This window comes from Herbiconiux sp. 11R-BC (genome assembly GCF_049472555.1).
Taxonomy (GTDB): domain Bacteria; phylum Actinomycetota; class Actinomycetes; order Actinomycetales; family Microbacteriaceae; genus Herbiconiux.
In genome coordinates this window covers 1086572-1143533 of record NZ_JBCEBO010000001.1, presented here as the reverse complement: position 1 = coordinate 1143533, position 56962 = coordinate 1086572, and the positions used below count along the sequence as shown (strand labels likewise).

The window sequence follows — 56962 nt, the reverse complement described above, 5'->3', positions numbered from 1 at the left end:
GGCAACAACGGCAACAACGGCAACAGCAGCACCGGCAGCAACAGCAGCAGCACCGGCAGCGACAGGAGCAGCGCAGCGGCTGCGGCACCAGCGGCGGCAGCGCAGCAGCACCGGCGGCGCCAGCGACAGCGGCCAGAATGGAACGGTGAACGCCCCTGCACCGACCTCGTCCGAACCACTCGCACCCACCGGCGACGCCGTGCTCGAACTGCGCGACGTGCGCTTCGTGCGCCACGGCCGGGTCATCCTCGACGACATCGGCTTCGCGGTGCGGCCCGGCGAGCACTGGGCGCTGATCGGGCCCAACGGAGCGGGCAAGAGCACGATCCTCGCGCTCTGCGGGGCGGTGCAGCATCCGAGCTCCGGCGAGGTCTTCGTGCTCGGGCAGCGCCTCGGCCGGGTGGAGCTGCGGGCACTGCGGCGCTCGATCGGGCACGTCAACCCGCGGCATCCGCTCGGCTCGGCGCTGAGCATCCGCGAGGTGGTGCTCACCGGTCTCACCGGTACGGTCGAGCTCATGCTGCGCTGGCAGCCGACGCCCGAGGAGCGGGAGCGGGCCGACTCGTTCATCGCCCTGCTCGGGCTCGACGGCAAGGCCGCTGAGCCGTGGACCACCCTCTCGCAGGGCGAGCGCGGCCGCACCCTGATCGCGCGCGCGCTGATGACCGACCCGAAGCTGCTGCTGCTCGACGAGCCCTCGACCGGACTCGACGTGGCGGCGCGCGAGCAGCTGCTCGAGACGCTCGACGTGGTGCGCACGGCGCATCCGGCGCTCGCCTCCGTGCTCGTGACGCACCACCTCGAGGAGCTGCCGAGCAGCACCACCCACGCGCTGCTGCTCGCCGAGGGGCGCATCACGGCCGTGGGTGCGGCCGCCGAGGTGCTGACCACGGCCAACGTCACCGCGGCCTTCGAGCATCCGATCGAGATCGAGCACCGCTTCGGCCGCTGGCACGCCCGCTCCCTGCCCCGGGGCCAGACCCCCGCCCTCTGAGCCGACGCCCGCCACACGTCGGCCGCCCGCCCGCCCCCACCCGAGCTCCCTCCCCCACGCCAAAAGCAAGGAGTACGCCGGCGACTCGCCGTGCCGCAAGGCTAGGGGGACGGCATGTCGCCGGCGTACTCCTTGCTTTTGGGAAGGGGAGCGGCGGGAGGTGGTGCGGAGGAGGAGAGGGCGGGGTGGACGACGTCCTACCCGTGGAGGGTGCGGATGCGCGCCAGGTAGTGCCGCTGCGGCCAGCGGCGGATGGCGCGCGGCAGCGCCCGGTACACCGGCACCCCCACGCGCACGAGCCGTTCGAAGCGGCGCTGCCGCTCCCCCGACCAGGCGAAGCGGAACTCGGCCCGCACAGGTTCCGGCAGCAGGGCCACCGTGACGAGCCGCGCCACAGGCATCACGGCCCGGATCGCCCACGGCGCCTTCTCGGCCCGCAGCAGAGCGTCGGCCACCCCTCGGACCGTGTCGTCGACGCGCAGGCGGGTGAGCTGGGCGTTCCAGTACTCCCGGAAGGCGGCCCGATCGGCCGGCCACAGGCCCTCGGGCATCTGCAGCGCCGTGCCGAGCCGCGCGTACTCGCGGTAGACGCGCTCCGCGGACTCCTCGACGAGCGGGCCGTACACCAGCTCGTAGACCGTGAGCGCGGTGTCGTAGAGGGTCGCGGCCACCCAGAGCTGCAGCTCGGGGTCGCGGGCGTCGTAGTGCGGGTCGTCGGGATGCGCGCCCGCTGCCGCACCGCCATCCGGAGCCGGCTCGAGCCCGTGCTCCCCCGGCGGGCGCGGCGGATTCCGCACCCCGGCATGCGCCCGGTTCACGGCCTTGCGCATGGCACGCACGTCGGCCTCGGTCCCGCCGGAGAGCGCGTAGATGTAGCTGAGGGTGGCGTTGAGGCGGTCCATCGGGCGGTTCGCGAAATCGCTGTGCCGGGCCACGCCGTAACCCACCGCCGGGTGCGCGATCTGCAGCAGGATGGCGCGTCCGGCCCCGGCGAGCAGGATGCTCTCGGGCGCGATGTCGGCCATCGTCGGGTTCGCGGGCGGCATGCGAGCGACGGTAGCACCCGCGCCTGAGCGAGCGAGTCCGGGCGGCGGCTGGGGTGCATCGGGTGCGTTGGTGGAATAGCGGAGGAGAATCGGCCCCTTCGAGGGCAATACGTCGACGTGACCCCCGATTCTCCTCCGTTATCCCCCGCGCGCACACGCCCGCACCCCCGCGCCCGCCCGCCCGCACCGCCGTGGGCGCCGCCCACGCCGTAGGCTCGACGCATGCCCCGCAGTACTCCCCCGGCCGAGCGCGCCGGACTCCCGTCACCCCCCGACGGGCGCGGGGAATGGGACGTCGTGGTGGTCGGCGCCGGGCCCGCCGGCACGAGCGCGGCCCGCGCCGCCGCCGCCCGCGGCGCCACCGTGCTGCTGCTCGACCGGGCGGCCTTCCCGCGCTACAAGACCTGCGGCGGCGGCCTGCTCGGCGAATCGCTCGAGCTCCTTCCCGAACGGGCGCGCGCTGCGATCGAGTCCGAGGTCGCCGAGTCCGTCTTCACCCACCGGTTCCGCCGCCCGTTCCGCCTCCGGCGTCCTGCCTCCTACCTCGCGATGGTGCGCCGGGCCGACTTCGATCAGGCGCTCGCCGACGCGGCTCAGGATGCCGGCGCCCGCTTCGCCGACGGCGTGGCAGTGCGCGAGGTGGCCGAGACCGACGACGGCACACTCGTGCAGCTACGCACGAGCGCCGGAACGCTGTCGGCGCACGTGGTGATCGGCGCCGACGGCACCGGCGGACGCGTCGGCCGCTACGTGGGCGTCACTCCGGGCGGCGTCGACCTCGGCCTCGAGGACGAGGTGGCGATGCCGGCCGACGCCACGCCCTGGCGCGACCGCGTGCTGCTCGACTGGGGCGGAGCATCCGGGAGCTACGCCTGGGTCTTCCCCAAGCGCGACTCGCTCACGGTGGGGGTGATCCAGCGGCGGGGCGCGCCCGACGAGACGCGCGCCTACCTGACGGCCTGGCGCGAGCATCTCGGGCTCGCGGGGCCGGACGCGGTCACCCTGCACTCCTCGGGCCACCTCACGCAGTGGCGCACGCCGTCGTCGCCGCTTCGCCGCGGGGGCGTCGTCGTGGCCGGCGACGCGGCCGGGCTCCTCGAGCCGTGGACGCGCGAAGGCATCTCCTTCGCCCTCCGCTCCGGCACCTGGGCCGGCGAGGCGGCGGCATCGGCCGCTGCCGCGCGCACCAGCTCGAGCACGAGCACGGGTGCGGATGCGCCCGCACCGGATGCCGCCCGCCGCGCCCGCGACACCGCCCTCGACGCGTACGAGGCTCGCGTGACCGCGGTGCTCGCGCCCGAACAGGCGGCGGGCGCGAGCATCCTGAAGGCCTTCGAACGCCACCCCGGCTTCATCCACGCCCTGTTGCGAACGCCGGCGGGAGCGCGCTACTTCGTTCGCTTCTGCCGCGGCGAGACCACGCTCGCCCGCATCGGCCGCCACCGCCTGGTGATGCGCTTCGTGCGCGCGCTCGCCTAGGGCGCGTCTGACGATTCGGCGGGCCCGCGAGGACGCGCCCGGGTGGTGCGATCGCAAGGCGGAAGAGCAGCCGACAGCAGCGCTATCGGCGACGATGACAACGCCGTGAGCGTGCAATCCGGGTGCGCCACAGCGCCCGCCGATTCGTCAGACCCGCCCGAGGTCGCCCGACCCGGCCGTCCCACCCGCCGGGGGCCGCGCCACCCCGCCCACCTGAAGCCGGGCCGACCTCGCCACCATGCCCAGCTGAAGCCAGGCCGACCGCGCCGAGCCACCGCCGTCACCGCGCCGAGACCGCCCGGCAGCCACCGAGAGCGGCGTCGCATCCCCCGCGCAGGCGCTGCGCCGCCCGCCCGCAGCTACCTGCTCGTGAGCGAGAACGCCGGAGCCTTCGGGGCCACGGGCGCCGACACCTGCACGCCCGCCGTCACCGACTGGCCCGGCGCCACGAACGTCGCCCACTGCGACCCCGTGCAGGTCACGGTCTTCGCCGCGACCGCGCAGTCCATGCCCCAGGAGTTCACCACGGCGGTGGCGTTCGGGTCGGGCCAGGAGATGGTCCATCCCGAGGTGCCGCCGCTGTTCTTCACCGTGACCTCGGCCACGTAGCCCGCGTTCCACTCGCTCTGCAGCGCCCAGCTGCCCGAGAGGTTCGCGACGGTGCCCGAGGTGCCGGGCGGCGTGGTCGGCGCCGTTCCCGGCGTGGCGCCCGGCGCCGTGGACCCGGGGAAGGGAGCCACTTTGGGCCCCGCGGTGCCCGGAATCGGCCATACCCGCGACCCGGGCGTGCCGCTCCCGGTCGGCCGCGGCGTCGCCGGAGGCGTGGCCGTCGCGGTGGGCGACGGCACGTGAACGGGCACGCTCGACCCCGTACCGATGATCGGGGCCAGCGCGGCCAGCTTCTCGGCCTGCGGCGTCACCCAGTCGTCCTTCACGATGCCGCCGGTGTCGCCGCTGTTGGGGTTGAACGACCAGTACGAGAAGCTCATTCCGTTGCTGCGCAGGTACTCCACGAGCGTGCCGAGCCAGGCCTTGTCGGAGTCGGTCTGCAGGGTGGTGCCGAACTCGCCGAGCAGCACCGGCGCGATGTCCTGCTTCACCAGGTAGCCCCAGTTGGCGTCCCACACGGCGGGCAGGTTCGCCGGGTAGTCGGATGCGCCGAACCACTTCTGCGCGAAGATCGACGCCGGATAGTCGTGCGGCGAGTACACCACGCGGTCGGGCACCGACAGCGAGACGAGCGCCGAGCCCGCATCCGCGAGCCCTCCTCCCCACCAGGTGTAGCTGTCGCCCGACTGCACCTCGACGCCTTCCACGACGATGAGCAGCTGCGGGTTCACGGCGAGCACGGCGTCGCCGGCCCGGGTGGCCGCGGCCTGCCAGTCGAGCGCCGGGTCGCCGCAGCCCCAGCACGCGCTGCCGTGCGGCTCGTTGTGCAGGTCGAAGCCTATCACCGAGGGCTCGTTCGCGTAGCGCTGGGCGAGCATCGTCCAGTCGGCGATCCAGGTGGCTTCGCTGTAGCGGTCGGTGTACCAGAGCGGCGACTGGGCGCCCGAGTCGGGCCGGTGCCGGTCGAGGATCACGTTCAACCCGTACGACTTCGCCGTCTGCACCACGGCATCCATGAGCTGCAAGGGGGTGTCGTTCACGAGCCCCGGGTTGGCGTTGGCGTTGATCGAGGTGGTGACCCCGCTCGCGAGGCACTCGTTCGAGTACGGCAGCCGGATGGTGTTGAACCCCATCGAGGCGATCTGGGCGAGCCCGGCGTCGAGGCTGATCGACCACAGGCCGTGCGGGGCGCAGTTGCCGGTCTCCATGCCGAACCAGGCGATGGCCTTGATCACGTAGGGGCTTCCGTCAGCGGTCACGATGGTGGCGCCGTCGGTGTGCAGCCAGCCCGGGAGCGGCGCGGCGGGAACGGATGCGGTGCCCGCATCGGGCGGAGCCGTCGCGGGGCTCGACCCCGCGGTCAGGGCTCCTGCGCCTGCGCTGGCGGCAGCGGGAACGGTCGGCGCGACGAGCGGGCCGGGCCCGGCCGTGCCGCTGTGCAACGGGCCGGAGAAGGTCGAGGTGACGACGCCGGGTGAGGCAGCCGGACTCGTCGAGGTCGAGGCCGAGGCCGAGGCCACGGATGCCGTGGCCACCACGCCGCCGAGCAGCACGAGAGCCGAGAGCGCAGCACCCCAGCCGCGCATCCGCTTCTTCCCAGACCGTTCCACGGCCGCCTCCCCCATGGAATCCCTAGCTCGCAGGCTACCAGGACCGCCCCGCCTCGCCGAGCCGTCACTTCGACGTCGAAACGGCGGCTCTTGGACGTCGAAGTGACGGCTCGGCGGGGTGGTGGGATGGCGCAGGGCTAGCGCGGGACGATGGCCAGCGGCATCCGGTGACGGCGGAGCGAGACGCGCACCCGCAGGCCCGCGCTGCGGGCGATCACGAGGCCGATCACCAGCGCCGCCACGAGCGGCACCGCGCCGGAGAGCACCATGCCCACGTGGGCGCCGAAGTGCTCGACGACCCAGCCCATCAGGGGTCCGCCCACCGACTGGCCGCCGAGCAGCACGAGCACGTAGAGCGCCATCACGCGTCCGCGCACGGCGGTGTTTGTCGACATCTGCACGAGCGAGTTCGCCGCGGTGATGAACAGCAGCCAGCCGAAGCCGGCGAGCACGAGCACCGCGCCGAAGAGCATCTCGGTGGGCATGAATCCGGCGGTCATCTGCAACGCGGTGTACACGATCGTCGCGAGCACCACCGTGCGCAGCCGCACCGAGCGACGCCGGGTCGAGAGCAGCGCGGCGGTCAGGGCGCCCACGGCCACGAGCGCGTTGAACAGCCCATAGCCGCCGGCGCCGACATCGAAGACGTCGTTCGCGAAGGCCGCGAGCAGCACCGGCAGATTCTGCGAGAACACGGCGAGGAAGGCGAGGAGCACGATCGTCCACAGGATGGCCGGCTTGCTCCGCGCATACCGCAGCCCTTCCGCGAGCTGCCCCTTGGCACGCGCGACGATCGGCGCCGGGTGGAGCTCGCTCACCCGCAGCCGCGAGAGCGCGAACACCACGAGCGCGCAGGCGATCGCGTTGATGCCGAACGACCAGCCGGCTCCCACCGCCACGAGCAGCGCGCCGCTGAGCGCCGGGCCGACGAGCCCGCCGAGCTGGAACAGCGAGGAGTTCAGGCTGATCGCGTTGCGCAGGTGGCGCGGACCCACGAGCTCGTTCGTGAACACCTGCCGGGCCGGGTTGTCGATCACCGTCACGAAGCCGAGCACCGTCGCGATCACGTAGATGTGCCAGACCTGCACCGTGCCGGTCAGCACGAGCACCGCGAGCACCGTGCTCGTGAGCACCGCCGCGGTCTGGGTGAGCATCAGCAGGATGCGCGTGGGATAGCGGTCGACGATCACGCCGCCCACGAGGCCGAACACGAGCATCGGAGCGAACTGCAGCGCCGAGGTGATCCCCACGGCGGTGACGCTGCCCGAGAGCTGCAGCACCAGCCAGTCCTGGGCGATGCGCTGCATCCAGAGTGCGGTCATGGCCACGAAGTTGGCCAGGGCGAAGATGCGGTAGTTGCGCACCGTGAGCGAGACGAGGGTGTGGCGCCACGGCGGCGGGGAGGAGAGGACGGTGATGGGTTCGGTGGCGGGGTGCTGCGAGAGTGCGGTGGTCACGAGTGGCTTGTACGTTCCTGATCGAGGTTCCTGTTGTACAACGCTAACTATCGGCGCCGCATTCCTATACTGAATCAGGGCTATAACTCGTATTGGTTTTTCGAATGACAGGATGCGCCATGTTCGACCCCGTCCTCCTCCGCACCTTCCTCGCCGTGGCCGAGACGCGCAGCTTCACGCGCGCGGCCGCCCAGCTCGGCCTGAGCCAGCCCACCGTCAGCCAGCAGGTGCGCAAACTCGAGAGCGCGGCCGGGCGCATCCTGATCGCCCGCGACACGCGCGTGGTGACCCTCACCGACAACGGGGATGCGATGACGGGCTTCGCGCGCACGATCCTGAGCGCGCACACGGCCGCCGAGAGCTACTTCTCGGGCTCGGCGATGAGCGGGCGCCTGCGATTCGGCGCCGCCGACGACCTCGCGGCCACGCAGCTGCCGCGCATCCTGCGCCATTTCCGCCAGCTCTACCCGCAGATCAACCTCGAGCTCACCGTGAACAACAGCGTTCCGCTCTACCGGCAGCTGAAGGCGGGGCGGCTCGACCTCATCTTCATCAAGCAGATCCCGGATGCGAACGACGGCGCCCTGCCCGAGCAGGGCCAGGTGGTACGGCGCGACCGGCTCGTCTGGGTGGCGGAGGAGAAGACGCTCATCGACCCCGAGGGGCCCGTGCCGCTCATCGTCTACCAGGCGCCGAGCATCAGCCGGCAGATGGCCATCGACGCCCTCGAGTCCGCCGGCCGCACCTGGCGCATCACCTGCAACACCCGCGAGGTGAACGGGATGCTCGCGGCCGTGCGCGCGGGCATCGGCGTCGCGCCCTACCCGCACACGCTCATCCCCGACGACCTCGTGCGGGTGAGCGACGCCGTCGGGCTACCGCCGATCGGCGACGTCGACTTCACCCTCCTGTCGAACCCCGCAGCGCCGGCCGAAGCCGTGCAGGCGCTCTCGGCCGCCATCCACGGCCGGGCGCTCGCCCGCACCAACGCCTGAGGCGGCCGGCGCGCGGCGCCCGGTGTGCCGGGTGCGTCGTGTGGCGGATGCGTCGTGTGCGGCACGGGGACTAGCCAGCGTCGGGTTCGTGGGCACATCGCAGAGGTGCCCACCGTCAAGCCGGCCGGCCGGGGTCAGGCGAGCGTGCGGAGGTGGGCGAGTTGCGCGAGGGCGGACTCGCGTGCGGCGGCGACGATCTCGTCGTCGGTGAGGGGGGTGCCGACGGCCGCGGCGACCGCCGCGTTGATCGAGAGGAACGCCATGTGGATGAGCAGCAGCCGTTCGTGGCTCGGACTCGGCCCGGCGACCCGCTCGACCACCGCCTGGAGCCCGTCGCGCACGCCGGCGGCCGCGTCGCCACCGAGGGTGCGCAACACGCCGGGGTTGGCGGTGATGAAGCGGATACCGCGCATCTTCTCGACGGAGTGCGCGTCGATCCAGCGCAGCACCGCGCGGTCGAGCAGATCGTCGCCGGGAGGCTGCTCGTCGAGCCACACCCGCAGCGCGCCGGCTTCGTGGCCGCGCTCGAGCATGACCGAGCGCACGATGTCCTCTTTGTTCTTGAAGTGGTAGTAGAGCGAGGCCTTCGTGATGCCGAGCTCTTCGGCGATCTCGCGGAGCGAGGTGGCGTCGTAGCCGCGCGTGCTGAACAGGCTGAGGGCCACCCGCTGGGCCTCGGCCTTCGTATCGCGGCCGTCGCGGCCGGTGAGGGGGTTACGTCGGCGGGCTTCCGTCATGACCCCAGCATAGTGGATTAACTTACCTGCCGACCGGTAGGCTAAGCGCATGACCCTCCTCTCGATCCTCGGCGCCGTCGGCGTCCTCCTGGCCGGCCTGCTCGCCGGCATCGAGTTCGTCGTGCGCTACGGCGTGCAGCCCTCGCTCACCGCCCTCGACGACCGCGCCCATCTCGCCGCTCGGCAGTCCCTCGTGCGGAGGCTGCGCATCCTGGTTCCGGCCGTGATGGTGCCGACCGTGCTCCTCGCGGTGGCGGTGCTCGTCGCGAGCGCGAGCGCAAGCGCAGGCGCCGGAACCCCCGGCGACGCAGCCGGCTCCCCCGCCCTCGCTTTCCGCATCGCGACCGTCGCGGCACTCGCCGCCTTCCTCGCCTTCGCGTTCCTCGGCACCGTGCCCATCAACATCCAGGTCGACTCCTGGAACCTCGACGCCCCGCCCGCCGACTGGAAAGCCGTCGTGCGCCGCTGGCAGCGCATCGACGTCTTCCGTTCCTCGGCCGCCCTCCTCGCCTTCGCGTTCGCCACCCTCGCCCTCGCTCTCCCCTGACCGCTCCGCCCCGCCGCACGCCACCGCACCCCTCGCCGAGAAGTCGCAAATGGCGCCCAACCTGGCGTCTTAGGGGCCATTTGCGACCGCTAGGCGGAGGCGGCAGCGCTAGCGGCGGGAGGAGCGGATGTCCGGGAGGAGCGCGCGCCAGGAGCGCCCGCGGAAGGCGCTCACCCACACGCCCGCGCCATAGGCGAGATCGTCGAGCCGGCGCAGCACCGCGAAGCGCACCGGATCGAGCCGCACCTTCGTGCGCCGGTGCTCGATCGCCACGTCGAGGAGATGCGCAACGAGAACCGCACGCCGCAGCCGCGCCGAGAACAGGCATCCGACGGCCACGGCCGGCCACAAGTGCCGCAGCAGCAGTGCCATCGCCTGCACGAGCGAGGCGACGAGCCCGTTCGCGGTGAGCCACGCGGCCAGGCGCACCGGATGCCCGCTCTTCGACAGCCGCCGCGACAGCCGCCACACCGTCACCGCCGAGATGCCGAGCGCCACCGGCACCGACCACCGCCGCTGCGCGAGCAGCGCTGCCACCACCCCCGCGCTCCACGGCGCCAGCACCGCCGGGGCGATGTCGTGCGGATGCCGCAGCGCGAGCGGATGCGCGCCCGTTCCGTAGAACGCCTTGCGCGCCAGCCACGACCCCAGCGCGTCGCGGTGCTCGTGCCACACGGTCGCGGCGGGCTCGTACCGCACGCGGAGGCCCTGGTCGGCGAGGGTCCAGACGAGGTCGACGTCCTCCCCCACCCGCATGCCCGCGGTGAAGCCCTCGCCGAGCAGCGCCACCCGCCCCACGAGGAAGGTGCTCGACACCCACGACACCGGTGCACGCTGGCGCACGATCGCCGGATCCTCACCCAGATCCAGCGAGGATCGCGCGTCTTCATAGCGACCGATGCCGTTGAGTCCGGTGGCATTGCGGCTGGTTCCGGTGCGGCCCCGACCGGGCTCGCGCGGCAGGCCGAGCACGCGAGGGGCGGCGAGCGCCACGGCGGGGTCGGCGAAGTGCCGGAGCAGGGTCGCGACGGCATCCGGATACGCCACCACGTCGGAATCCGCGAAGACCACGAACGGCGTGGTCACGAGCCGGAGCCCGACGTTGCGCGCCCCCGCCGGCCCCACGTTCTCCGGCAGCGCCACGAAGCGGGCGCCGTGCGCATCGGCGACCCGGCGCATCCCCTCGGCGTCGACGGAGGCGTCGTCGACCACGATCACGCGCACCCGCCCGGTGGCGCCACCGAGGCCCTCGAGCAGGCGCGCGAGCTGCTGCGGGCGGTCGCGCACCGGGATGACATAGGTCACCTCCGCGAGGTCGCCCTCGGGCAGCGACTGCACCACGGGGTCGGCGATGCCGGTCTCGAGCAGCCGGTCAGCGAGCACGGCGGTCGCCCGATCCCGGATGCGCAGGGCGCGCCCCTCGAACAACCCCACCGCCGCCTCGCTCAGGTGCATCACCCGGATCGGCGCCCCACCCACGAGCGTGCGCCCCCCGTCGCGCACCCGCACCCGCCGGTTCAGCCGCACCACCGAACCCGCCGGAAGCCCCCGCCCGCCACGCGCCGCGCCAGCGCTCGCCACCCCGCCGCCGCCCGCGCGGGTGCCGCGCCCGTCCGCGGCCCGCCCGCCGTCCGAGCCATGCCCGGCACCCGGCACCCCATCGCGGCCGCTCACACCGGCTCCCCCGCCGACGTCGGCTCCGGCGACACCGGCGGCCGGCCCGGCACCCGGAGCATCCCGCGCGCATCCGGCTCGCCCGCCACGACGAGCCGCACCGCCTCGTCGACCACGGCGGCGAGCAGGCGGCCGCCCTCGGCGGCGTTCGCGCCCGTCGGATCACCGAGGATCCCGCTCGGCGAGACCGCCGCCACCCCACCCGCGGTGAGCCGGGGCAGCAGCGACGAGAGGGGCGCGGTGGCTCCCGCGGGCGGCAGAGGCAGGCGCACAGTGCCGGGGGCGAGGTGCAGCATCAGCGAGGTCTCGGTTCGGCCGGCGTGCGCATCCGGTGCCGGGAGGCCTGCCGCGGCGAGCGCCTCCGCAGGCGCCGAGCACGGCAGCCACCCCACCCGATGCTGCTCGGCGACCAGCTGCGCCACCGCAGAACTCAGCGCCGCCACGTTGCCGCCGTGCCCGTTCACGAACACTACCCGCTCCGCCCAGGTCGACAGCGAGCGCACGAGCTCAATCAGCACGAAGCGCAGCGCCTCCTGCCCGATCGACACGGTCCCGGCGAACGACTGATGCTCCCCGCTCGCCCCGAACCCGAGAGCCGGCGCCACGACGACCGCGGGCTCCGCGCCCACCGCGGAAGTGCCCGGCGAGCCACGGGAACCCACCACGCCGGCGGCCGGTGGGGCGACACGACCCTCCGCGCCCGCCGCACCCGGCGCTTCCCGGCCCGCGGCGAACCGCGCGGCGACGCCGGCGGCCACCGCCGACGCGATCACGGTGTCGGTGGTGAACGGCAGGTGCGGCCCGTGCTGTTCCGTCGACCCCAACGGCACGAGTACGAGCGGGTGCAGGGGCACCGCCGGCCACGAATGCCGGCTCAGTTCAGTGGCCACCTTCACTCCTCACCCGCGCGGAGGTCGTCGTAGTCCGCCGCCCGACCACGCTACTGCGCATGACAGCGCCCCGGCCCCCGCCCGAACGACGGAGTTTCGGGCCAGAAGTCCGGAACGACGGACGCAGCCTCCGTCGTGCCGGCCTTCCTCCGTCGTTTCGGCGCAGCCCGGCGGGCGCCCCGCTAGTGCTACGCCTCCGCCTCCGCCTTCGCGAGCGGCTTCGCGGTGGCCGTGCGCCGCGCCGTCTTCGGCGCCGCCGAAGCGGGCGGCGCCGTCGGCGCCCCCGAGGCCGCCTCACCCGCCGCCAGCGCTCCCGCGCCGAGCGTGCGCTCGAACCCGGCCGGGATCACGAGGTCGTCGCGCCCCAGCTCGTGCACCGAGGCGTGACCGGTTCCGAGCACCGCCGAGTCGAGGCCGCCGCGCAGGATGTCGAGCACGTTCTCCACGCCCGCCTGCCCGTTCGCGGCGAGCCCCCAGAGGTACGCCCGCCCGATCATCACGGCCCGCGCCCCGAGCGCCACGGCCTTCGCCACGTCGCCGCCGCGCCGCACCCCGCCGTCCAGAACCACCTCGATCTGGTCGCCGACCGCCTCCACGACCGAGGGCAGCATCCGGATGGTCGCCGGCGTCGTGTCGAGGTTGTTGCCGCCGTGGTTCGACACCGAGATCGCGGTGACCCCCGCATCCACCGCCCGGCGCGCGTCGTCGACCCGGGTCACACCCTTCAGCATGAACGGCCCACCCCACTCGGAGCGCAGCCACGCCACGTCGTCCCAGGTGGGCGGTGGCGTCTGCATCCACTCGTAGTACGCCCCGAAGAACGTGGGCGCCTCGCCACCGGGCGGCTGCAGGTTGGGCGCCGTCAAGTCGGGCAACTGCCCGGTGCGGGCGAACTGCCAGAGCCACTTCGGATGCGGCAGTACGTTGGGCGCGAAGGTCACCATGGTCTTGAGGTCGAGCTTCTCGGGGATGGAGGGCGAACCCCAGTCGCGCCCGTTCGAGAACGACCAGTCGAGCGTGGCGATGAGCCCCTTGGCGCCGGCCTTGCGGGCGCGGTCCATGCGCTGCACCATCTGCTCGCGCGTGCCGGTCCAGTACATCTGGAAGAAGGTGTTGGGGTTCGCCTCCACCACGGCCTCGACGGGCTTCGAGGCGAACGACGACAGCCCCATCGTGATGCCGCGGGCCGCCGCCGCCCGGGCCACGGCCACCTCGCCGTCCGGATGCACAGCCTGCACGCCCGTGGGCGAGATCATCACCGGGAACGACAGCGGCAGCCCCATCACGGTGGTCGAGAGCTCGCGCGCGGGCTTGTGCCCGGCCACGTGCGGAGCGAAGCCGATCTCGCTGAACGCGCCGATGTTGTCCTCGATGGTGAGGCCGCGCTCGGAGCCGGCGACGAGCGCCCCGTAGACCGACGAGGGAAGCCGCTTCTTCGCACGGCGCTGGGCCTCTGCGACGGTCTCGAACCACGGGTTCATGTTCCACCAACTCCTTCGTCGTGGCGGGAGGCGACGGATGCGTCGCCCCACGTGCTCGGAATCCACAATATGACACCGGGTGCCGAAATAACAGTGCTCACGAGCGGAACAGCGCCCCGAGTGCCGGCGCGACGTCATGGAAAGTGCGGATGGCGCGGAAGCCGCCCCTCCCGAGGCGCGCGAGTTCGCGCCCCAGCTCGAGGTCCTTCTCGCCGCTCGTGTCGAGCAGCACGTCGACCCGCGGCAACCGCGCGGCGAAGGGCCGCGGGTCGGGGCCGGCGTTGTGCACGCAGTCGGAGAGCAGGATGACGCGCGCGTTGCGCTCCGGCACCCCCGCGAGCTGCGCGGCGGCGAGCTGCAGCGGGAAGGCCACGTTCGTCAGGCCCCGAGCCGGCAGGCGCAGCAGATCGTCGAGCAGTTCCATCGGCCGCACCGGGTCGCCGAGCTTCTGCAGCACCGCGGCATCCGACCAGAACGCGATCACCGCCAGGGCGTCCTGCGACAGCTCCGCGGCGAGCGCTCCCACCGTGGCGGCCGCGGTCCGCACCCGCTCCCCCTTCATCGAGCCCGACACGTCGACCGCGAGCACCACCGAGCGGCGGGCCCGCACGCGCTCGCGCACGATGATGTCCTCGTCGTCGGGCACCGGGCGCTCGGCGAGCATCTCGAGGGTCGGATCCAGGTCGATGTCGTCGCTGCCGCCCCGGTAGGGCACCGAGGCGAAGTGCCCGGCCCCGCGGTCGCGCGCGGTGTCGGCCTTGGGCTTGGGCACCGAGAGGCGCGCGGCGATCTGCGCCGCACGCGCCCGAACGGCCGGCTCGAGGGCGGCGGCGAGGTCGTCGTCGCTCAGGGTGACGAGTTCGGCCGGGTCGTCGGTGAAGCCCGCTCCCGAGCCGCTCGGCCGCTTCTGCGCCGCACCGTCGCGCCCGGGCCTGGCGCGCAGCACCATCCCGCTTCCGCCGCCCGCCACCTCGAACACCGTCGGGTCCTCCTCCAACTGCTTCGGCTTGCGCTTCAGCGGCCTCCCGCCGCGGGCGGGCTCATCCGTCCTGCGCGAGACCGGGGTGTCGGCCTCGACCGCTCTTCATCCCGGCTCGGCGCGAGCGGGCTCGAGGATGAAGTGGTCCTCCCAGATCTCGCGCAGCACCCGCTCGGGCGAGCTCTCGGCGGCCTCGTCGACGTGGATGCGCCCCGAGAGCGACACGAGCATCGCGTCGAAGAGGGTGTCGCGGTAGCGCTGCTCTGGCGAACCGGCCGCGAGGTCGCGCTCCGAGCCGGAGCCGAGCCCCTCCGCCGGCAACGACGCCGGGTCGAAGCCCCGCAGGGCGAACAGCTCGTGCGCCACCAGGGCGCAATCGATGGCGCCGCGCACGCTCGACCCCTGCCGCACATCCGGATGCCCGCGGGTGGCCCGCGTGACGGCCACGGAATCGGCGATGATCCGGTCGGCGAACTCCCCCTCGGCACCGGGGCCGATGAGCCCGGTGCGCAGTGCGACGATGCCGCGCTCCGCCTCGGCGTCCTGGTAGCCCACCACGATGCGGTTCAGCCGGTCGCTCACCGAGGTCGACAGCCGGGTCGTGCCGACGTTGTCGAAGGGGTTCATCGAGGCGATCACCCGGAAGGTGGGCTGCGCCTCGATGCGCCCGACCCGCGGCACCTCGACGGCCCGGTCGGCCATCGCGGTGAGCAGCGTGTTGAGCGTGTCCTCCGGCGCCCGGTTGAACTCCTCGATGTAGAGGAACCCGCCCTGCCGCATCGCCTCGACCAGCGGGCCGGCCACGAAGTTGTCGGCGCTGTAGTCCTCCCGCAGCACGCGAGCCGGATTGTGGTGCCCCACGAGCTTCGCCGGCGTGAGGTCGGCATTGCCCTCCACGAAGAGCAGCGGAATCCCCCACTCCTCGGTGATGGCCTTCAGCATCGTGGTCTTCGAGGTGCCCGGCGGCCCCTCGAGCACGAGGTCGCGCCCGGCCGCCACCGCGGCGAGCGCGAGCTCGAGTTCGCGCTCGCGGCCCACTAGGTGCGCCGCTATCCGCCGGCGGGTCTCCACGACATCCGTCTCGCCCATGCGTCTCCTCCCTCGGCTCCCGGGGTCGCCGGGACGCCGGTCACTTGATGGTGTAGCCGGCGTCGATCTTGAGCTCGGTGCCCGTGATGTAGCGCGCCTCGTCGCTGGCGAGGAACAGCACGGCGTTCGAGATGTCGACCGGCTCCACCCAGGGAACGGGCAGGGCGTTCGTCGACGCGAAGATCGGTGCCGCCTGCTCCTTCGTGGGGTGTTCGACGTCGGGCAGGAAGAGCTTGAAGGTGGCCTCGTTGAGGATCATGTCGGTTCCGACGCCCGTGGGGTGCACGGTGTTCACCCGGATGCTGTGCGGCGCGAGCTCGAGGGCGAGCGTTCGCATGATGCCCACCACCGCGTGCTTGGACGCGGTGTACGGCATCACGTTCGGCGTGCCCTTGAGCCCGGCCGTGGAGCTCGTGAGGATGATCGACCCGCCCGTGCCCTGCGCGATGAGGTGAGGGATGACGGCTTTCGCCGTGTGCCACACGCCTTTCGCGTTGATGTCGTTCACCATGTCCCACTCGGCGTCGGAGACGTCCTGCGACTGCTCGCCGAAGGCGAAGACCCCGGCGTTGGCCGACACGATGTCGACGTGCCCGAGCTCGGCCACGCCCTCGTCGAGCGCCGCCTTCAGCGCGCCGAAGTCGCGCACGTCGGCCTTCTTCGCCACGATGCGCCGGTCGAGCGCCTCGACCTGCCGCACGGTCTCCGCGAGGTCCTCGGCGGTGGCCCCGTGGTAGTACCTGTCCATGCCGGCCACCGGTTCGGCGATGTCGATCGCGATGATGTCGGCGCCCTCCTGGGCCAGCCGCAGAGCGTGCGAGCGGCCCTGACCGCGCGCGGCTCCGGTGATGAAGGCGACTTTCCCGTCGACTCGTCCCATCCCGCCCGCCTCACTTGATCGCCGCGCCGGCGTCGACCGGCAGCGTGACGCCGGTGACGTAGCGCGACTCGTCGGAGGCGAACCAGAGCACCGCGTTCGAGATGTCGACCGCTTCCACCCAGGGGATCGGCAGCGCGTTCATCGTCGTGGCGGCATCCGCGAAGTCCTGCTTCGTCGGGTTCTCGAGGTCGGGTCGGAACAGCCGGTAGATGGCGTCGTTCTGCACCATCGGGGTGTCGACCGTGGTGGGGTGGATGCTGTTCACCCGGATGAAGTCGGGCGCCAGCTCCAGCGCGAGGGTGCGCATGAGGCCCACCACGCCGTGCTTGGCCGAGACGTAGTGCGAGATGTTCTCGTAGGGGAACAGTCCGGCGTCGGAGCTGGTGAGGATGATCGAGCCTCCCCGGCCTCCCGCGCGGATGTGCGGGATCGCCGCTTTGGCGGTGCGCCACACACCCCCGAGGTTGATGTCGATCATGTTCCGCCACTCCGCATCCGGGATGTTCTCGGAGCGGTTGGGCGAACCCGAGATGCCGGCGTTCGCCGACACGATGTCGAGCCGGCCGAGCTGCGCCACGCCCTCGTCGAGCGCCGCCTTCAGCTGCTCGAAGTTGCGCACATCCGCCTTCGACGCGACGATGCGCCGGTCGAGCGCCTCGACCTGCCGCACGGTCTCGGCGAGGTCCTCCTCGGTGGCCGGGTCATAGGGGTTCTCGGGGATCGCCTCGCAGATGTCGATCGCGATGATGTCGGCACCCTCTTGGGCGAGGCGGATCGCGTGCGACCGCCCCTGTCCTCTGGCCGCGCCCGTGATGAACGCGACCTTTCCGTCTACACGCCCCATGGCGTGCTCCTTCCGTCGTGGGCCCGTCGGGCCCGGAACTACTTGATGAGCGAACCGGCGTCCACCGGCAGGGTGACGCCGGTGACGTAGCGCGACTCGTCGGAGGCGAACCACAGCACGGCGTTGGAGATGTCGACTGGCTCGACCCACTTGATCGGCAGCGCGTTCAGCGTCTGGAACCGCTCGCCCACGACGTCGCGCGTGCGCTCGGCGACCGGCAGGTCGCCGGCGAAGAGCGCGTAGGTGGCGTCGTTGTGGATCATGTCGGTGTCGACACTGGTGGGATGCACCGAGTTCACTCGGATGAAGTCGGGCGCGAGCTCGAGCGCCAGGGTGCGCATGAGGCCCACCACCCCGTGCTTCGCGGCGACGTAGTGGCCGATGTTCGGGATGGCCATCAGCCCGGCTGTCGAGGAGGTCAGGATGATCGACCCGCCGTTGCCTCCCGCCTTCAGGTGCGGGATGGCCGCCTTCACCGCGTGCCAGACTCCGGTGAGGTTCACGTCGAGCATGTCGCTCCACTGCTCCTCGGTGAGCTCCTCCATGCTGCCGAAGCTGAAGATGCCGGCGTTGGCGGCCACGATGTCGAGCCGCCCGAGCTGGGCGACCCCCTCGTCGAGCGCCGCCTTCACGGCCTCGTAGTCGCGCACATCCGCTCTCGTGGCGACGATCCGCCGGTCGAGCGCCTCGATCTGCCGGACGGTCTCCTCCATGTCGGCCGGGGTCGACATCGGATACGGCACCGAGCCGATCTGGTCTTCGATGTCGACCGCGATGATGTCGGCGCCCTCCTGCGCCAGGCGCAGGGCGTGCGAGCGCCCCTGCCCTCGTGCCGCGCCCGTGACGAACGCGACCTTTCCCTCTACACGCCCCATTGCGTGCTCCTTTCCTCGGTGCCGCCCATGGCGGCGTCGTGCGAGGCGCCCGGGCGGGCGTCAGGTGTTCAGAACTGGGTGTTGCCTGCGTCGACGGTGAGCTCGAGGCTCGTGACGTAGCGCGACTCGTCGGAGGCGAGGAACAGCACCGCGTTCGACTGGTCGACGGGCTCGGTGATCTCGATCGGGAGCAGGTTCGCGAGCATGCCGCCGAGCTTCGGATGCGCCTCCAGCAGCGGCCCGAAGGCCCCTCCGCCGAGCGTGCCCATCGGTGTGTTGACGCCGGTCGGATGGATGGTGTTCACGCGCACGTTGTACTCGGCGAGCTCGGTGGCGTAGGCGCGCATGAGGCCCACCACGCCGTGCTTCGCCGCCACGTAGGCCGAGAGGAACGGCAGGCCCTTGATACCCGCCGCCGAGCTCGTCATGATGATCGAGCCGCCGCCGTTGTCGATGAGGTGCTGGGCGGTGGTCTGCAGCGTGTTCCAGATTCCGGTGAGGTTGGTGCCGATGGTCTGGTTCCAGACGTCTTCGCTGGTTCCCTTCCAGTCGGCGATCACGCAGATGCCGGCGTTCGCCACCACGATGTCGAGCTTGCCGAGCTGGGCCACGCCGTCGTCGACCGCGGCCTTCAGCGCGGCCCGGTCGCGCACGTCCACCTTCGTGGCGATGATGCGCCGGTCGAGCGCCTCGACCTGCCGCACGGTCTCGGCCAGGTCCTCGGGCGTCGAGGAGGGGTAATCGATGTTCGGGATGTGGTCGGCCAGGTCGACCGCGATGATGTCGGCGCCTTCCTGGGCCAGCCGGAGCGCGTGGCTCCGCCCCTGCCCGCGGGCTGCCCCGGTGATGAACGCCACTTTTCCTTCCACACGGCCCATTGCCAGATGTCCTTTCGCTGTCTCTTCTTCGAAACGCGGGTCGGGGATACGGCCCGTGGCTGGGGGGTCCGGGGTCGCTACGAGAGGGACTCCGGGCTGAACCCGGCGAGCGGGTTCTCTTCGCAGGCGCTGACCGGCGGATGCGTCGGCCGGGTGAGCGAGAGGGTGATCGGGATGCCGCGACGCTTCGCTCCGGGCGTCTGGACGAGCCCCGTCGAGACCGGCTTCCCGTCGCGGCGCGGGCCGCGCTCGGTGCGGTGCGAGTGGTCGCCGTCGGGCTTCGGCAGCGAGTCGGCCTGCTTGCGCTTCTCGAGCGCCTGCTCGCCGAAGCCGCGCACGCACTCCGGGTCGGGGCCGTCCAGCGGCAGGCCGGTGAAGAACTTCGCGGCCATGCAGCCGCCCTTGCAGGAGTCGAAGAACGAGCACGAGGTGCACGCGCCGCCCGACTGGGGCGTGCGCAGCCGGGCGAACAGCTCCGAATGGCGCCACACCTCCTGGAATCCGCCCTCGGAACGCACGTTGCCGGCGAGGAACTCCTCGTGGATGGCGAACGGGCAGGCGTAGACGTCTCCGACGGGGTCGATCAGGCAGACTACCCGGCCGGCGCCGCAGAGGTTGAGCCCCGGCAGCGCCGAACCGTAGGCGGAGAGGTGGAAGAAGGAGTCGCCGGTGAGCACGTTCTCGCCGTTCGCGACGAGCCAGTCGTAGAGCTCGCGCTGCTGCTCGGGCAGCGGATGCAGCTCGTCCCAGACGTCCGCCCCGCGGCCGCTCGGGCGCAGCCGGGTCAAGCGCAGCTGCGCGCCGTACTCGTCGGCGATCGCCTTGAACTCGTCGAGCTGGCCGATGTTCTGCCGGGTGCAGACCACCGAGATCTTGAAGCCCGTGAAGCCAGCGTCCTTCATGTTCTGCATCGCCCGCATCGCGGTGTCGTAGGAGCCCGGGCCGCGCACGTAGTCGTTCACCTCGGCGGTCGCGCCGTCGAGCGAGATCTGCACGTCGACGTAGTCCGACGACGCGAGCTTCTGCGCGACCTCCGGGCTGATCTTCACGCCGTTGGTCGAGAACTTCACCCCCACCTTGTGGGCGGTGGCGTAGTCGACGAGCTCCCAGAAGTCGCTGCGCACGGTGGGCTCGCCGCCGCCGATGTTCACGTAGAACACCTGCATGCGCTCGAGCTCGTCGATCACCGCCTTGCACTCCTCGGTGCTGAGCTCCCGCGGGTCACGCCGGCCCGAGCTCGAGAGGCAGTGCACGCAACTGAGGTTGCAGGCGTAGGTGAGCTCCCAGGTGAGGCAGATCGGCGAGTCGAGGCCGTACTCGAACAGGTCGACCAGGCGGCCGGGCTGCGGCGGAGGAGCCGGTTTCGGGGACTCGGGGCGAGCATCCAGGAGTGTCATGAGGCCCTTTCGATGACCATCGACGAGTGCGCGAGCGTGCCGAGCGCCGCCTGATAGCGGGGCAGCTCTGCGACGCCGACACCGGCGGCGGCGCAGGCCTCACGAAGGGAGGGCGACACCGCCAGCGATTGGACCACCGCGAGCAGCATGCGGTCCTTCAGGAACGAGAGCTTGCGGGTGCCGAAGTGATAGAGCAGGGCACCGAACGGCTCAGGACGGATGGACACCTGGGGATGCACGTCCCACGCGGTGTCGAGATCGACCGGATTCATGTCGATGGCCTAGTAGACGCCGCACATCCCGTCGATCGACACTTCTTCTACCAGTGAGTCGCCCTCGATCAGCTCCTCGTCAGTGAGAGCCTGGGCGGATCCGGTGGTCTTGTCACTCATGGGATGCTCCTCATGTCGTCTTCGTCATCGAAACGCTGTGATGGGACGATACTAATGACACCGAGTGCCGAATGGAAGGGGGAAAAGATGGCCACCAGTGACGACCCGGCCGCGGCCGCCCCGCGCCTCGGCCGGCAGCCCTCCACGAGCCAGGCGGAGCTCAGCCACATCGCCCTCCAGCTGTTCATCGAGCACGGCTTCGACGCCACCACGATCGACGAGATCGCCGCACGGGCCGGCATCGGGCGGCGCACCTTCTTCCGCTACTTCCCCTCGAAGAACGACCTGCCCTGGGGCGACTTCGAGTCGCTGCTGGACCGGATGCGCGCCCACCTCGGCTCGCTGCCCGCCGAGCTGCCGCTCGTCGACGCCCTGCGCACGGCCGTGATCGAGTTCAACCGCTTCCCCGCCGCCGAGGTGCCCTACCACCGGCAGCGCATGGACCTGCTGCTGAATGTGCCCACCCTCGTGGCCCACTCCACCCTCCGCTACGCCTCCTGGCGCCAAGTGGTGGCGGAGTTCGCGGCCGAGCGGCTGGGTGTGCCCGCCGACTCGCTGCAGCCGCAGGCCATCGCCTGGACCTACCTCGCCGTCTCCCTCGCCGCCTACGAGCAGTGGCTGAAGCACGACGACGCCGAGCTCGGGGAGCTGCTTGACTCGGCCTTCCGGATGCTCGACAGCACCTTTGCCACGCCCGGCGCGTCGCACACGAGCGACCCGTCCGGCCCGCCGAGCACGCGGCCGGCGGGGCTGTGACGACCGGGCGATGACCGGCCAGGAGAGTTACGACGTCGTGGTCGTGGGCGGCGGCGGCTCGGGCGCCCCGCTCGCCGCACGGCTCTCCGAAGACGCCGGGCGCAGCGTGCTGCTGCTCGAGGCCGGGCCCGCGCCGACCTCGGCCACCGGGTTCCCGGCCGAGCTGCTGGCGGCGGGCACCATCCGGGGCGCTGACCCCGCGCATCCGCAGAACTGGGCCTTCGCTTCGCACCTCACGCCGACGCGGCCGTATTCGATCGCGCGCGGGCGCATCCTCGGCGGCTCGACCACGACCAACGGCGGCTACTTCGTGCGGGCCCGCCGGGCCGACCTCGACGACTGGGCGGCGTCGGGCAACGAGCAGTGGGGCTGGGCGGAGTGCCTGCCGTTCTGGCGCGCGCTCGAGAGCGACGAGCAGTTCGGCGCGGATGCGCTCCACGGCGACGCGGGGCCGATGCCGGTCACGCGGGTGCTGCCCGGGCATCCGGTCACCGCAGCCTTCTCGGCGGCCTCGGCGGAGGCCGGCTTCCGCGCGGAGCCCGACAAGAACGGCGACGAACCCGAGGGGCACGGGCCGCTGCCGATGAACGTGCGCGACGGCGTGCGCTGGAACACCGGGCTCGCCTACCTGCTGCCGGCGCTCGGCCGGCAGAACCTCGAGGTGCGGGGCGGAAGCACGGTGCGGCGGGTGCTGTTCTCGGGCACGCGCGCCGTGGGGGTGGAGTTCGCCGACCGGGCGGGTGCGGTGCACGCGGTGCGGGCCCGCGAGGTCGTGCTCGCGGCGGGGGCCGTGCTGTCGCCGCAGCTCCTGCTCGTGTCGGGCGTCGGGCCGCGCGCCGAGCTCGAGCGGCTCGGCATCGAGGTGGTGGCCGACTCCCCCGGCGTGGGCGCCGGGTTCAGCGACCACCCGCAGGTGCAGCTCGCCTGGCGGCCCCGGCCGGGAGCGCCGCTGGGCGCCGCCGAGGGCCGCGCGATGGAGAGCGCCCTGAACGCGACGGTCGCGCTCGACGGCCCGGGTGCGAGCGGCGGCGAGCGCCTCCCACCATCCGCCGACGGTCGCAGCGACGGGGCCGATCACGCGGGACGCCCCCACCCGCACGCGCTCGGGCGCGGCGGCGAGCTGCTCGCCGAGATCGAGGTGCTGCCGATGCTGAAGCCGATGGGCACGCTGCTCTCGGGGCGCGACGAGCCGGGAGCGCCGCTCGTGTTCCTCGTGGCGGTGCAGAACCCCGGGTCGCGGGGGCGCATCCGGCTCGCCTCGGCCGACCCGGCTGCGCGCCCGGTGATCGACTACGACTACCTCGCGTCTCCCGCCGACCGGGCCCGGATGCGCGCGGCCGTCCGCCTGGCCGCCCGCGTCGCCGAGGCGCCCGCGTTCGCGGAGGTCTCGGCGGGGCTCGAGCTCGACGCGGCCGTGCGGGCCGACGACGATGCGCTCGACGCCTGGGTGGCGGCGACGCTCGGCACGGCCCTGCACCTCAGCGGCAGCGCCCGGATGGGGCCTGACGACGACCCGGGCGCCGTGGTCGACCAGTGGGGGCGGGTGCGCGGTGTCTCCGGGCTCCGGGTGGCCGACACCTCCATCCTGCCCGCGGTCCCCCGTCGCGGCCCCGCCGCCACCGCGGTGCTCGTCGGCGAGCGCATCGCCGCCTTCCTCCGCGGTGAGTGACCAGGCCGCACTGACGCCCCCCGGCGGGGCGGTGGCAGACTGAGGGCATGGCCAGCGATCCGCAGCACGCCCTCTCGTTCGGCACCGAAGCCGCCGCCTACGAGCGCGGTCGGCCCGGCTACCCCGACGACGCGGTGGAGTGGCTGCTCGGCCGGGCCGCCACCGACGACGGCGCCCTGCCTGACGTGGTCGACCTCGGCGCCGGCACGGGCAAGTTCACCGCCTCCCTCCTCGGCCGGGCCGCGAGCGTGACCGCCGTGGAACCGGATGCGCAGATGCGCGCCCGTCTCGAGCAGGCGCTGCCCGGCGTGGTCGCACTGCCCGGCACCGCCGAGGCCATCCCCCTCGGCGAGGACTCCGCCGACGTCGTGACGGTGGCCCAGGCCTGGCACTGGGTGGACGTCGCGGCGGCCTCGCGGGAGGTGGCGCGCATCCTGCGGCCCGGCGGAGTGCTGGCGCTGGTGTGGAACATCCGCGACGACTCCGCCGACTGGGTGGCCCGGCTCGGCGAGATCATGGGCTCCTCCGCGGCCGAGCAGTTCGACAGCGTCACGCCGCCGCTCGGCGAGCCGCTGACCCGCGACGCGTACGCCGAGTTCCACTGGACCAGCACGCTCGACCACGACCAGCTCCTCGCCCTCGTCACCTCGCGCAGCTACGTGATCGCCCTCGGCGAGGCGGAGCGGCACGCGCTGCTCGAACGCATCGAAGGACTGCTGCGCACGCATCCGCAGCTGGCCGGCCGCTCGCACTACGAGCTGCCCTACCGCACCCGCGTCACCCTCGCCCGCGTCTTCTGACGCTGCGCCGTGACGGCCCGCACCGCGCGATAGCATCGGGCAATGGCTGTCATCACCCTCGAGCGTCCGCAGCGCAACACGGTCGTCCGCTCGTTCGCCGGCCACCTCGAGGTGGCACCGGATGCGGCCTTCCGGGCTCTCGCCGAGCACTTCGCCCCGATCGCGGGCTACGCCGGGAGCGCCGACACCGGCTGGGCCCTCATCGACGAGGCCAGCCGCACGATCGTGGTGCAGGGCTCCTGGTGGTACCGCGGCGAGTACCGCGTGCTCCCCGAGCCCGGCGGCGCCCTCGTCGAGCACGAGATCGTGAACGTCGCCCCCCGCTGGCACCGGGCCGGCCCGCTCGCCGGCCGCCGCGTGATCCGCGAGGCGCCCGGCGCGTTCCAGGCCCTGCTCAGCGGCGTCGCATGACCGTGGCCGACGGCGTCGGCTTCCGCTCGAAGCGCGGCCCCATCCTCATCGCCCTGATGGTCACCACCGGGCTCGTGGCCATCGACGCCACCATCCTCGCCACCGCGGTGCCCTCGATCGTCGCCGACCTGGGCGGCTTCTCGGCTTTCCCGTGGTTGTTCTCGATCTACCTGCTCGCCCAGGCGGTGTCGGTGCCCATCTACGCGAAGCTCTCCGACGCGGTCGGCCGCAAGCCCATCATCCTGATCGGCATCGGGCTCTTCCTCGCCGGCTCGGTGCTCTGCGGCTTCGCCTGGAGCATGCCCGCGCTGATCGCGTTCCGCGCGCTGCAGGGGCTCGGCGCGGGCGCGGTGCAGCCGATGGCCATCACCATCGCGGGCGACATCTACACCGTCACCGAGCGCGCGAAGACGCAGGGCTACATCGCGAGCGTCTGGGCGGTCTCCTCGGTGATCGGGCCGACGCTCGGCGGCGTGTTCTCCGAGTTCGTGAGCTGGCGCGCGATCTTCTTCGTGAACATCCCGCTGTGCATCCTGGCCGGCTGGATGCTCATCGGCCGCTTCCACGAGAAGATCGAGAAGCGCCGGCACAGCGTGGACTACGCGGGCGCGGTGCTGCTCGCGGTGGGCATGAGCGCCGTCATCCTGGGGCTGCTCGAGGGCGGCCAGGCCTGGGGCTGGAACTCTCCGCCGAGTTTCGCGGCCTTCGGCCTGGGGGTGCTCGCGCTCGTGGCCTTCCTGCTGGTGGAGCGGCGAGCGCCGGAGCCCATCCTGCCGCTGTGGATCTTCTCGCGGCGGCTCATCCTCACCACCACGCTGCTCGCGCTCGGCATCGGGGCGATGCTCACCGGGCTCACCTCCTACGTGCCGACCTACCTCGAGGGCTCGCTCGGGGTGTCGCCGCTGGTCTCGGGGCTCGCCCTGGCGGCGCTCACCCTCGGCTGGCCGGTCGCGGCCTCGCTCTCCGGGCGCGTCTACTTCCGCATCGGCTTCCGGCCCACGGTGCTCATCGGCATCTCGCTCTCGGTCATCGGCACCCTCGTGCTCGCCGTGTTCGCGGGCACTCCCTCGGTGGCGCTCATCGCGGCGACCTGCTTCGTGATCGGCTTCGGCTTCGGCTTCGTCGCGGCCCCCGGCGTGATCGCCGCGCAGTCGAGCGTGCCCTGGCACGAGCGCGGTGTGGTGACGGGGGCGAACCTGTTCGCCCGCTCCATCGGCAGCGCGGTCGGCGTGGCGGTGTTCGGGGCGATCGCGAACGGCATCCTGCAGACCGTGCCGGGAACCGAGCCCGACGCGGCGGCCATCGTGAGCGCGGCCGGCGCGGTGTTCATCGCGGTCGCCGTGTGCGCCGTGCTCACGGTCGTCGCGGCGGTGGCGATGCCGAACACGCGCGTCGAAGACGTCGAGCGCACCACCGCCGAGCTCTGAGCGCTATCGTTTCAGCATGCCCGACACGCTGCTCCCGGCCGAGCCGGCCAAGCGGCGCCGCCGGTTCTCGATCAACGCCGTGCTCGACAACCTGTTCTTCATCGTGGCGGGTGTCGCCGCCGTGTGGCTCGCCTACCTGGTCCTCACCGAGGGCTTCGCCTCCGGATGGGCGCAGATCTGGTTCTACCTCGTGTTCTGGCTCCTCGTGGCCTACATCGCGCTGCCGCGGCTGCACCGCATCCTCACCAACATCTACGTGCCGAACTACTTCATCGGCCGCACCCGCACGAGCGACGGGCTGCTCGGCGACCCGGTGAACCTCGGGCTGCTCGGCTCGGAGGAGCAGCTGCACACCGCGATGCTCGCCGCCGGCTGGACCCGCGCCGACGACCTCTCGCTGGCGAGCGGCCGGCGCATCGTCACCTCCACCCTGCTGCGGCGCAGCTACAACGAGGCGCCGGTGAGCCCGCTCATGCTCTTCGGCCGCAACCAGGACTTCGCCTACCAGCAGGAGGTCAAGGGCAACCCCGCCAAGCGCCACCACGTGCGCTTCTGGCGCTGCCCCGAGGGCTGGCTGCTGCCCGGCGGGCACTCCACCGACTGGCTCGCCGCCGGCACCTACGACCGGGCCGTGGGCTTCTCGCTCTTCACCCTGCAGATCACGCACAAGATCGACGAGAACACCGACATCGAGCGCGACCACATCGTGGCCACGGTTCAGGATGCCGACCCCGCGGTCGCCGTGAGCGTGCTGAAGGACTTCGCCACGGGTTACCACTCCCGCAACGGCGGTGGCGACACGATCGTGACCGACGGCGACCTGCCGATCGTCGACCTCTCGGCGGTGACTCCGAGCCCCCGGGCCGTCGCCGAGGCGCAGGCCGCGGTACCGACGCCCCACGAGGCGCCCGGCAGCATCCCTCGGCTGCAGAAGCGCGTCACCCGCCCCGCGCAGATCACCTTCGGCGCGGTCGTCGTGCTGCTGCGGGCCACGGTGCCGCTGCTGCTCATCGCCGCCATCCTGCTCGACTGGCAGAGCGTGCGCAGCACCCTCATCGTCGACCTGGGAGACAACACGCCCACCTCCGTGGACACGCAGGATGTCGCGCTCTGGGTGCTGATCATCGGCGCCGCCCTGTTCGGCCTGGCCGAGACGCTGTTCGGCCTGTTCGTGTTCTTCGGCAGCAACGTCGCGCGCATCGCGGTGATGTCCTTCAGTGTCATCAACATCGTCATCGCCGCCGTCGAGCACTTCCACGGCGGCGCGCCGATCACCCTCGGCACGAACCTGATCGGGGTGTCGCTGGACATCCTGATCCTCACCGCGCTCTCGAGCAGCCGGGCGCGCGACTACGCCCGCCGCCCGCGCGACAAGAAGGCGGCCCGCGCGGCGGTCTAGCGGCCGAGCGGGTCAGTCGGCGGTCGCGGAAGCCGGCACACGCACCTGGAGGGCGCCGGGCGCGATCCAGGTCTTGAGCGCCTTGGCGCGGCCGAAGGGGTCGCCGTCGAGCTCGATCTCCTCGGGCCGCGAGAGACGCAGCACGAGCTCGCTGCCCGTCAGGTAGTTGAGCGCCCGCACCTCCTTGGTGAGCCCCATCAAGCGGCGCCCCACGGTCGAGCGCCGCAGCACGCCGTTCTCCCAGAAGATCTTGGTCATGATCTGCACCCAGCCGATGAAGCCCTCCGGCCGCAGCAGCACGATGTCGAAGCGGCCGTCGTCGACGGCGGCATCCGGCAGCAGCAGGATGTTCGCCGGCAGCGAGCCGCAGTTGCCGATCATGATGGTGTGCGCCCGCACCGCGCGGGTGCCGGTGCCGTCGAGGTCGTAGCGGATGCGCAGTTGGTTCTTGTCGCGCAGCACCGTCGCGATGGCCTTGACGTAGGCGAGCCAGCCCACCTTGGCCTTGAGCTCGTCGTCGGTCGCGGCGAGCATCTTCGCGTCGAGGCCGAGCCCGGCCATCACGAGGTAGGCGTGCCGGGTGACGGAGTCGTCGTCGTGCCGGATGCGGATGATGCCGAGGTCGATCGCCCGGTTCTCGCCGCGGAACGCGGTCTCGAGCGAGTTCGGCACGTCGTCGAGCGTCAGGTCGAGGTTGCGGGCGAGCAGGTTGCCCGTGCCGGAGGGCAGCAGCGCGAGCGGAACCCCGGTGCCCTCGAGCGCCTCGGCGACCGCGCGCACGGTGCCGTCGCCGCCGGCGGCGATCACGAGATCGACCCCGGCCTCGACGGCCTTCTTCGCGGGGCCCTGGCCCGGGTCGTCCTCCGCGGTCTCGAGCCAGAGGGTCTCGGCCCAGCCGGCCGCCTTCTCCTCGGCGGCGACGGCGGCCTCGAGGGCCTCCAGGTCGACCTTGATCGGGTTGTAGACGAGGGCGGCTCGGGGCGTGGTCACCCTCGCGACCGTACCAGGATGCCCGTGCCTCCGCCCGTCAGAGGGCGGATGCCGGCGGTGCCGTGAGTTCGGGGAAGGCGTCGCCGAACAGCGCGCGCAGCGCGGCGGCGCAGGTCTCGAGATCGCCGTCCATGTAGGCGTTCACGGCGCGACGGGCGCTCGACGCGGCCCGATCGATCGGGAACTGCGCCTCGATCACCCGCGCGAGCGAGCCGCAGGCCCGCACCATCTGCGTCTGACTCGGGCTCGTGATGTCGGGCAGGTTCACGAGCGAGTCGACGGCGAAGCGCTCCCACAGCCAGCACAGGTCCCAGAGCGTGCTGAACGAGCGCTGCTGGAGGGCCTGCAGGATGGCCGCGGTCTCGAGGTAGTACGACGAGGCCGCGATGCCCTGCCCGTGCTTCCAGGCGATCAGCAGCCGGATCAGCCGGCGCAGCATCCCGTCGTCGTCGATCCGGGAGAGCAGCACCGGGCGCGCGGCCGGGCGGTGGCGCACCCAGCGGTGGGCGGCATCCGGAACCCAGAGCACGTCGCCGGCCTCCTCCGGCGCCTCGAACGCCGGGATGAGCCGCAGACCAGGACTGCCGTGCTGCTCGACCAGCACGTCGGCGTCGGGCGAGGTGCCGAGCTGCCCGACGGTCTCCCCCATCACGAAGGACGGCACGGCACCCCGCACGGTCTCGACCGCCCGCGCGAACGACTTGGGCTTGCCTCGCAACACCACGAACACGTCGAAGCGACTGACCGAGCGCACCGCCGTGCCGTGCGCGTGAGCACCGGTGTCGACCAGGCGCAGCACCTTCGACTCGGTCGCGAGGGCCGTCGCGGCGCGCTCGCGGAGGGCGAGCAGGGCATCCTGCTCCCCGGCTGTCGGGCGCAACGACTGCTCGAACGCTCCGAAGGCCTCGTCGATCCCGTCGGCCACGGCGCCTCCCTCCTGGCTCGAATCTACTCCCGAGCCGCGCGCTCGCGCGGATTCAGCGGGAGCGTTTGCGCTTCGCGGTCCGCGCGTAGCTGCGGTCGGCGAGCTCCCACAGGTCGAACTCGCGCAGGCGCCGCATCCGCTCGTCGCGGTGCCGCCGGTAGTCGTCGTCGACCACGATCTCGGCCGAGCCGCGCACGTCGTCGAGGCGGTTCGCCACCTCGCGGCTGATCTCGTCCCACGCGCGGGCGCGGGCGTCCTCCACCAGCTCGGCCAGCTTCGCCTCGTCGCCGGCGTCGCTCCGGATGCCCTGCGCCACCTCGGTGTACACGGCGCGCCGGGCGCTCAGCAGCCCCAGATCGCGGCGCTTGTAGTCGTGCTCGTGCCGGGCGGCGCCCGAGGCTCGCCGGGCATCGGCGATGGATTCGTCGGCGTGCACCGCGTTCTGGTCCTGCTCGCGGGCGATCGTCTCCAGGGCGTCGCGCGCCTCGGCCATCGCGTTCTCGCGGTCGAACGGCCGCCCGTCGCGCAGGGCGGACACGATGAGCCGGTTCTTCAGAGCCATCACGACCGAGAACCGGGCGATCACGAGCCCGTCGGTGACGGCCGCATCCATGTCCTGGGGCTGCGGGGGCTCGGGGGCATCGACGGGCTCGCCGGTGGCCAGCCAGCGCGGCCCGGAGCCCTTGGCCTTGCCGCGCTCTCGCCGCTTGCCCATGGTGCCCCTCTCGTGCTGCCCCTCCAGGATAATCGCCGTAGCCGCTGCGACCGGCTCATCCAGAACTTTCGCTTTGAGAAAACTTTCATGATGTGCAAGAATTGAGGCGTGAACGACGACACCGGCCTCCGGGAGCGCAAGAAGCGCGAGACTGCGCGGGCCATCGAGGTCGCCGCGGTCGAGCTCGCCGCCGAGCACTCGCTCTCGGCCGTCACCATCGAGGCCATCAGCGCCCGCGCCGACGTCACGAGCCGCACCTTCTTCAACTACTACGCGAGCAAAGAGGATGCCGTGCTCGGCCTCTCGAAGCTCCCCCGCCCGCAGTTGCCCGAGCTCGAATCCGTGGCCGGCGTGTCGGTGGTCGAGACTCTGCTCAATGCTCTGCTCGAACTGGTCGGCTCCTTCGACATCGGCACCCCGGAGTTCCAGGCCAAGCGCCGCGCGGTGGTGTTCGAGAACCCCTCGCTGCTGGTGGCCGACTTCCACACCCACGGCACGATCGAGACCGATCTCGCCGAGCAGGTGGAACGGCTCCTCGCCGCCCAGGGCGAGGTGCCCGCCGCCGAGCGCAGCGCCCGCGCCTGGGGCGCCGTCTTCCTGGTGGGCAGCGTGGCGAGGCTCGCCCTGCACACCTGGAGTCACGAGACCGGCGCGCGCCGGCCGCTGACCGAGCACCTCTCCACCGCCTACGAGACCTTCCTCGCCCTCGGCCGTTCGGCCGAGCCGCGCATCCCCTCACTCCCCGCCCGCCACTCCTAGCCCCGAGGACGCCCCATGACCACGAGCCCCGACGTCGACGACGTCTCCGACCGCGACGCCGTCGCGACGACCACGAAGCCCGGCGGCACGGACGGGCGCGCGCCGGCCACCGCCACCGCCGATCCGACTCCGTCGAAGCTCACCCCGCGCCGGGTGAACCTCATCTTCGGCGCGCTGATGGTGGCGATGCTGCTCTCGGCGCTCGACCAGACCATCCTCGGCACCGCCCTCCCCACCATCGTGGGTGAGCTCGACGGCGTGAACCACATGCTCTGGGTGGCCACCGCCTACATCCTCGCCTCGACCGTCGTGATGCCGGTCTACGGCAAGGTCGGCGACCTCATCGGACGCAAGTCGCTCTTCCTGATCGCCCTGTCGATCTTCGTGCTCGGCTCCATCATCGGCGGCTTCGCCAACTCGATGGAGTGGCTGATCGCCGCACGGGCCATCCAGGGTCTCGGCGGCGGCGGACTGATGATCCTCTCGCAGGCCATCATCGCCGACGTCATCCCCGCCCGCGACCGCGGCAAGTACATGGGCTTCATCGGCGTGATCTTCGGGCTCTCCTCGGTGGCGGGCCCGCTGCTCGGCGGCCTCTTCACCGACACGCTGAGCTGGCGCTACGCCTTCTGGATCAACGTGCCCCTCGGCATCGCGGCGATCATCGCAGCGGCGGCGTTCATCCAGCTGCCGAAGATCGTCAACGCGGTACGGCCGAAGATCGACGTGGCCGGCATGGTCACACTCGCCATCGCGGCCGCCGGCCTCGTGCTCACCGCCTCGTGGGGCGGCACCGAGTACGACTGGGACTCGCCCGTCATCATCGTGATGATCGTGGTGACCGTGCTCGCCGCCATCGCCTTCGTGTTCATCGAGCGCGCGTCGAGCGAGCCGGTGCTGCCGATGTCGCTGTTCAAGAACCGCAACTTCACCCTCACCACGCTCGGCGGCCTCGCGATCGGCATCTCGATGTTCGGCGCCATCGGCTACATGCCGACCTTCCTGCAGATCGTGAACAGCGTGAACGCCACGCAGTCGGGCTTCATGCTGCTGCCGATGCTCGGCGGCCTGCTCGTCACCGCGATCGGCGGAGGCTTCCTGGTCACCAAGACGGGCCGCTACAAGTGGATGCCCATCACCGGTTCACTCATCATCGCGCTCGCCCTGGTGCTGTTCTCCACCATGCGGGCCGACACCCCGCTCTGGCTGATCCTCAGCTACCTCACGATCCTCGGCCTCGGCATCGGGCTCGCCATGCAGGTGCTCGTGCTGATCGTGCAGAACTCGGTGCCGCACTCGATGGTGGGAACCGCGACCGCGGGCAACAACTTCTTCCGCGAGATCGGCGCCTCCCTCGGCTCGGCCATCGTGGGCTCGCTCTTCGTGGCGCGGCTCACCGAGCAGCTCGCGTCGTCGGCAGCCTCGCTCGGCGGCGGCGGCGCGGTGCCCACCGACACGAACTCGCTCACCCCGGCCGCCATCAACGCGCTGCCGCCCGAACTGCACCAGATCATCGTCGACGCCTACTCGAACGCGCTGAGCCCGGTGTACCTCTACCTGGTGCCGCTCATGCTCGTGGCGGCGCTGCTGCTCTGCTTCGTGAAGGAGATCCCGCTCGCCACCACCACGGTGCAGGCCGAGGCCTGATCCTCCTCGCGAGTCGCCAAAAAACGCCCCAYAACTCGAGTCTTGGGGCGTTTTTTGGCGAGTCGCGAGGAGGGGGTCAGCCGCCGACGACGGGGCCGAAGGCCTCGGGGAGGGCGGCGCGGTGCGTGCCCGAGAGCTCGGCGAGCGGCACCTCGAACAGGCCCTGCACCTCGAGCGAGCCCGAGAGCGCGTCGGTCACGCCGATGCGCAGCGCCGGAACCCCGCGTCCGGCGCAGAGCCCCACGAACTTCACGTCGTCCTCGCGCGGCACCGCCACGAGAACCCGCGCGCTGGACTCGCTGAACAGGGCGTCGGATGCCGACACACCGTCGCGCGCGATGATCTCGTCGAGCCACACCCGGGCTCCGATGCCGAAGCGCAGCACCGACTCCGCGAGGGTCTGCGCGAGTCCGCCGTCGGAGAGGTCGTGCGCCGAATCGATGAGCCCCTCGACCGCGCCCGCGCGCAGCAGGCCGGCCAGGTTCTCCTCGGCGGGCAGCGACACCACGGGCGGGCGGCCGCCGAGGTGGTCGTGCACCACGCCGGCCCAGACCGAGCCGTCGAGCTCGGCCCGAGTGGTGCCGAGCAGATAGAGATTCGACCCTTCGTCTTGCCAGCCGGAGGGGATGCGCCGGGCCACGTCGTCGATCACGCCGAGCACGGCGACCACGGGGGTGGGGTGGATGGGCTGCGAGCCGGTCTGGTTGTAGAACGACACGTTGCCGCCGGTGACCGGGATCTCGAGCTCCAGGCATCCGTCGGCCAGGCCCTCGACGGCCTGCGAGAACTGCCACATGACCTCGGGGTTCTCGGGGCTGCCGAAGTTGAGGCAGTCGGAGACGGCCACCGGGGTGGCGCCCGTGACGGCGACGTTGCGGTAGGCCTCGGCGAGGGCGAGCTGCGCGCCGCGGTAGGGATCGAGCTGGCAGTAACGGCCGTTGGCGTCGGAGGCGAGGGCGAAGCCGAGGCCCGACTCCTCGTCGACGCGGATCATGCCGCCGTCGTCGGGGAACGACAGAGCGGTGTTGCCCATCACGTAGCGGTCGTACTGGTTGGTGATCCACTCCTTCGACGCCATGTTCGGCGAACCGAGCACGCGCAGGAACTGCGCGCGGAGTTCGGCGCCGTCGACGGCCCGGGGCAGACGGGAGGCCGAGTCGGCCTGCAGGGCGTCGATCCAGGCCGGGTAGGCCACGGGCCGCTCGTAGACCGGCCCGTCGACGGCCACCGTGCGGGGCTCGACGTTGACGATCTCTTCGCCGTGCCAGTTGATGACGAGCCGCCCGGTGTCGGTGACCTCGCCGAGCACACTGGTCTCGACGTCCCACTTCGCCACGACGGCCAGGAAGCCCTCGAGCTTCTCGGGGCGCACGACGGCCATCATGCGCTCCTGGCTCTCCGACATGAGGATCTCCTCGGCGGTGAGCGTCGGGTCGCGCAGCAGCACCTTCTCGAGCTCGATGAACATGCCGCCGTCGCCGTTGGAGGCGAGCTCGGAGGTGGCGCAGGAGATGCCGGCGGCTCCGAGGTCTTGGATGCCCTCGACGAGGTCACCCGCGAACAGCTCGAGGCAGCACTCGATGAGCACCTTCTCGGCGAAGGGGTCGCCCACCTGCACGGCGGGGCGCTTGGTGGGACCGCCGGCCGAGAAGGTGTCGGAGGCGAGGATGGATGCTCCGCCGATGCCGTCGCCGCCGGTGCGGGCCCCGAACAGCACGACCTTGTTGCCCACGCCTCGGGCGTTGGCGAGGTGCAGGTCTTCGTGCCGCAGCACGCCCACGCTGAGCGCATTGACGAGGGGGTTGCCCTGGTACACCGGGTCGAAGTAGGTCTCGCCGCCGATGTTCGGCAGGCCCAGGCAGTTGCCGTAGAACGAGATGCCGCTCGTGACGCCGTGCACCACGCGAGCGGTGTCGGGGTTGTCGATGGCGCCGAAGCGCAGCTGGTCCATCACGGCCACGGGGCGGGCGCCCATCGAGATGATGTCGCGCACGATGCCGCCGACGCCGGTCGCGGCGCCCTGGAACGGCTCGATGTAGGAGGGGTGGTTGTGGCTCTCGACCTTGAAGGTCACCGCCCAGCCCTCGCCGACATCCACCACTCCGGCGTTCTCGCCCATGCCCACCATGAGGTTCTTCTTCATGGCGGGGGAGACCTTCTGGCCGAACTGGCGCAGGTAGATCTTCGACGACTTGTAGGAGCAGTGCTCGCTCCACATCACCGAGTACATCGCCAGCTCGCCCGAGGTCGGGCGGCGGCCGAGGATCTCGCGGATCTTCGCGTATTCGTCGGCCTTCAGGCCCAGCGCCTCGTAGGGCTGCTCCCTCTCGGGGGTCGCGACGGCGTTCTCGACGGTATCGGCATTGCTCACGCGGCCAGGACTCCTTGAGTTGCAGGGGGGTTGAGTGCAGGGAGGGATGCGCCTCGATTCTACCCGGGCCCGCGCCGGCGACGGTCGGTGGCCGGGTTACCGGGCGCTGCCCTCGAGCGTGCCCGTCACCTGGCCCGAGGGGTCGCCGATGCCGCAGGTCACCAGGCGGTCGCCCGAGCTCCACGAGCTCTCGCTGGGCATGAGGTAGGTGTAGTCGAGGGCCGAGGACTCGTAGGGCGCGCCCACGAATGCGGCGAACGCGTCGTAGCAGCTCTTGTCGGCGGCCGCATCCATCTTGTCGTCGCCCGGGTAGCTGCCGTCGTTCGTGTCGGGCACCTGCACGTTGGCGTACACCTCGTAGTCGTGCGGCACCGCGCAGTCGACCACCGGGACCTGGGTGATGGATGCTCCGCCCTGGTCGAGGATGCAGTCGCCGATCTGCAGCGAGGCCGCGTCGGTGAGCGTGCCGCCGTCGGTGCCGCTGTCCGGCCCGGCGCCCGAACCGCCCGAGCTGCTGCTCGAACCCGATCCGGCGGCGATCCCGCCGGCCACGAGTGCGCCGAAGCCCGCGGTGAGCGTGATGACGAGACTGATCACCGCGACGAGCACCCCGATGCCCGTGAGCACCGAGCCCACGATGACGCCGGCGAGGGCGGGCCCGTTGCGGAAGCCCGCCTTCTTCGACTGGTTGAGCGCCACGATCGAGAGGATGAGGCCGATCACGTTGGCGAAGATCGCCACGATCAGGCCCACGATGCCGAGCGTCTTGCCCGGGAAGTCGGCGGGCGCCTGCGGCGGCGGGCCCGCCCAGCCCTGACCGGGGCCCGGGTAGGCGTCCGGTCCGGCGACGGGCAGTGCGACCGGATGCTGAGCGGCCTGGTCCGGCGTGGCCGGATACTGCGGGAGCGGGGGAGCCGGTGTCTCGTCGCGCGGTTCGCCGCCGTCGGCTGACTGGTTCATCGATCTCCTTAACGAGCGCCGTCGAGCCGCACGGGATTGCGGCGGCTCATCTTCGACGCTACCAACCAGGAGCGACCTCGGCTACGTCAGGCCGCCACTGCGGGCGTGTGCGGACCTCATCCGCCGAGCGCCTCCGCCACGGTGTCCCACCAGTCCTCGGACGCCGCTCGGGCTTCGACCGCGCGGGCGAGACCGGTCTGACGGATGCGGTCGCGATCCGCCCAGTGGCGGAGCAGGCGCCCGGACCGATCGGCGGCGAGCACCTCGTCGAGCGGCAGCACCGCATCCTGGCCGAAGTTGCCGAAGGCGCCGCTGAGCTTCACCCGCGTGTACTCGTCGACCGAGAGGCCGACTCCCGGCACTCCGCCCGAGGCGGAGAACACGGCCGGGTGGTAGCGGCTGGTCACGACGAAGGAGGCGGCGCGGGCGAGTCGCGCCGCGGCGATCGAGTCGGGCGGGACGACGGCGCGGGAGGGAGTGGACATCGCGGCGGCGACGCGCTCGTGCAGCACGGAGTCCCCGCGCAGCTCGCCGGCGCGGAGCGACCCGAAGTGGGCGACGAAGAGGATGCCGAGCCCGGTCCCGTCGGCGAGGCCGTCGAGGAGGCGCGCCGCGGCGCTCACGAAGCGCTGCGGGTCGGCGCCGCCGAGGTGGCTGGAGAACGTGACGGCGCAGTAGCCGGAGGGCCAGGATGCGGCATCCGGCCCCGCGGCCTCCGCCGGCGCGGCGCCCTCGCGGTCGCCCACGAAGCTCGCGTCGTCGACGCCCGAGTGCAGCCGCGCCTCCGGCACGCCGAGCTCCCGCGCCAGCGCGGCGGAGTGCGGCTCCCGCGCCCCCGTCAGCCGGGCCGAGTCCAGCATGCCGGCGACGAGCGCGCGATCGGCGCCCGACAGCTCGGGGCCGAAGGTCTGCCCGCTCACCACGAACGGCGTGCCGGTCACGGCGGCCACCCGGGCGAGCGTCGCGCGCTCGAAGACGTGGAGCGGCCAGGTCGAGGCGAGGTTCCCGCCACCGGTCACCAGAACGCCGTCGGCGGCGCGGACGGCGTCGATCACGGCGTGCGCCGGGTCGGAGGCCGGCAGGAGGCCGCCCTCGCCGGCCGCGGTGCGCTCGACCCGGCGCATCCGCTCCTCGTCGGCCGCGCGGTCGAACGACGGGCCGGAGCTGAAGCCGATCCGCGCCAGCGCGGCGACGCCGTAGCGCTCCGCGGTCTCGGCCGGATTGGCCGAGATGGCGCTGACCTGCCGGGCTCCCCGCAGGCGCAAGCGGTGCAGGGCCTCGTCGAACATCGCCTCGTCGCCGATGTGGATCATGTCGTCGACCACGCCGACGTCGCCGATCATGAGAAGTCTCACCGCTCGCCCTCCCGCTGCCGGATCGCGCGCCGGCAAACGGGGTAACGCTACTGCACGAAGGGAGCCCGCCGGCATCATGCGGTCTTCACGCGGGCGTCCTATGATCGGACTCGTCCGGGGGAGCCGGGCCTGACCGGAGGGCGTCCCATGGGCATCCAGACCTCGCTCGACGCGGTGCGCACCGCAGAACGTCTCGTGCACGCGATGGATCTCGCCGACGACCTCGCCTTCGAGGCGAACCGCGACCCGGGCGCCCGCACCATCCGCATCCTCACGGCGGCGCTCGCCGACGACGACCAGATCGTCGCCATCGCCGCGACGCACGCCCTCGCACAGGTCTTCGACGAGCAGGCCGACATCGCCCTCTCGCGTCTGCTGTCGAGCGACCGGGCCTTCCTGCGCGAGCACGCCGCCTGGGCGATCGGCTCGCGCATTCCGCGACTGGATGCGGTCGGGCGCCTCATCGGGATGGTGGTCGGGGGCGGTTTCGGCGGCATGCTCGCCCAGCGCACGCTCGAGCAGTGGGCGTACCCGACTCCGGAGCACGTGGCCATGGGACTCGAAGGCGCTCTTCTCGGAATCCGGGAGCCCGGGGCGCGGGCGCGCGTGGTCGAGACGCTCGGGCTCGTGCGCGGAGGCATCGCCACCCGGCCGCTGCTGGTCATCGCGACCGATCCGGCCGAGCACGACACCGTGCGCTCGGCCGCCCTCTCCGCCCTGGGCCAGCGCGCCGGAGACCGCGAGGTCGCGGCCTGCGTCGCCGAGGCCGCGCGAGGGGAGGGTCCCGTGGCGGAGGCGGCACGCCTCGCCGCGATCGATCTGCAGGGCTCCGCCCTGGGGCAGCGCGAACGCGACGGAGGCCTCACGGTCGCCCAGCTCTTCCTGCACGCCGACATCGACGCCGGGCTCACGCAGGCGGGCAGCGGCGACAACGGCGGCATCGCGACCCTCCTCGTGCGCCTCGGGGACGCCCTCGCGCCGGCCCACGTCGACCGGGTCATCACCATGTCGCGGGGGTCGATCCAGGGCGCCCTCGACAGCGTCGACGAGATCGCGGCGCCGGGCGCGGGAGGCCACCTCTACGGCCGCATCCCGCTGTTCAGCGAACCGGTCAACTCGGCGGCGGCCTGGCCGATGCGCGTGGCCGCGCGGCGGGGCATCCGCCGGCTCCTGCGGGCCGCGGGCGGCGTCGACCTGCTGCACCTGCGCATGGCCGACGTGGGCAGCCTCGCCGCCGCCGACGTGGCCCGGGAACTCGACGTGCCGGTGGTGTTCACCGTCGCGCCCGACCCGCACGCCGTCATCCGTTCCCTCGATCTCGCCGGTCAGCTCACCCGCTGGAACTTCGGCGACGTCGACGAGCAGGACCACTTCTGGTTCCGGGCGCGCCTCGTGCAGCGGCTGGCGTCGAATTCCGCGCACACGGTGCTCTTCCCGCGCCCGCAGCTCGCGCGCGACATGCGCGAGCTCGTGGGCATCGACATCACGGCGCATCCCGAGCGGCACACGATCGTTCCCGAGGGCATCGACCTGGGGGTCGTCGACCGGGGTGTCGCCGAGGCGGCGGCGCACGCCGCGGGGGAGGAGCCGTCCGAGCCGCTCGGCCGGCTGCGCGAGTTGCTCGAGCAACTTCCTGCGGAGCGACGCGACCTCCCGCTCATCCTCAGCGTCGGCCGCTTCCACCGGGTCAAGGGCATGGCGGCCATCGTCGAGGCGTGGGCCGGCAGCGGGCTCCGCTCGCGGGCGAACCTGCTGCTGATCGGTGGCGATCTCGAGAACCCCTCGGTCGACGAGCGCGAGCAGCTGGCCCTCATGGATGCCCTGGTAGCCCCCGGCGAGCGGGCCGCGGCCGGCCTGCTGCTCCCGGGCCACCAGCCGAACGACACGGTCGCGCGCTGGGTGGCGGCGGCGCGCTTCGGCGTGCCGGGGCTCGCCGCTCCGCGCGGCGTCTACGTCTGCGGAAGCGTGAAGGAGGAGTTCGGCATCGCCCTGCTCGAGGCGATGGCGTCGGGCCTGATCGTCGTCGCCCCCGACGGCGGAGGGCCCGCGACCTACGTCGAACGGGGTGTCACCGGATTCCTCACCCAGACCTGGGACACCGCGCTCCTCGCCGAGGCGATGGGGCAGGCGCTCGCCGCGGCGGCGGGCGAGCGGGGCCCCGACCGGGCGGTCGCGGCGCGGCGCATGGTCGAACGCGACTTCACGATCGAGGCGATGGCCTCGTCCCTGGCGGTCGTCTATGCGGGCGTGCACGCCGACACCGTGGCCGAGTGGGCTCCGGTGGTCGCGCGGTGACGCTGCTCATCATCAGCCCCGACTACGCCTCCCATCTGCTGCCGCTCGCGACGCTCGGGGCGGCCTGGCGCGACGCGGGCGAGCGCGTGGTGGTGGCGACCGGGCCCGCCACGGATGCGCTCGTGCGGTCGTTCGGCTTCGAACGCGTGCAGCTCCAGCTCGGCAAGGGGTCCAACCCGGGCGTGATCCGGGCGGAGCAGCAGCCGGCGGGCGAGGACGACGCCCTCCGCGGATTCTTCGACGCCACGAGGCAGGGCATGGTGCAGACCCTCCGCTTCCAGGCCGAGGCGCGCCTGAGCGACCTGCTCTGGCAGCCGGTCGACGCCGCCCGCGCCGTGCAGAAGGTCGTCGACGAGATGCGCCCGGATGCGGTCGTGGTCGACCATCTGGCGTTCAGCGCCCGGCTCGGCCTGATCGCCGCGGGCATCCCGCACGCCGACGTGGTGCTCGGGCACCCGAGCGCTCTGCCGATCCCCGCCGCAGGGGAGGTCTACGGCTTCCCGCCGGAGTGGCCGGCGGAGTTCACCCCCGGCGACGCCGAGCTCGACGCGCTGCGGGAGCTCTGCGACCGGGTGGGGGCGGCGTTCACGGCGGAGTGGAACGCGGCGCTCGCCGAGCTCGACCCCGCCGCCCCGCCGTCGCGGGACGCCTTCGCCGAGCACGGCGGCATCCTGCTCTTCAACTACCCGGCGGAACTCGCCGACGCGACCCGCCGTGCGGCCTACCCGGAGTCGGCCTTCCTCGGCTCGGCGGTGCGCGAGGAGGCTCCGGATGCGGAGACGGCGGCCTGGATCGCCGGCGGCGAGGCCCCGATCGTGTACGTGAGCTTCGGCAGCTTCCTGTCGGTGCGCGACGACGTGCTCGGCCGCGTGGCCGCAGCGCTGCGGGAGCTCCCGGTGCGCGTGGCGCTGGCGCTGGGCTCGGGCGACCGGGCGGCCCTCGGTGCGGTGCCCCCGAGCTGGCTGGTGCGCGAGTTCCTCCCGCAGGTCGCTCTGCTCGAGGCCTCCGCCGCCGCGGTCACGCACGGCGGCAACAACAGCGTCACGGAGTCGATGACCTTCGGCGTTCCGACTCTCGTGCTGCCGTTCTCGACCGATCAGTTCGCCGGCGCGGCCGCTCTGGTGGATGCCGGATTCGCGCGCTCCCTCGATCCGAACCGGGCGTCCGTCGAGCAGATCCGCGAGGCGGTGGTCGAGGTACTCGCGCTCCCGGCCGAGCCGGCCGGCCGCCTTGCGGCGCTGTCGGCGTCGCTGCGCTCGCGGCCCGGCGCGGTGCGGGCACGGGCCGCGCTGGCCTGAGGGGCATGCCGGCCTGAGGCGGGCGTCGGGCCGAGGTGCGAGCCGGGCCGAGGCGCGAGCCGGGCTGAGGTGTGGCCCGGCATCCCGCCGCCGATCAGCTGCTCTGCAGCAGCTCCCGCATGCGCTCTGGCGCCTCAGAGGCCTCGCGGTACCGCGCCATGAGGGCGGCGTTCGCGTCGTACTGCGGGCCGTCGCGCCGCTGGGTCTCGTGGTGCAGGGCGTAGACGCGCCCCGGATGACGGCGCGGCGGCTCCCCGAGCAGCGTCTCGTGCGCCACGTGCCAGGCCGCGTCCTCGAAGCCCCAGCCGCGGAAGCGCTCGTCCTGGCCGCCGTGGCTGCGCCAGGTCGCGGGCGTCGTGACGTAGACGCCCGAGCAGGCGCCGTGCACGACCTCGTGGGAGCACTCCTCGAGCGCGGCACCCGCCGAGAACTCCGCCGTGCCCGCGGCCCCGAGCCAGCGGTACTCGGTGTACGGCAGGTGCACCCGGCCCGAGGTGCGGGCGGCGTCGATGGCGGCGAGGAGCGCCGCGCGCTCGGGGATCGTGTCGGCGTCGCCGATCACCACGACCTCACCGGGATCGCCGATGCCGGCCACGCCGAGGTTCCGGCAGCGGGCGAGGTTGTAGATCTCGTCGTCGGAATCGACGGTGACGACGGGCACGTCGCCGAGGTTCTCGCGATACCAGCCGACCACCACGTCGAAGGAGCGGAGGCGGGAGGGCTGGGGCCTCCACGGGATGACGATCGTGACCATAGTCCGAGGATACGGTCGCCGAGAGGGCCGCGAGCACCACATCACGGAGCAAACTCCCGGCTGGGCGGAGTAGCGTCGCAGCACGTTCAGTGCGGTCGCCCGGTGACCGCAGCGCGCACGGAAGAAGTTGATCGTGATGGCTCGCAAGTGGCAGCGGTGGATCCCCGCGATGGCGGCTCCGGTGGTGGTGGCCGCGGTGGTCGCCGGTGGCGCCTTCGCCTCCAGCGCCTCGGCCGATCTGCCGCCGAAGACGGCGCAGCAGGTGCTCGAACTCGCGGCCCAGGCGAACGTGCAGGCGTTCTCGGGCACGGTCGAGCAGAGCTCGAACCTCGAGCTGCCCGACCTCTCGAGCGTTCCGGGCGGCGCGAGCACGAGCGGCACCTCCGGGTCCTCGTCGGGCGGCGCAGCCGGCTCCGCCGACTCCACCACCTCGGCCGTCACCACGGCTCTCGGCTTCCTCACCGGCAGCCACAGCGCCCGCGTCTACACCGACGGCTCGAACGGCCGCGTCCAGATCCTCGACCAGCTCGCCGAGCGCGACGCCGTGCGCAACGGCAGCGACCTCTGGCTCTACGACTCCAGCGCGAACTCGGTCGTGCACTCCACCCTGCCGAGCGGCAGCACCGGCGCGGATGCGTCGAGCACCGCCTCGCCGAGCCCCGATGTCGAGACGCCGGCTCAGCTGGCACAGAAGTTCCTCGACGCGGTCACACCCAGCACCGACGTCTCGCTCGGCGCAGACACCTCGGTGGCCGGCCGCAGCGCCTACGACCTCGTGCTCACCCCGCGCAGCTCCGACACCCTCGTGGGCAGCGTCTCGATCGCGGTCGACTCCGAAACCGGCATGCCGCTGAGCGTCGAGGTGCTCGACCGCTCCAGTTCTGCTCCGGCCTTCTCGGTGGCGTTCAGCTCGCTCTCGCTCGACACCCCGTCGGCCGACGTCTTCGCCTTCACACCGCCGGCCGGCGCCACGGTCACCGAGCAGGCACTGCCGGGCACCGGGCACGACGCGACCGCTCCGGATGCCGGCTCCGCGCATCCGAAGCCCACGGTCACCGGCTCGGGCTGGGACGCGATCGTCTCGCTGCCTCTCGGCAGCTCGACCTCGAGCCTCACCTCGTCGCCGCTGTTCTCGCAGCTCACCACTCCGGTCGACGGCGGGAGCGTGCTGCAGACCACCCTCGTGACGGTGCTGCTCACCGACGACGGCCGCGTGTTCGCGGGCGCCGTGCCGGTGGAGGCGCTGCAGGCGGCCGCCGCGGCGGCGCCCGCCCCCGCCGATGCCACCTCGGCACCCGCGCCCGCCTACCCCGCCACCCCGGGCGACTGACGGGTGTCCGGCTCGCCGGCGCTCGCCATCCGCACCACCGGGCTCACCAAGCGCTTCGGCAAGCAGACGGTGGTGAACGGCATCGACCTCGCGGTTCCGCGCGGCTCGGTGTTCGGGTTCCTCGGGCCGAACGGATCGGGCAAGACCACCACCATCCGCATGCTGCTGGGCCTCGCCTCGGCGAGTGACGGCGAGATCGCTCTGCTCGACCAGGCGATACCCGCGGGGCTCGCGCGCGTGCTGCCGGAGGTGGGCGCGCTCATCGAGGGTCCGGGCTTCTCGCCCTTCCTCTCGGGCGCCGCGAACCTGCGACGACTGGATGCCGCCGACGGCTTCGCACCCGCGGCCACCCGCACGGCCCGCGTGCAGCACGCGCTCGAGCGGGTGGGGCTCACGCACGCGGCCGGCAAGAAGGTGCGCGCGTACTCGCTCGGCATGAAGCAACGGCTCGGCATCGCGAACGCGCTGCTCGCCCCGCGCGAGCTGATCGTGCTCGACGAGCCGACGAACGGTCTCGATCCGCAGGGCACCCGCGAGGTGCGCAGCCTCATCCGCTCGCTCGCCTCGGAGGGCACCACGGTGTTCGTGTCGAGCCACCTGCTCGCCGAGATCGAGCAGATGTGCACGCACGCGGCGGTCATGAGCGCCGGCCGCCTGGTGGCGCAGGGCACGCTCGACGAGCTGCGCGGCGCGGGCCAGAGCCGGGTGCGCGTGCTGACCCCCGCATCCGACGCCCCCGAGGCCGCCCGCGTACTGACCTCCCTCGGCCTCGAGCTCGAGCTCGAGCCCCAGGAGCCCACCCCAAGCACCTCCCCCCTCCCGCGAGGTAGCGCGAGCGGCGCGCCGGAGGCCGCCGGCGAGCCCCTGGCGCGACCTCGCGCGGCGGAGGCTCCGGAAGGTGAGCGCGACCGGATTCTCGAGGCGCCGCTGCCGGAGGGCCTCGCCCCCGAGGCGGTCGTGTCGGCGCTCGTGGCCGGCGGCGTGCGCGTGCGCGGCTTCAGTGTGGAGCAGGCCTCGCTCGAAGACCTCTTCGTGGCGCTCACGGGGGAGGGGTTCGACGTTGTCCAGTGACCTGCTCGCCCGGCGCGAGCGGCGGGCTCTCGGCTGGGGCTTCTTCGCCTCCGAGCTCTCGGTGCTCTTCCGCCGTCGCCGCACCTGGGCGATGCTCGCGGCGCTCGCCGCCGTTCCCGTGCTCATCGCCGTGGCCATCCGTCTCACCGACGGCGGCAGCGGGCGCGGCCCGGCCTTCCTCGACCGCATCACGCAGAACGGCCTGTTCGTGGCCATGACGGCGCTGGTGGTGGCCATCCCGCTCTTCCTGCCGCTCACGGTGGGGGTGGTGGCGGGCGACTCGATCGCCGGCGAGGCGAGCTCGGGAACCCTGCGCTACCTGCTCGTGGCGCCGGTGGGGCGCATCCGGCTGCTCGTCGTGAAGTACGCGGCCGCGGCGGTGTTCTGCCTGGCGGCGACCCTGACGGTGTCGCTCGCGGGCATCCTGATCGGGGTCGCGCTCTTCCCGGTCGGCCCGGTGACCCTGCTCTCGGGAGACACCATCGGGGTGGGGGAGTCGCTGCTGCGCTCCCTGCTCATCGCCCTCTACGTGACCGTGGGGCTGCTCGGCCTCAGTGCCATCGGCCTCTTCATCTCGACGCTCACCGATGCACCGGTGGGAGCCATGGCCGCCACCGTGGTGATCTCGATCGTGTCCCAGGTGCTCGACAGCCTCTCGCAGACCGAGTGGCTGCATCCGTGGCTCTTCTCGCACTACTGGCTCGGCTTCGCCGATCTGCTGCGCCAGCCCGTCGACTGGTCATCGTTCGGTTCGAACGCGCTGCTGCAGCTGGGCTACGTGGTCGTGTTCGGCGCCCTCGCTTACGGGCGGTTCGCCTCGAAAGACGTGCTCTCGTAGCTGCGAGCCACGCAAGCTTTCCCTCAGGATTCGATCAAGACCAGCTTCAGAAGCGCGGCGGATGCCGGCAGCCGGAGCTCGGCGAGTGCCGGCGAAATGCCTGATCGAATCTATGTTTTCCGATTCTCAGGTCGAGATCCGGTCGCCTGCAGGAGCCTCCTGGGAGGCGTGTCGCGCCCCTCGCGTTCCGGGCACGTGCAGGGGTAATGTCGCCATCGGTAACCCGAACCAGGAACGCCGCAGCCACCCACTGCGGCCGACCACGGCGTCTGAGACGCCGCCACCGTGGTGCGCTACAGCAACCCTGAGTTTCCCCCGACTCGCTGAGCGCACCACGGTTTTCCGTTTTAAGGGGTCACCGAGGCGTCATTCCCTCGGGCTCACTTGCCGCCGGCGGGCTTGCGGTTCTCGGCGCTCACCATCCAGGCGAACTGCTCGAGCCGTTCGATGATGGCGTGCAGGATGTCGGCGCTCGTCGGGTCGGCGTCGTCGACCTCGTCGTGCACCTCGCGGATGGTGCCCACCGTGGCTTCGAGCCGGGCGGTGATCAGGTCGACCGTCTGAGCGGTGTCGACCTCCCCGGCCGGATACTCGGGCAGCGTGGTGGTGGCCGCGACCGTGTCGCTGCGGCCGTCGGCGGTCGCGTGCAGGGCGCGCAGCCGCTCGGCCACGGTGTCGCTGAACTCGCGGGCCGCGTCGATGATCTCGTCGAGCTGCAGGTGCAGGTCGCGGAAGTTCTTGCCCACGACGTTCCAGTGCGCCTGCTTGCCCTGGAGGTGCAGCTCGATCAGATCGACGAGTACCTTCTGCAGGTCGTCGGTGAGCTGCTTGGAGGCCGTGAAGCCGCGCTCGGCGTTCTGCCGGCGAGTGGTCTTCGCGCCCGCGTCGGCAGGAGCGTGGGTGGTGCGTTCGGCGATGGTGGTCATGATTCTTCCCTTCGTTGTGCAGCCCCGGCGGTCTCCGCCCGGCGCACGTGTCGGCGTCGACGCTACGCCCGCAGATCCGCACTGCCGAGGGCTTGACAGCCCTAGTCACAGGGGGTTCGGAGGCTTCCGCGCAATGTGTGGCCGGGCGCGGGCGACCGTCCTACGGTGAGGCCATGAGCACCCGCACGATGTACACCCCGCAGAACCCCCTCGACCAATATCCCCGCCCGCCGTTCCCGCCGCAGCAGCAGGACGGCCCAGGCGACATCCACGAGATGACCCCCGTCCCCGACCACGGCGAGCAGAGCTACCTCGGCTCCGGACGCCTCGCCGGCCGCAAGGCCATCGTGACCGGTGCCGACTCCGGCATCGGCCGCGCCGTCGCCATCGCCTACGCGCGGGAGGGGGCGGATGTCGCGCTCTCCTACCTCCCCGAGGAGCAGCGGCAGGCCGAGGAGGTGGCCCAGCTCGTAGAGAAGGCCGGGCAGAGCGCGTTGCTCTTCCCCGGCGACCTGCAGGACGAGGCCACGAACGGCGCCCTCGTCGAGGCGGCCGTCGCAGCCTTCGGGGGTGTCGACATCCTCGCCATCATCGCGGGCACGATGCCCACGGTCGACAGCATCGACGACTTCGAGACCAAGACACTCGACCACGTTCTGAAGGCGAACATCTATCCCCTGTTCTGGCTGACCAAGGCGGCTTCGCCGCATCTGAAGCCGGGAGCGTCGATCGTGACCTGCTCGAGCATCCAGGGCTTCCAGCCCTCGCCGCAACTCGCGGAATACGCGGTGTCGAAGGCGGGCATCGCGAACTGGACCCGGGCGATGGCGCAGCAGCTCGCCGAGCGCGGCATCCGGGTGAACGGGGTGGCCCCCGGCCCCGTCTGGACCCCGCTGCAGCCCGCGTTCGTGCCGAACGAGAAGATCGAGTCGTTCGGCAGCGAGGCCGCCTACGGCCGCCCCGGTCAACCCGCGGAGCTCGCGCCGCCGTTCGTGCTGCTCGCCTCGCAGGAGGCCAGCTACATCAGCGGCGAGACGATCGCGGTGACCGGCGGGACGCCGGTGCACTGAGACCCGGTCGCTCGGCGCCGGCACCGGCCCGACCGGCCGCATGCCCCGCCGAACCACTCACGAAACGACAACGGAAAGGAACCCACGATCATGACCGACAAGACCACCCCCGAGCCCGACGAGCTGCCCGCCACCGACCCCGACCAGTTGCCCGACGGCTCCTCCTCCGACGGCAGCTCCTCGAGCGACGGCGAAGACACCGCCTCGGGCGGCGGAGCCGACGACGACTGAGCCCGCCGCGCCATCGCACCCGGTGGTGCACCGACTCTGGCGCGACACCCGCGCGATCCTCGTCGAGAGCCTCTGGTGGGACGCGGAGCGGCGAGCGATGCGCTGGACCGACATCAGCGCCGGCGCCCTCCACACGAGCCCGCTCGACGCAGCCCCCGACGGCTCCGGCGACGAGGTGGTGCGGCTGCCGCCGCCCCTCGCCTCCTTCCAGCCCGCCCGCGCCGGGGGATTCGTGGCCGCTCTCGGCGACCGGGTGGTGCTCGTGGAGGCCGGCGGGCGCATCCGGAGCACCCTCGCGACCGTGCCGCACCGCCACACCGAGCTGCGCCTGAACGAGGGCAAGTGCGACCCCTTCGGCGCCTTCGTGGTGGGGTCGATGAACCTGCGCGACGAGTCGCCCGACGGGGCGCTCTACCGCGTGCATCCACCCGGCCGCGGGCATCCCGAGGGCCGGCTCGAGACGCTGCTCGGCGGCGTCTCGGTGGCGAACGGCTTCGAGTGGAGCGACGACGGCAGCACCTTCTTCTTCACCGACACCCCCGTGAACACCGTGTACGCGGCGCCCTACTCGGCCGAAGGGCCGCTCGGCGAACCGGTGCCCGTGCTCATGGGCCTGCCCTCCGACGGCCTCGCGCGTGACCGCGACGGCGGCTTCTGGAGCGGGCTCTACGGCGACGGGGCCGTGGTGCGGCGCACGGATGACGGCCGGGTCACCGACCGCATCGAGCTGCCGGCTCCGAACATCACCTCGGTCGCCTTCGGCGGCCCGGAGCTCTCGACCCTGTTCGTGGGGTCGGCCCGCGAGCAGCTGACCGAGGAGGAGCTGGCCGCGCATCCGGCCAGCGGCGGCATCTTCGCCCTCGACGTCGGCCGGCAGGGCTTCTCGGTGAACGCCTTCGGCTGAGCCGCCCCGCCCCGCCCGGCCCTGGCCCGGCGGCCCGCCCCACCCCTGCAGAAACTCGAAAGGAACGACACCCATGGATCTCGGAATCACCGGCAAGACGGCCCTCATCACCGGAGGGGACTCCGGCATCGGCTGGCACACCGCGCGCCTCCTGCTCGCGGAGGGCGCGACGGTCGTCATCTCCGACCAGGACCAGCACGAGCTCGACAAGGCCGCCGCGAAGCTCGACGCGCCGGCGAAGCGCCTGCACGCCTTCGCCGCCGACATCACGAGCGTCGACTCGCTCGCGGCACTGCACGCGAGTGTGGCGGAGGCGGTGGGGGAGATCGACATCCTCGTGCAGGCCGCCGGGGTCACGGGCGCGCAAGGGCTTTTCCACGAGATCACCGACGAGGGCTGGACGAAGACCATCGAGACCGACCTCATCGGCCCGGTGCGCCTGACCCGCGAGTTCCTGCCCGACCTCCGCACGGGCGGCTGGGGCCGGCTGGTGTACCTCGCCTCGGAGGATGCGGTGCAGCCCTACGACGACGAGCTGCCCTACTGCGCGGCCAAGGCGGGCATCCTCGCGCTCGCGAAGGGCCTCTCGCGCTCGTACGCCCTCGAGGGGCTGCTGGTGAACGCGGTCTCGCCGGCCTTCATCCACACGCCCATGACCGACGCGATGATGCAGAAGCGCGGAGCGGAACTCGGCGTGCCCACGAAGGAGGCGATCGAGTCGTTCCTCGACGAGGAGCGGCCCTACATGGAGCTCAAGCGCCGGGGAGAGCCCGACGAGGTGGCGAACGTGGTGGCGTTCCTCTGCTCGGAGGCGGCCTCCTTCGTGAACGGATCGAACTACCGCGTGGATTCGGGCTCCGTTGCCACGATCTGAGCCCGTCGGCGCCGCGGACGCGGCGAAGCGGGGTGGCGCGGATGGCCCGGTCGGCCCGGCGAGCGGCGCGGGCAGTGCGGCGGGCCGGTCGGGGGGTGCGGGTGATCCGGCCGATCCACCGGTTCGCGCCGCCGGCGCCGCCTCGGCGGGACGGCTCGAGCGCAGCCGCGGCTACGCCGAGCTCCGCGGATACGCCGTCATCGGCGACGGCCGCACCGTCGCGGCCATCGCCCGCGACGGCCGCATCGACTGGTTCCCCGTGCCGGCTCTCGACACCTCGCCGGTGTTCGCGGCACTCGTCGACGCCGAACGCGGCGGCTTCTTCGCGCTACGCCCGGCCGGCGACTTCACTGCCACGCGCGAGTACCTCCCCGGCACGAACGTGCTGCGCACGACCTTCGTGACCGAGTCGGGCGAGGCCGCCGTGACGGATGCGCTGGTCACCGGGGTCGCCGGCCGCCTGCCCTGGACCGAGCTCGCGCGCCGCATCGAGGGCGTGCGGGGATCGGTGGCGTTCGAGTGGGCTGTCGCGCCCGGCGGCATCTTCACCGGTGAGGCCGTGCGGCGCATCGACACCGTGCACGGGCCGGTGCTCAAGGTGGGCACGGTCGACCTCGTTCTGGTGGGCTTCGAGCACGGGCGCTCCGACCCGCACGAGGCGGTGGGCGACGACGGCGCCGAGGTGCAGGCCTCGCCCGAGGCGGACGCGGGCAACCGGGCCGCCGCATCCGGGTCGCCGGCCCGCGCATCCGGCTCGCTCCCCGGTTCGTCCCCGGCACCTTCACCCGGGCCGCCCCGCTTCGAGGGCGCCTTCGTGACCGCACCCGGGTCGCGGCACCTCGTGGCGTTGTGCGGTACCGACGACGAGCCCATCCACCTGCCAGACCCGCACATCGTCGACCAGGGCATCGACCGCACCATCGACAACTGGGCGCGCTGGTCACGCGTGTTCGACGACGAGGGACCGTGGTCGGAGGCCGTGCAGCGCAGCGCCCTCGCGCTGAAGCTGCTCATCTACTCGCCCACGGGCGCGATCGCCGCGGCCGCCACCACCGGGCTGCCCGAGAGCGACGAGGGCGGCAAGAACTACGACTACCGCTTCGCCTGGGTGCGCGACCTGGCGTACACGGTCGGCGCGCTCACCCACTTCGGGCTGCGGGAGGAGACGCATGCGGCGGTGTCCTGGGTGCTCGACTCCCTGAAGGCCAACGACCAGGAGCTCGCCATCCTCTTCACCCTCGACGGCGGCACGCCCGGCGGGATGCGGCGCACGGATGCCGAGGGCTGGCGGGGCATCGGTCCGGTCGACACGGGCAACCAGGCCACGGGCCAGCTGCAGCTCGGCGTCTACGCCGACGTGCTCGGCATCATGCGGCAGTACGTGGAGGCGGGCAACATCCTCGACGGCAACACCGGCGAATTACTCGTGCGCTTCGCCGACAGCGCATGCCGGATGTGGCCGAAGAAGGACTCCGGCATGTGGGAGCTGCCGAAGAAGCGGCACTACACCACGAGCAAGATCGGCTGCTGGCGCGCCCTCGACGACGCCCTGCGGCTGGCGGAGCTCGGCGAGATCCTGCCCAGCCCGGAGTCGCTCGAACGGTGGAAGAAGAACCGTGCGCTCCTGTCCGACTGGATCGCCGAGCACGGCTGGTCTGCCTCCCGGAACAGCTATGTGGCCTACCCGGGCGCCGACGCGCTCGACGCCTCGGTGCTGCTGCACGTCTCGGCCGGGTTCGGGCCCACGGAGCGGATGCGCGCCACCGTCGACCGCATCCGTGCCGAGCTCGCCGACGGCCCGCACGTGTACCGCTACACGGGGGTCGCCGAGGAGGAGGCCGCGTTCGTGGCGTGCGGGTTCTGGCTCGTGCAGGCGCTCGCCGAGCTCGGCTCACTCGAGGAGGCGCGATCGCGGATGGACGCGCTCGTCGCGGCCGCCAACGACGTGGGGCTCTACGCCGAGATGATCTCGCCCGTGACAGGTGAGTTTTGGGGCAATCTGCCGCAGGCGCTCAGTCACCTCGCCCTCGTGAACGCGGCCACGGCCATCCGGCGGGCGTCGCGAGGCTAGGCGGGTCTGACGATTCGGCGGGCGCTGCGGCGCATCCGGATGGCACGCTCGCGGCGTTGTCATCGTCGCCGACAGCGCTGCTCTCGGCTCCTCTCCCGCCTTGCGATCGCACCACTCGGGCACGTCCTCGCGGGGCCGCCGAATCGTCAGACCCGCCCTATTGCGGGTCTCTCGTGCGCCCGGGTGGGCTCTCAGGCGTCCTCGGGCCGCAGCGAGCGCAGGTAGCCGGCGAAGCCGCCCGGCGTGCGCCCGAGCAGCCGACCCGAGGTGGTGACCACGGAGTCGGGCAGGATGGCGACGGGCCGGCCGAGGGCGTGCACCGCCCGCACGAGCGCCACATCCTCGTGCTCGGCGAGCGGTGCGAACCCGCCGGCGGCGCGGTAGACGTCGGCGCGCACGCCGAGGTTGGCGCCGTGCACCGGTCGTTCCTCGCTGAGGTACGAGGTGCGCCAGGCGTGGAATTCGGGCTCGGGCAGTTCGCTCTGCTCAGGCTGCACCCGGCCGAGCGCGAGCACGGCACCGGTGTGCGCGACCGCGAGGTGGGAGCCCAGCCACGACTCGGGAACGGTGGAGTCGGCGTCGGTGCTGCAGACCCAGTGGTGTCGCCCGGCGGCGGTGCCGACGCCCTCCAGCAGGTGCGCGACTCCCCGCAGGCGGGCACCCCCGACAGAGGCCTCGGCCACGGTGATCACCTCGACGGGAGCGCCGAATCCCCGCGCGATGGCGGGTGAGCGGTCCGTGCAGGAGTCGAGCACGACCACCAGCCGCACGAGGGGGAGCGGCGTCGCCGGCGCGCAGCTCTGCCGGAGGTGGGCGGCGCTCCGCAGCACCGACTCGATGCAGGCGCCGAGGTGCGCCTCCTCGTCGCGCACCGGGATCACCACGTCGAGGACATCGATGCGCACGGAGGCGGGCTCGTGCGCGGTCATGAGCCGAGCATCCCCTCGGTCCGGGCTACCGAAGCGACCGGCGGGTGGACGAGCACGACGAGCACGAAGTCCTCCTCCTCGTGGCGCGCGAGCGCCTCGAGACCCGGGTGCGCGTCGAAGGCTGCCGTCACGCGGTCTCCCGGATGCTCGTCACCGTCGAGCACATGCCTCCAGTGGCATATGACGAGCGCGCCATGGTCCTCCAGGGCGTCGGAGCACTGCCGGACGAGTTCGTCGAGCTCGCCGCCGTGCAGGTAGTAGGCGAGCTCGGAGGCCACGATGAGGTCGAAGCGGCCCGCCGGCCAGGCCGCGGGGAGCTCCGCCACCTCGAACCGCGCGTGCGGCAGCGCCCGGCAGCGACCACGAGCGGCATCGACGGCACGCTCGGAGAAGTCGAGGCCGAGGAACTCGTCGCTGCGGAGCGCCAGTTCGTGCGAGAGCACCCCCGTCGAGCAACCGAGCTCGAGCGTGCAGCGGGTGCGCTCGGCGGGGAGCGACGCCAGCAGCACCGCCCGCTTGCGCCGCTCGTACCAGCTCGATTCGACCCGCCAGGGGTCGGGGTCGCGCTCGAGCATCCGGTCGAAATGGGCGGAGGCGGCGCCGGTGGCGTCGGGCCGCTCGGCGTGAGCCCAGTCTCTGGGGTCGGCCAGCGCACTGCCGGCCCGGTACGCCCGGGCGCTGCCGCCCCAGTCTGCCCGATCACTGCCGGACTGATCGGGCTGAGCACCCCCGGCAGGGTCGGGCTGCTCGGCCTCGGCTCCGCCTGCCTGTTCGGCCCCAGGTGATGACACCGCTTGCACGAAGAGCTCCAGCGGACGGTCGAAGTGCTCGAGGAATCCGGCGTGCAACAGCACCTCATCGCCCGGGCGGTCGCTCAAGGGCTGCACCTGGCTGCGGTGCCGCGAGAGCGCCTCGCGCTTGGCGGCGGCGCCCGCCGGGCCGACGGGCGAAGCGGCGATGAGCGACCACGGCACGTCGTCGGCCTGTCCCCAGTGCCAGAGCCAGATCGGGTACTCCAGCAACTGTGCGCCCGTCGCCGAGGCAGCGGTCTCGGCGGCGAGTGCTGCCGCCTGGTGATCGGGATGGCGGTCGCCGCGCCACGGCGCGACCACTAAAGTGTCGGCGTCGAGCATCCCGGCGAGGTGCTCTGCGAGCTCGTCCTGGCGCTGATCGAGGCCGCCGTCGGGCAGGCCGAGGAAGACGAGCCGCGCGCCCGGATGAAGGAGCCCGGAAGCCTCGGCGGACTCGCGCCGCCGCAGCTGCGCGAGCGTCGCTCGCGAGTGCGTGAGCGAGTCGGGATGCGACGCCTCGCCCAGGCTCGCCACCACGATCGTCGCCGGGAGCCCGAGCTGCGCGGCCCGGTGCAGCAGCCCGCCGGCGCCGAGGGTCTCGTCATCCGGATGCGCGGCCACGAGCACCAGGCGCGTCACGCCCTCGAGGTCCAGGGCCGGCAGATCGCGCCCGGCGAGCATACGTCGCCATTCGGCCTCGGGCGTTCCGGTGTCGGAATGCGTGAAGCTCATGCGCGAGCCCCGGCGGCGCGGCTCGGCCCGGACGAGGCGTTCGGCATGCTCGAGTCGTTCGGCAAGCTCGGGGTGCTCGGGGTGCTTGGGGTGCTTGAGGCGCTCGGCGTGGCCGAGGTGGTCGGGACACTTGGCGTGGTCGGGGTGTTTGGCGTGGCCGGGGTGTTTGAGGTGCTCCGCGTGGTCGAGGTGCTCGATCCGCTGGTCGTCGTCGTGGGCGTGGTCGCGGTGCGCGGGGCGCTCGGGGCGCTCAGCCGCCCGAGCCGGGCGAGGTCGCGGTCGCCGTGGTCCTGAAGCAGGTAGAGCGCGAGGTCGCTCGTCTGCGCCGCGAACCAGGGGTCGAGGGCCGCGGGAGCCGGACCCAACGCGTGCGCGGCCTCACGCAGAACGCTCTCGCACGCCTCGCGCACCACGCTCCGGGTCAGCTGGGCGAGCTGCGCCGGCGTGCGCCTCTGTGTGGCCGGTCCACCGGGCACGAGGCGGGGTGCACCGTCGCCCTGCCGTCCGGCTTCCGCGTCGCTCTCCCGACGGGGTGCGTCGATCGCCGTCGCCGCGGCGTGGAGGGCGAGCTCGGCGGTGTAGAGCGCCGCCTCCGCGCGGCCCGCGTGCAGCCACAGGAGGTCCGTGTCGCGGTGGGCCGCGGCATCCTGAACCCGTCGGGCGATGCCCCGCGCCGCCCCCGTCCAGCACGCGGCCACCCGGATGCCGCCCCACTCGAACCCGGGGCGCTCGAGATACCACCCCGCCTCGCCCACCGGCAGCGCCGGAACCAGCGCGAAGTCGGCCGGCCCGCTCGTGACGCCCGGCAGTCCGCGCGCCACCCAGGCTTCCGGGTGCGCGGTCACGCCCGCGCTCAGATCGACGGCGAACAAGCGCCGGCCCTCGGGGGTGTGCGCGGTGACGAGCGCGTGGCTCAGGCGGTCGGCGAGGGAGCACCAGGGCTTGAGGCCGTCGAGCGTCCAGCGCCCGTTCTGCTCGCGCGCATCGAGGCGGGTGTCACCGCTCTCCGCGGCGAACACGCCCCACGTGCTGTGCGCATCCGCGCCCACCGCGTCGAGATCGACCGGATCGGGGCACTCGGCCAGGATCGCGAGCGCATCGATGTGCGGCTCCACCACCCGCGCCGCCATCGCGCTGCCCTCGGCGACGGCCGCCAGGATGCTGTGGAGCGTGGATTGCGACGCGTTGTGGAGCTCATCGCCCGCCGTCAGCCGCGCGGCGAGGCGCAGGGCGGCACTCACATCGTCCGCGACGGCTTCGGCCTCGCGCTGGAGGGCCTCGATGTCGTGCGCGCGCGGACCGGCTTCGGAGGAGAGGGGCATGCTTCCTGCCTACTCCGAGTCGGCCGTCCGCACAGGGGCTTGACAGGTGCGGCGCCCCGGTGCCGCCCTCCGTCTCGTCGCCCACCGGGTCGCGTGCCCGTCCGGTCGCGCCCTCGCCGGGTCGCCCGCCGGCTCGCGCCGTCGTCCGGTCGCCTGTCAGGTCGCGCCCTCGTCCGGTCGCCAGCCGGCTCGCGCGCCGGTCGGGTTGCGCCTCCGTCCGGTCGCCGGTCGGGTTGCGCCTCCGTCCGGTCGCCGGTCGGGTTGCGCCTCCGTCCGGTCGCCGGTCGGGTTGCGCCTCCGTCCGGTCGCCGGTCGGGTTGCGCCTCCGTCCGGTCGCCCGTCGGGTCGCGCCCCGCCGGAGTGCGCTCGCGTCCGCCATTACTTTGACCTCGCGCCGCCGGTCTCCCCGAGGTGCCCGCCGGCGCGCGCCCGGGCGCTCAGACCTCGATCGCGCCGCCGGTCTCGGCGAGGTGCTGCCGGAGCGTGACGCTCGGGTCGGCTGCCTGGCGCGCCCGGTAGCCGGCGAAGTCGAGCTGGCTGCGCAGGGAGCGGCCGGCGCGCATCCGTTCGGCCTGGGCCGACTCGGTGGACTGGATGGCGCGCGCCGCGTCGAGCACCTCCCCGATGCGCTCGGGGCCGAGGAACAGGATGCCGTCGTCGTCGGCGAACACCAGGTCGCCCGGAAGCACGGAGGCGCCGTCGAGGTAGGCGCTGAACATGGGAGTGCCCGCCGGCGGCACCCGGCGCGGGCCGAACGGGAACGCGCCGAGGCTGTGCAGCGGCAGCCCGATCTCGTGCAGCTGCGCGGTGTCGCGGTGGCGGCCCCACACGATCATGCCGGCGAGGCCCGCGCTCTGCGCCTCTAGCACCATGAGATCGCCCACGCAGGCTTCGTCGTGGCGCCCGGCGTTGTCGACCACGAGCACGCTCCCCGGGGCTGCGTCGTCGATGGCCTGCAGGATGACGTCGACGCTCCCGAGGTGGGTCACGGGCACCGCCGGGCCGTCGAAGCAGGCGCCCGGCGCGAGCGGCCGCAGGCTCGCGGGGCCCGTGCGCACGGGCACCCCCACCCGCAGCGAGGCGTCGGCGATCGTGGCGGTGGGCAGCGGGGGAAGCGGGGACTCGGAGTTGCTCATCCGCCCATCCAAGCCTCTCGCCCCACGCTCCTCAAGGTGCCACGGCCGCCCCCGTGGCTCCGTGCTCGACACAACGGAGGAGAATCGGGGGTCTCGTCGACGTATTGCACTCGTACCTCCCCTTTTTCCTCCGTTGTCACGCGCTGTTCGGCGACCCGAAGGTGCGAACGAGCGGCGCGGGCCGGGCGAACGCGAACTACGCTGAGGCGGTGACCCGCGCATCCGATCGTCTCCGCCGGCTGGCCTGGGGGCAGGGGGCGGGGCTGCCGCGCGACGTGGTCGTGCTCGGGGTCGTGGCGTTCTTCGTGATGCTCGGCTTCGGGGTGGTCATCCCGGTGCTCCCGGTCTACGTGCGGAGCTTCGGCGTGGGCTACTTCGAGGTGGGCGCGGTGGTCTCGGCGTTCGCGGTGATGCGGCTCGTGGCGAACCCGTTCGTGGGCAAGCTGATCGACCTCGGGGGCGAGCGCGTCATCCTGGCCGTGGGCATCGGCGTCGTCGCACTGTCGAGCGCCTTCGTCGGCTTCGCCGACAGCTACCTGCAGGTGCTGCTGCTGCGCGGAGCGGGCGGCATCGGCTCGGCCATGTTCTCGGTGGCGGCGATGACGCTGCTGCTCGCCTCCGCCGATCCGGCCGTGCGCGGGCGATCGGTGGGCTTCTACCAGGGCGGGTTCCTCATCGGCGGCATGGCGGGTCCCGCCGTGGGCGGGCTGCTCGCCGGCATCTCGCTGCACGCCCCCTTCTTCTTCTACGCCGGCACACTCGTGGTGGCCGGCACCGTCGGGCTGCTGCTTCTCGGCAAGCACCACCGCGACCCGGCAGCGGTGCCCGAGCCCGCTCGCCCGTTCCGCGAGGTGCTGCGCGACACCCGCTACCAGGCCGCGCTGCTCGCGAACCTCGCGCAGGGCTGGTCGGCGATGGGGGTGCGGAGCGCCCTCATCCCGGTGCTCGTGGTGGAGTCGCTGCACGGCGAACCCGCGTGGACCGGCATCGCCTTCGCGATCGCCGCCGTCGCCCAGACGATCGCGCTCCTGCCCGCCGGCCGCTTCGTCGACACCGTGGGGCGCCGGCCGGCCATCATCGCCTCCTTCGCAGTGGGCGCGGTCATCATGCTCGCCATCCCCTTCGTCACCGAGTTCTGGCTGCTCGTCGTGCTGCTCGTGGTCTACGGCGTGGCCGCCGCGTTCATGGGCACGGCTCCGGCCGCCTCGGTGGGGGATGCGGCAGGGTCCCGGGGCGGGCAGCCGGTGGCGGTCTTCCAGGCGTTCTCCGACGCCGGTGCGATCGCCGGGCCGCTCGTGGCAGGACTGCTCGTCGACACCCTCGGCTTCCCGGCGGCGTTCGGCTCGGCCTTCG

52 protein-coding genes (2 of these 52 cut by a window edge) are annotated in these 56962 nt (G+C 72.5%); 23 read left to right on the top strand and 29 right to left on the bottom strand.

Annotation, left to right across the window (positions count from 1 at the left end; genetic code table 11):
* A protein-coding gene (locus VD659_RS05010; RefSeq protein ID WP_423260017.1) for a hypothetical protein crosses the window boundary here: on the bottom strand, positions 1-53 show its start. It extends 97 nt beyond the left edge of the window; the window shows 53 of its 150 coding nt (coding positions 1-53); it begins with the start codon at positions 51-53; the stop codon falls past the left edge of the window.
* Positions 54-145: 92 nt separating this feature from the next.
* On the opposite strand from VD659_RS05010, the gene VD659_RS05005 reads away from it, so the two are divergent.
* Positions 146-994, top strand: a complete 849-nt coding sequence (locus VD659_RS05005; protein WP_423260016.1) for an ABC transporter ATP-binding protein — start codon at positions 146-148, stop codon at positions 992-994.
* A gap of 197 nt (positions 995-1191) precedes the next feature.
* Here the strand turns inward: VD659_RS05005 and VD659_RS05000 are convergent, their stop codons facing one another.
* The gene (locus VD659_RS05000) at positions 1192-2040 is read right to left on the bottom strand and encodes an oxygenase MpaB family protein (protein WP_423260015.1); all 849 of its coding nucleotides are present in this window, start codon (positions 2038-2040) and stop codon (positions 1192-1194) included.
* A 222-nt stretch (positions 2041-2262) separates the two neighbouring features.
* Between VD659_RS05000 and VD659_RS04995 the strand changes: the two genes are divergently transcribed.
* Positions 2263-3519 (top strand): geranylgeranyl reductase family protein, encoded by a 1257-nt coding sequence (locus VD659_RS04995; RefSeq protein ID WP_423260014.1) that lies wholly within the window; start codon positions 2263-2265, stop codon positions 3517-3519.
* Positions 3520-3878: 359 nt separating this feature from the next.
* On the opposite strand, the gene VD659_RS04990 is transcribed toward VD659_RS04995, so the two are convergent.
* Together VD659_RS04990 and VD659_RS04985 are read right to left on the bottom strand one after the other, a co-directional pair.
* A complete protein-coding gene (locus VD659_RS04990) occupies positions 3879-5738 on the bottom strand; it encodes a cellulase family glycosylhydrolase (RefSeq protein ID WP_423260013.1) in 1860 nt (619 codons plus the stop codon).
* 137 nt (positions 5739-5875) lie between these two features.
* Positions 5876-7195, bottom strand: a complete 1320-nt coding sequence (locus VD659_RS04985; protein WP_423260012.1) for an MFS transporter — start codon at positions 7193-7195, stop codon at positions 5876-5878.
* A 119-nt stretch (positions 7196-7314) separates the two neighbouring features.
* Here VD659_RS04985 and VD659_RS04980 point away from each other — a divergent pair, with 119 nt between their 5' ends.
* Positions 7315-8190 carry a LysR substrate-binding domain-containing protein gene (locus tag VD659_RS04980; RefSeq protein WP_423260011.1) on the top strand — a complete coding sequence of 292 codons (876 nt, stop codon included), beginning with the start codon at positions 7315-7317 and terminating at the stop codon, positions 8188-8190.
* A 134-nt stretch (positions 8191-8324) separates the two neighbouring features.
* Here the strand turns inward: VD659_RS04980 and VD659_RS04975 are convergent, their stop codons facing one another.
* Positions 8325-8927 carry a TetR/AcrR family transcriptional regulator gene (locus tag VD659_RS04975; protein WP_423260010.1) on the bottom strand — a complete coding sequence of 201 codons (603 nt, stop codon included), beginning with the start codon at positions 8925-8927 and terminating at the stop codon, positions 8325-8327.
* Positions 8928-8976: 49 nt separating this feature from the next.
* Here VD659_RS04975 and VD659_RS04970 point away from each other — a divergent pair, with 49 nt between their 5' ends.
* The gene (locus VD659_RS04970; protein WP_423260009.1) at positions 8977-9474 is read left to right on the top strand and encodes a hypothetical protein; all 498 of its coding nucleotides are present in this window, start codon (positions 8977-8979) and stop codon (positions 9472-9474) included.
* 108 nt (positions 9475-9582) lie between these two features.
* On the opposite strand, the gene mftF is transcribed toward VD659_RS04970, so the two are convergent.
* The 12 genes from mftF to mftA form a co-directional block, all read right to left on the bottom strand.
* Positions 9583-11148 carry a mycofactocin biosynthesis glycosyltransferase MftF gene (gene mftF / locus VD659_RS04965; RefSeq protein ID WP_423260008.1) on the bottom strand — a complete coding sequence of 522 codons (1566 nt, stop codon included), beginning with the start codon at positions 11146-11148 and terminating at the stop codon, positions 9583-9585.
* Positions 11145-12038, bottom strand: coding sequence for a mycofactocin biosynthesis peptidyl-dipeptidase MftE (gene mftE, locus VD659_RS04960; RefSeq protein ID WP_423260007.1), 894 nt, complete (start codon positions 12036-12038; stop codon positions 11145-11147). The genes mftF and mftE overlap by 4 nt, the downstream gene beginning before the upstream one ends.
* Positions 12039-12226: 188 nt before the next feature.
* Positions 12227-13519, bottom strand: coding sequence for a pre-mycofactocin synthase MftD (gene mftD / locus VD659_RS04955; RefSeq protein WP_423260006.1), 1293 nt, complete (start codon positions 13517-13519; stop codon positions 12227-12229).
* A 97-nt stretch (positions 13520-13616) separates the two neighbouring features.
* Entirely contained in the window at positions 13617-14516 is a 900-nt protein-coding gene (locus VD659_RS04950; protein ID WP_423260005.1) for a vWA domain-containing protein, read from the bottom strand.
* 87 nt (positions 14517-14603) lie between these two features.
* The gene (locus VD659_RS04945) at positions 14604-15587 is read right to left on the bottom strand and encodes an AAA family ATPase (RefSeq protein ID WP_423260004.1); all 984 of its coding nucleotides are present in this window, start codon (positions 15585-15587) and stop codon (positions 14604-14606) included.
* Between the two features lie 40 nt (positions 15588-15627).
* Complete coding sequence (locus tag VD659_RS04940) at positions 15628-16467, bottom strand: mycofactocin-coupled SDR family oxidoreductase (protein ID WP_423260003.1); 840 nt, start codon at positions 16465-16467, stop codon at positions 15628-15630.
* Between the two features lie 10 nt (positions 16468-16477).
* Positions 16478-17311, bottom strand: a complete 834-nt coding sequence (locus tag VD659_RS04935; RefSeq protein ID WP_423260002.1) for a mycofactocin-coupled SDR family oxidoreductase — start codon at positions 17309-17311, stop codon at positions 16478-16480.
* Positions 17312-17349: 38 nt separating this feature from the next.
* On the bottom strand, positions 17350-18186 hold the full coding sequence (locus VD659_RS04930) for a mycofactocin-coupled SDR family oxidoreductase (protein ID WP_423260001.1): 837 nt from the start codon (positions 18184-18186) through the stop codon (positions 17350-17352).
* Positions 18187-18254: 68 nt separating this feature from the next.
* The gene (locus VD659_RS04925) at positions 18255-19064 is read right to left on the bottom strand and encodes a mycofactocin-coupled SDR family oxidoreductase (protein WP_137837243.1); all 810 of its coding nucleotides are present in this window, start codon (positions 19062-19064) and stop codon (positions 18255-18257) included.
* A 77-nt stretch (positions 19065-19141) separates the two neighbouring features.
* Positions 19142-20461: a mycofactocin radical SAM maturase gene (gene mftC, locus VD659_RS04920; protein ID WP_423260000.1), complete on the bottom strand. Its 1320-nt coding sequence runs from the start codon at positions 20459-20461 to the stop codon at positions 19142-19144.
* Positions 20458-20733 carry a mycofactocin biosynthesis chaperone MftB gene (mftB, locus tag VD659_RS04915; protein ID WP_423259999.1) on the bottom strand — a complete coding sequence of 92 codons (276 nt, stop codon included), beginning with the start codon at positions 20731-20733 and terminating at the stop codon, positions 20458-20460. Before mftB ends, mftC begins: the two co-directional genes overlap by 4 nt.
* 9 nt (positions 20734-20742) lie before the next feature.
* Positions 20743-20853, bottom strand: a complete 111-nt coding sequence (gene mftA, locus VD659_RS04910) for a mycofactocin precursor MftA (protein ID WP_423259998.1) — start codon at positions 20851-20853, stop codon at positions 20743-20745.
* A gap of 87 nt (positions 20854-20940) precedes the next feature.
* Between mftA and mftR the strand changes: the two genes are divergently transcribed.
* From mftR to VD659_RS04880, 6 genes are read left to right on the top strand one after another with little or no spacing between them, the layout of a single operon-like run.
* Entirely contained in the window at positions 20941-21609 is a 669-nt protein-coding gene (gene mftR / locus VD659_RS04905; protein ID WP_423259997.1) for a mycofactocin system transcriptional regulator, read from the top strand.
* Positions 21610-21619: 10 nt separating this feature from the next.
* The gene (locus VD659_RS04900; protein ID WP_423259996.1) at positions 21620-23278 is read left to right on the top strand and encodes a GMC family oxidoreductase; all 1659 of its coding nucleotides are present in this window, start codon (positions 21620-21622) and stop codon (positions 23276-23278) included.
* A gap of 47 nt (positions 23279-23325) precedes the next feature.
* Positions 23326-24078 (top strand): class I SAM-dependent methyltransferase, encoded by a 753-nt coding sequence (locus tag VD659_RS04895; RefSeq protein WP_423259995.1) that lies wholly within the window; start codon positions 23326-23328, stop codon positions 24076-24078.
* A gap of 42 nt (positions 24079-24120) precedes the next feature.
* Complete coding sequence (locus VD659_RS04890) at positions 24121-24489, top strand: hypothetical protein (protein WP_423259994.1); 369 nt, start codon at positions 24121-24123, stop codon at positions 24487-24489.
* Positions 24486-25916: an MFS transporter gene (locus tag VD659_RS04885; RefSeq protein WP_423259993.1), complete on the top strand. Its 1431-nt coding sequence runs from the start codon at positions 24486-24488 to the stop codon at positions 25914-25916. The genes VD659_RS04890 and VD659_RS04885 overlap by 4 nt, the downstream gene beginning before the upstream one ends.
* A gap of 16 nt (positions 25917-25932) precedes the next feature.
* Positions 25933-27315 carry an LssY C-terminal domain-containing protein gene (locus VD659_RS04880; protein ID WP_423259992.1) on the top strand — a complete coding sequence of 461 codons (1383 nt, stop codon included), beginning with the start codon at positions 25933-25935 and terminating at the stop codon, positions 27313-27315.
* Between the two features lie 12 nt (positions 27316-27327).
* Here the strand turns inward: VD659_RS04880 and VD659_RS04875 are convergent, their stop codons facing one another.
* The 3 genes from VD659_RS04875 to VD659_RS04865 are packed head-to-tail and all read right to left on the bottom strand — an operon-like array spanning position 27328 to position 29945.
* Positions 27328-28305, bottom strand: a complete 978-nt coding sequence (locus VD659_RS04875; RefSeq protein WP_423259991.1) for a diacylglycerol/lipid kinase family protein — start codon at positions 28303-28305, stop codon at positions 27328-27330.
* Positions 28306-28342: 37 nt separating this feature from the next.
* The gene (locus VD659_RS04870; protein WP_423259990.1) at positions 28343-29230 is read right to left on the bottom strand and encodes a hypothetical protein; all 888 of its coding nucleotides are present in this window, start codon (positions 29228-29230) and stop codon (positions 28343-28345) included.
* 52 nt (positions 29231-29282) lie between these two features.
* Positions 29283-29945 (bottom strand): hypothetical protein, encoded by a 663-nt coding sequence (locus tag VD659_RS04865; protein ID WP_423259989.1) that lies wholly within the window; start codon positions 29943-29945, stop codon positions 29283-29285.
* 108 nt (positions 29946-30053) lie between these two features.
* Here VD659_RS04865 and VD659_RS04860 point away from each other — a divergent pair, with 108 nt between their 5' ends.
* On the top strand, positions 30054-30704 hold the full coding sequence (locus VD659_RS04860; protein ID WP_423259988.1) for a TetR/AcrR family transcriptional regulator: 651 nt from the start codon (positions 30054-30056) through the stop codon (positions 30702-30704).
* Positions 30705-30719: 15 nt separating this feature from the next.
* Positions 30720-32351, top strand: a complete 1632-nt coding sequence (locus VD659_RS04855; protein ID WP_423259987.1) for an MDR family MFS transporter — start codon at positions 30720-30722, stop codon at positions 32349-32351.
* Between the two features lie 76 nt (positions 32352-32427).
* On the opposite strand, the gene purL is transcribed toward VD659_RS04855, so the two are convergent.
* The 3 genes from purL to VD659_RS04840 form a co-directional block, all read right to left on the bottom strand.
* Positions 32428-34722 (bottom strand): phosphoribosylformylglycinamidine synthase subunit PurL, encoded by a 2295-nt coding sequence (gene purL / locus VD659_RS04850; RefSeq protein WP_423259986.1) that lies wholly within the window; start codon positions 34720-34722, stop codon positions 32428-32430.
* A 96-nt stretch (positions 34723-34818) separates the two neighbouring features.
* Positions 34819-35682: a septum formation family protein gene (locus VD659_RS04845; RefSeq protein WP_423259985.1), complete on the bottom strand. Its 864-nt coding sequence runs from the start codon at positions 35680-35682 to the stop codon at positions 34819-34821.
* A 116-nt stretch (positions 35683-35798) separates the two neighbouring features.
* Positions 35799-37037 (bottom strand): polysaccharide pyruvyl transferase family protein, encoded by a 1239-nt coding sequence (locus tag VD659_RS04840; protein WP_423259984.1) that lies wholly within the window; start codon positions 37035-37037, stop codon positions 35799-35801.
* Positions 37038-37184: 147 nt separating this feature from the next.
* Here VD659_RS04840 and VD659_RS04835 point away from each other — a divergent pair, with 147 nt between their 5' ends.
* Complete coding sequence (locus tag VD659_RS04835) at positions 37185-39332, top strand: glycosyltransferase (RefSeq protein WP_423259983.1); 2148 nt, start codon at positions 37185-37187, stop codon at positions 39330-39332.
* Positions 39329-40630, top strand: a complete 1302-nt coding sequence (locus VD659_RS04830) for a glycosyltransferase (protein WP_423259982.1) — start codon at positions 39329-39331, stop codon at positions 40628-40630. Before VD659_RS04835 ends, VD659_RS04830 begins: the two co-directional genes overlap by 4 nt.
* Positions 40631-40724: 94 nt before the next feature.
* Here VD659_RS04830 and VD659_RS04825 read toward each other — a convergent pair whose 3' ends face one another.
* The gene (locus tag VD659_RS04825; RefSeq protein WP_423259981.1) at positions 40725-41384 is read right to left on the bottom strand and encodes a hypothetical protein; all 660 of its coding nucleotides are present in this window, start codon (positions 41382-41384) and stop codon (positions 40725-40727) included.
* Between the two features lie 136 nt (positions 41385-41520).
* On the opposite strand from VD659_RS04825, the gene VD659_RS04820 reads away from it, so the two are divergent.
* The 3 genes from VD659_RS04820 to VD659_RS04810 are packed head-to-tail and all read left to right on the top strand — an operon-like array spanning position 41521 to position 44623.
* Positions 41521-42714 carry a LolA family protein gene (locus VD659_RS04820; RefSeq protein WP_423260048.1) on the top strand — a complete coding sequence of 398 codons (1194 nt, stop codon included), beginning with the start codon at positions 41521-41523 and terminating at the stop codon, positions 42712-42714.
* Between the two features lie 3 nt (positions 42715-42717).
* Positions 42718-43785, top strand: a complete 1068-nt coding sequence (locus VD659_RS04815; RefSeq protein ID WP_423259980.1) for an ABC transporter ATP-binding protein — start codon at positions 42718-42720, stop codon at positions 43783-43785.
* On the top strand, positions 43775-44623 hold the full coding sequence (locus VD659_RS04810; protein ID WP_423259979.1) for an ABC transporter permease: 849 nt from the start codon (positions 43775-43777) through the stop codon (positions 44621-44623). Before VD659_RS04815 ends, VD659_RS04810 begins: the two co-directional genes overlap by 11 nt.
* Positions 44624-45003: 380 nt before the next feature.
* Here VD659_RS04810 and VD659_RS04805 read toward each other — a convergent pair whose 3' ends face one another.
* Positions 45004-45549 carry a Dps family protein gene (locus VD659_RS04805; RefSeq protein WP_423259978.1) on the bottom strand — a complete coding sequence of 182 codons (546 nt, stop codon included), beginning with the start codon at positions 45547-45549 and terminating at the stop codon, positions 45004-45006.
* 173 nt (positions 45550-45722) lie between these two features.
* Between VD659_RS04805 and VD659_RS04800 the strand changes: the two genes are divergently transcribed.
* From VD659_RS04800 to VD659_RS04780, 5 genes are all read left to right on the top strand, one after another.
* Positions 45723-46619: an SDR family oxidoreductase gene (locus VD659_RS04800; RefSeq protein ID WP_423259977.1), complete on the top strand. Its 897-nt coding sequence runs from the start codon at positions 45723-45725 to the stop codon at positions 46617-46619.
* A gap of 90 nt (positions 46620-46709) precedes the next feature.
* Positions 46710-46850: a hypothetical protein gene (locus VD659_RS04795; RefSeq protein ID WP_423259976.1), complete on the top strand. Its 141-nt coding sequence runs from the start codon at positions 46710-46712 to the stop codon at positions 46848-46850.
* Positions 46851-46875: 25 nt separating this feature from the next.
* Positions 46876-47754: an SMP-30/gluconolactonase/LRE family protein gene (locus VD659_RS04790; RefSeq protein ID WP_423259975.1), complete on the top strand. Its 879-nt coding sequence runs from the start codon at positions 46876-46878 to the stop codon at positions 47752-47754.
* Positions 47755-47827: 73 nt separating this feature from the next.
* A complete protein-coding gene (locus VD659_RS04785) occupies positions 47828-48628 on the top strand; it encodes an SDR family NAD(P)-dependent oxidoreductase (RefSeq protein ID WP_423259974.1) in 801 nt (266 codons plus the stop codon).
* Positions 48615-50699, top strand: a complete 2085-nt coding sequence (locus VD659_RS04780; RefSeq protein WP_423259973.1) for a glycoside hydrolase family 15 protein — start codon at positions 48615-48617, stop codon at positions 50697-50699. Before VD659_RS04785 ends, VD659_RS04780 begins: the two co-directional genes overlap by 14 nt.
* 191 nt (positions 50700-50890) lie before the next feature.
* Here the strand turns inward: VD659_RS04780 and VD659_RS04775 are convergent, their stop codons facing one another.
* The 4 genes from VD659_RS04775 to VD659_RS04760 form a co-directional block, all read right to left on the bottom strand.
* On the bottom strand, positions 50891-51628 hold the full coding sequence (locus VD659_RS04775; RefSeq protein WP_423259972.1) for a glycosyltransferase: 738 nt from the start codon (positions 51626-51628) through the stop codon (positions 50891-50893).
* Positions 51625-53151, bottom strand: coding sequence for a PIG-L family deacetylase (locus VD659_RS04770; RefSeq protein WP_423259971.1), 1527 nt, complete (start codon positions 53149-53151; stop codon positions 51625-51627). The genes VD659_RS04775 and VD659_RS04770 overlap by 4 nt, the downstream gene beginning before the upstream one ends.
* Entirely contained in the window at positions 53148-54473 is a 1326-nt protein-coding gene (locus VD659_RS04765) for an acyl-CoA dehydrogenase (protein ID WP_423259970.1), read from the bottom strand. The genes VD659_RS04770 and VD659_RS04765 overlap by 4 nt, the downstream gene beginning before the upstream one ends.
* Before the next feature lie 437 nt (positions 54474-54910).
* Complete coding sequence (locus VD659_RS04760) at positions 54911-55609, bottom strand: RraA family protein (RefSeq protein WP_423259969.1); 699 nt, start codon at positions 55607-55609, stop codon at positions 54911-54913.
* A gap of 209 nt (positions 55610-55818) precedes the next feature.
* Here VD659_RS04760 and VD659_RS04755 point away from each other — a divergent pair, with 209 nt between their 5' ends.
* Positions 55819-56962, top strand: the 5' portion of a protein-coding gene (locus VD659_RS04755) for an MFS transporter (RefSeq protein ID WP_423259968.1). Its footprint extends 89 nt past the window's final position; only the first 1144 of its 1233 coding nucleotides appear in the window; it begins with the start codon at positions 55819-55821; its stop codon lies beyond the right edge, outside the window.

Coding starts and splice junctions, on each gene's coding strand:
- VD659_RS05000 (WP_423260015.1), bottom strand. CDS start 2,040: ATGCCGCCCGCGAACCCGACGATGGCCGACATCGCGCCCGAGAGCATC.
- VD659_RS04995 (WP_423260014.1), top strand. CDS start 2,263: ATGCCCCGCAGTACTCCCCCGGCCGAGCGCGCCGGACTCCCGTCACCC.
- VD659_RS04980 (WP_423260011.1), top strand. CDS start 7,315: ATGTTCGACCCCGTCCTCCTCCGCACCTTCCTCGCCGTGGCCGAGACG.
- VD659_RS04975 (WP_423260010.1), bottom strand. CDS start 8,927: ATGACGGAAGCCCGCCGACGTAACCCCCTCACCGGCCGCGACGGCCGC.
- VD659_RS04970 (WP_423260009.1), top strand. CDS start 8,977: ATGACCCTCCTCTCGATCCTCGGCGCCGTCGGCGTCCTCCTGGCCGGC.
- mftD (WP_423260006.1), bottom strand. CDS start 13,519: ATGAACCCGTGGTTCGAGACCGTCGCAGAGGCCCAGCGCCGTGCGAAG.
- VD659_RS04945 (WP_423260004.1), bottom strand. CDS start 15,587: ATGGGCGAGACGGATGTCGTGGAGACCCGCCGGCGGATAGCGGCGCAC.
- VD659_RS04940 (WP_423260003.1), bottom strand. CDS start 16,467: ATGGGACGAGTCGACGGGAAAGTCGCCTTCATCACCGGAGCCGCGCGC.
- VD659_RS04935 (WP_423260002.1), bottom strand. CDS start 17,311: ATGGGGCGTGTAGACGGAAAGGTCGCGTTCATCACGGGCGCGGCCAGA.
- VD659_RS04930 (WP_423260001.1), bottom strand. CDS start 18,186: ATGGGGCGTGTAGAGGGAAAGGTCGCGTTCGTCACGGGCGCGGCACGA.
- VD659_RS04925 (WP_137837243.1), bottom strand. CDS start 19,064: ATGGGCCGTGTGGAAGGAAAAGTGGCGTTCATCACCGGGGCAGCCCGC.
- mftC (WP_423260000.1), bottom strand. CDS start 20,461: ATGACACTCCTGGATGCTCGCCCCGAGTCCCCGAAACCGGCTCCTCCG.
- mftB (WP_423259999.1), bottom strand. CDS start 20,733: ATGAATCCGGTCGATCTCGACACCGCGTGGGACGTGCATCCCCAGGTG.
- mftA (WP_423259998.1), bottom strand. CDS start 20,853: ATGAGTGACAAGACCACCGGATCCGCCCAGGCTCTCACTGACGAGGAG.
- mftR (WP_423259997.1), top strand. CDS start 20,941: ATGGCCACCAGTGACGACCCGGCCGCGGCCGCCCCGCGCCTCGGCCGG.
- VD659_RS04900 (WP_423259996.1), top strand. CDS start 21,620: ATGACCGGCCAGGAGAGTTACGACGTCGTGGTCGTGGGCGGCGGCGGC.
- VD659_RS04895 (WP_423259995.1), top strand. CDS start 23,326: ATGGCCAGCGATCCGCAGCACGCCCTCTCGTTCGGCACCGAAGCCGCC.
- VD659_RS04890 (WP_423259994.1), top strand. CDS start 24,121: ATGGCTGTCATCACCCTCGAGCGTCCGCAGCGCAACACGGTCGTCCGC.
- VD659_RS04885 (WP_423259993.1), top strand. CDS start 24,486: ATGACCGTGGCCGACGGCGTCGGCTTCCGCTCGAAGCGCGGCCCCATC.
- VD659_RS04880 (WP_423259992.1), top strand. CDS start 25,933: ATGCCCGACACGCTGCTCCCGGCCGAGCCGGCCAAGCGGCGCCGCCGG.
- VD659_RS04865 (WP_423259989.1), bottom strand. CDS start 29,945: ATGGGCAAGCGGCGAGAGCGCGGCAAGGCCAAGGGCTCCGGGCCGCGC.
- VD659_RS04855 (WP_423259987.1), top strand. CDS start 30,720: ATGACCACGAGCCCCGACGTCGACGACGTCTCCGACCGCGACGCCGTC.
- VD659_RS04845 (WP_423259985.1), bottom strand. CDS start 35,682: ATGAACCAGTCAGCCGACGGCGGCGAACCGCGCGACGAGACACCGGCT.
- VD659_RS04835 (WP_423259983.1), top strand. CDS start 37,185: ATGGGCATCCAGACCTCGCTCGACGCGGTGCGCACCGCAGAACGTCTC.
- VD659_RS04825 (WP_423259981.1), bottom strand. CDS start 41,384: ATGGTCACGATCGTCATCCCGTGGAGGCCCCAGCCCTCCCGCCTCCGC.
- VD659_RS04820 (WP_423260048.1), top strand. CDS start 41,521: ATGGCTCGCAAGTGGCAGCGGTGGATCCCCGCGATGGCGGCTCCGGTG.
- VD659_RS04805 (WP_423259978.1), bottom strand. CDS start 45,549: ATGACCACCATCGCCGAACGCACCACCCACGCTCCTGCCGACGCGGGC.
- VD659_RS04800 (WP_423259977.1), top strand. CDS start 45,723: ATGAGCACCCGCACGATGTACACCCCGCAGAACCCCCTCGACCAATAT.
- VD659_RS04795 (WP_423259976.1), top strand. CDS start 46,710: ATGACCGACAAGACCACCCCCGAGCCCGACGAGCTGCCCGCCACCGAC.
- VD659_RS04785 (WP_423259974.1), top strand. CDS start 47,828: ATGGATCTCGGAATCACCGGCAAGACGGCCCTCATCACCGGAGGGGAC.
- VD659_RS04775 (WP_423259972.1), bottom strand. CDS start 51,628: ATGACCGCGCACGAGCCCGCCTCCGTGCGCATCGATGTCCTCGACGTG.
- VD659_RS04770 (WP_423259971.1), bottom strand. CDS start 53,151: ATGAGCTTCACGCATTCCGACACCGGAACGCCCGAGGCCGAATGGCGA.
- VD659_RS04765 (WP_423259970.1), bottom strand. CDS start 54,473: ATGCCCCTCTCCTCCGAAGCCGGTCCGCGCGCGCACGACATCGAGGCC.
- VD659_RS04760 (WP_423259969.1), bottom strand. CDS start 55,609: ATGAGCAACTCCGAGTCCCCGCTTCCCCCGCTGCCCACCGCCACGATC.